Source organism: Chloroflexota bacterium (assembly GCA_014360905.1).
Lineage (GTDB): Bacteria > Chloroflexota > Anaerolineae > UBA2200 > UBA2200 > JACIWX01.
Map to the genome: position 1 here is coordinate 1 of JACIWW010000011.1, position 57,671 is coordinate 57,671.

At 52.0% G+C, this 57,671-nt stretch carries 51 protein-coding genes, 2 tRNA genes, 1 rRNA gene and 1 other annotated feature (1 of these 55 running past the window's edge); of the genes, 21 read left to right on the forward strand and 33 right to left on the reverse strand.

Translation table 11 applies throughout. The features are described from left to right. From H5T67_06225 to H5T67_06270, 10 genes are all read right to left on the reverse strand, one after another. Positions 1–384: ribosomal RNA gene (locus H5T67_06225) — 16S ribosomal RNA — on the reverse strand; the annotation flags it as partial. A gap of 351 nt (positions 385–735) precedes the next feature. Then, complete coding sequence (locus H5T67_06230; GenBank protein ID MBC7244916.1) at positions 736–1,956, reverse strand: glycosyltransferase family 4 protein; 1,221 nt, start codon at positions 1,954–1,956, stop codon at positions 736–738. Between the two features lies 1 nt (position 1,957). Beyond that, positions 1,958–3,538, reverse strand: coding sequence for an O-antigen ligase family protein (locus H5T67_06235; GenBank protein ID MBC7244917.1), 1,581 nt, complete (start codon positions 3,536–3,538; stop codon positions 1,958–1,960). Positions 3,539–3,747: 209 nt separating this feature from the next. Beyond that, positions 3,748–4,347 carry a response regulator gene (locus H5T67_06240; protein ID MBC7244918.1) on the reverse strand — a complete coding sequence of 200 codons (600 nt, stop codon included), beginning with the start codon at positions 4,345–4,347 and terminating at the stop codon, positions 3,748–3,750. Next, positions 4,344–5,831, reverse strand: coding sequence for a sensor histidine kinase (locus H5T67_06245; GenBank protein ID MBC7244919.1), 1,488 nt, complete (start codon positions 5,829–5,831; stop codon positions 4,344–4,346). Before H5T67_06245 ends, H5T67_06240 begins: the two co-directional genes overlap by 4 nt. Positions 5,832–5,994: 163 nt before the next feature. Continuing rightward, positions 5,995–7,662: a cellulase family glycosylhydrolase gene (locus H5T67_06250; GenBank protein ID MBC7244920.1), complete on the reverse strand. Its 1,668-nt coding sequence runs from the start codon at positions 7,660–7,662 to the stop codon at positions 5,995–5,997. Beyond that, the gene (locus H5T67_06255; protein MBC7244921.1) at positions 7,659–9,065 is read right to left on the reverse strand and encodes an ATP-binding protein; all 1,407 of its coding nucleotides are present in this window, start codon (positions 9,063–9,065) and stop codon (positions 7,659–7,661) included. Before H5T67_06255 ends, H5T67_06250 begins: the two co-directional genes overlap by 4 nt. Beyond that, positions 9,013–9,708, reverse strand: a complete 696-nt coding sequence (locus H5T67_06260) for a DnaD domain protein (protein MBC7244922.1) — start codon at positions 9,706–9,708, stop codon at positions 9,013–9,015. The genes H5T67_06255 and H5T67_06260 overlap by 53 nt, the downstream gene beginning before the upstream one ends. After that, positions 9,705–11,060: a replicative DNA helicase gene (dnaB, locus tag H5T67_06265; GenBank protein MBC7244923.1), complete on the reverse strand. Its 1,356-nt coding sequence runs from the start codon at positions 11,058–11,060 to the stop codon at positions 9,705–9,707. The genes H5T67_06260 and dnaB overlap by 4 nt, the downstream gene beginning before the upstream one ends. 9 nt (positions 11,061–11,069) lie before the next feature. Next, on the reverse strand, positions 11,070–11,588 hold the full coding sequence (locus H5T67_06270) for a bifunctional nuclease family protein (protein ID MBC7244924.1): 519 nt from the start codon (positions 11,586–11,588) through the stop codon (positions 11,070–11,072). A gap of 222 nt (positions 11,589–11,810) precedes the next feature. Between H5T67_06270 and H5T67_06275 the strand changes: the two genes are divergently transcribed. The 8 genes from H5T67_06275 (at position 11,811) to H5T67_06310 (ending at position 17,777) form a co-directional block, all read left to right on the forward strand. Then, positions 11,811–12,323: an adenine phosphoribosyltransferase gene (locus H5T67_06275; protein ID MBC7244925.1), complete on the forward strand. Its 513-nt coding sequence runs from the start codon at positions 11,811–11,813 to the stop codon at positions 12,321–12,323. A 16-nt stretch (positions 12,324–12,339) separates the two neighbouring features. Then, positions 12,340–12,735, forward strand: coding sequence for a TraR/DksA C4-type zinc finger protein (locus H5T67_06280; GenBank protein MBC7244926.1), 396 nt, complete (start codon positions 12,340–12,342; stop codon positions 12,733–12,735). Positions 12,736–12,836: 101 nt separating this feature from the next. After that, a complete protein-coding gene (locus H5T67_06285) occupies positions 12,837–13,415 on the forward strand; it encodes a 2-oxoacid:acceptor oxidoreductase family protein (GenBank protein MBC7244927.1) in 579 nt (192 codons plus the stop codon). A 6-nt stretch (positions 13,416–13,421) separates the two neighbouring features. Next, the gene (locus H5T67_06290) at positions 13,422–13,763 is read left to right on the forward strand and encodes a 4Fe-4S binding protein (GenBank protein ID MBC7244928.1); all 342 of its coding nucleotides are present in this window, start codon (positions 13,422–13,424) and stop codon (positions 13,761–13,763) included. A gap of 102 nt (positions 13,764–13,865) precedes the next feature. Then, positions 13,866–15,041, forward strand: coding sequence for a pyruvate ferredoxin oxidoreductase (porA, locus tag H5T67_06295; protein MBC7244929.1), 1,176 nt, complete (start codon positions 13,866–13,868; stop codon positions 15,039–15,041). A 3-nt stretch (positions 15,042–15,044) separates the two neighbouring features. After that, complete coding sequence (locus H5T67_06300; protein ID MBC7244930.1) at positions 15,045–15,971, forward strand: pyruvate ferredoxin oxidoreductase; 927 nt, start codon at positions 15,045–15,047, stop codon at positions 15,969–15,971. 58 nt (positions 15,972–16,029) lie between these two features. After that, a complete protein-coding gene (gene upp / locus H5T67_06305) occupies positions 16,030–16,683 on the forward strand; it encodes a uracil phosphoribosyltransferase (protein MBC7244931.1) in 654 nt (217 codons plus the stop codon). A gap of 47 nt (positions 16,684–16,730) precedes the next feature. Continuing rightward, entirely contained in the window at positions 16,731–17,777 is a 1,047-nt protein-coding gene (locus H5T67_06310; GenBank protein ID MBC7244932.1) for an undecaprenyl/decaprenyl-phosphate alpha-N-acetylglucosaminyl 1-phosphate transferase, read from the forward strand. 13 nt (positions 17,778–17,790) lie between these two features. On the opposite strand, the gene H5T67_06315 is transcribed toward H5T67_06310, so the two are convergent. From H5T67_06315 to H5T67_06345, 7 genes are all read right to left on the reverse strand, one after another. Continuing rightward, positions 17,791–18,540, reverse strand: a complete 750-nt coding sequence (locus tag H5T67_06315; protein ID MBC7244933.1) for a hypothetical protein — start codon at positions 18,538–18,540, stop codon at positions 17,791–17,793. After that, positions 18,541–19,329 carry a triose-phosphate isomerase gene (locus H5T67_06320; GenBank protein MBC7244934.1) on the reverse strand — a complete coding sequence of 263 codons (789 nt, stop codon included), beginning with the start codon at positions 19,327–19,329 and terminating at the stop codon, positions 18,541–18,543. A gap of 640 nt (positions 19,330–19,969) precedes the next feature. Next, positions 19,970–20,042: transfer RNA gene (locus H5T67_06325), tRNA-Met, on the reverse strand. 15 nt (positions 20,043–20,057) lie between these two features. Continuing rightward, positions 20,058–20,129 (reverse strand) — tRNA-Met (locus H5T67_06330). 31 nt (positions 20,130–20,160) lie between these two features. Next, positions 20,161–21,345 carry a glycosyltransferase family 4 protein gene (locus H5T67_06335; GenBank protein MBC7244935.1) on the reverse strand — a complete coding sequence of 395 codons (1,185 nt, stop codon included), beginning with the start codon at positions 21,343–21,345 and terminating at the stop codon, positions 20,161–20,163. Positions 21,346–21,363: 18 nt separating this feature from the next. Continuing rightward, positions 21,364–22,284, reverse strand: a complete 921-nt coding sequence (locus H5T67_06340; protein ID MBC7244936.1) for an NAD-dependent epimerase/dehydratase family protein — start codon at positions 22,282–22,284, stop codon at positions 21,364–21,366. Positions 22,285–22,368: 84 nt separating this feature from the next. Continuing rightward, the gene (locus tag H5T67_06345; protein MBC7244937.1) at positions 22,369–24,075 is read right to left on the reverse strand and encodes an AarF/ABC1/UbiB kinase family protein; all 1,707 of its coding nucleotides are present in this window, start codon (positions 24,073–24,075) and stop codon (positions 22,369–22,371) included. 171 nt (positions 24,076–24,246) lie between these two features. Between H5T67_06345 and H5T67_06350 the strand changes: the two genes are divergently transcribed. Next, positions 24,247–25,488: a DNA replication/repair protein RecF gene (locus H5T67_06350; GenBank protein MBC7244938.1), complete on the forward strand. Its 1,242-nt coding sequence runs from the start codon at positions 24,247–24,249 to the stop codon at positions 25,486–25,488. A 34-nt stretch (positions 25,489–25,522) separates the two neighbouring features. Here H5T67_06350 and rsmG read toward each other — a convergent pair whose 3' ends face one another. The 5 genes from rsmG to H5T67_06375 all read right to left on the reverse strand — a co-directional run bounded on the left by rsmG (position 25,523) and on the right by H5T67_06375 (position 31,584). Continuing rightward, positions 25,523–26,305, reverse strand: a complete 783-nt coding sequence (rsmG, locus tag H5T67_06355) for a 16S rRNA (guanine(527)-N(7))-methyltransferase RsmG (protein MBC7244939.1) — start codon at positions 26,303–26,305, stop codon at positions 25,523–25,525. A gap of 78 nt (positions 26,306–26,383) precedes the next feature. After that, complete coding sequence (locus tag H5T67_06360) at positions 26,384–26,980, reverse strand: hypothetical protein (protein ID MBC7244940.1); 597 nt, start codon at positions 26,978–26,980, stop codon at positions 26,384–26,386. Positions 26,981–27,028: 48 nt separating this feature from the next. After that, the gene (locus H5T67_06365; protein ID MBC7244941.1) at positions 27,029–28,798 is read right to left on the reverse strand and encodes a DNA translocase FtsK; all 1,770 of its coding nucleotides are present in this window, start codon (positions 28,796–28,798) and stop codon (positions 27,029–27,031) included. A 462-nt stretch (positions 28,799–29,260) separates the two neighbouring features. Next, the gene (locus H5T67_06370; GenBank protein MBC7244942.1) at positions 29,261–30,904 is read right to left on the reverse strand and encodes a ribonuclease J; all 1,644 of its coding nucleotides are present in this window, start codon (positions 30,902–30,904) and stop codon (positions 29,261–29,263) included. Positions 30,905–30,930: 26 nt separating this feature from the next. Beyond that, the gene (locus H5T67_06375; protein MBC7244943.1) at positions 30,931–31,584 is read right to left on the reverse strand and encodes a uracil-DNA glycosylase; all 654 of its coding nucleotides are present in this window, start codon (positions 31,582–31,584) and stop codon (positions 30,931–30,933) included. Between the two features lie 125 nt (positions 31,585–31,709). Here H5T67_06375 and H5T67_06380 point away from each other — a divergent pair, with 125 nt between their 5' ends. From H5T67_06380 to H5T67_06390, 3 genes are read left to right on the forward strand one after another with little or no spacing between them, the layout of a single operon-like run. Further along, complete coding sequence (locus tag H5T67_06380; GenBank protein MBC7244944.1) at positions 31,710–33,389, forward strand: YncE family protein; 1,680 nt, start codon at positions 31,710–31,712, stop codon at positions 33,387–33,389. 49 nt (positions 33,390–33,438) lie between these two features. After that, positions 33,439–35,475, forward strand: coding sequence for an NAD-dependent DNA ligase LigA (gene ligA, locus H5T67_06385; GenBank protein ID MBC7244945.1), 2,037 nt, complete (start codon positions 33,439–33,441; stop codon positions 35,473–35,475). A gap of 38 nt (positions 35,476–35,513) precedes the next feature. After that, positions 35,514–36,461: a carbohydrate kinase family protein gene (locus H5T67_06390; GenBank protein ID MBC7244946.1), complete on the forward strand. Its 948-nt coding sequence runs from the start codon at positions 35,514–35,516 to the stop codon at positions 36,459–36,461. A 36-nt stretch (positions 36,462–36,497) separates the two neighbouring features. Here the strand turns inward: H5T67_06390 and metG are convergent, their stop codons facing one another. After that, positions 36,498–38,042, reverse strand: a complete 1,545-nt coding sequence (gene metG, locus H5T67_06395) for a methionine--tRNA ligase (protein ID MBC7244947.1) — start codon at positions 38,040–38,042, stop codon at positions 36,498–36,500. Positions 38,043–38,077: 35 nt separating this feature from the next. Next, positions 38,078–38,361 (reverse strand) — a binding site (T-box leader). Positions 38,362–38,489: 128 nt separating this feature from the next. Next, complete coding sequence (locus tag H5T67_06400; GenBank protein ID MBC7244948.1) at positions 38,490–39,032, reverse strand: DUF4870 domain-containing protein; 543 nt, start codon at positions 39,030–39,032, stop codon at positions 38,490–38,492. 385 nt (positions 39,033–39,417) lie between these two features. Between H5T67_06400 and H5T67_06405 the strand changes: the two genes are divergently transcribed. Next, the gene (locus H5T67_06405; GenBank protein MBC7244949.1) at positions 39,418–40,344 is read left to right on the forward strand and encodes a sugar phosphate isomerase/epimerase; all 927 of its coding nucleotides are present in this window, start codon (positions 39,418–39,420) and stop codon (positions 40,342–40,344) included. Positions 40,345–40,384: 40 nt separating this feature from the next. Here the strand turns inward: H5T67_06405 and arcC are convergent, their stop codons facing one another. The 7 genes from arcC to H5T67_06440 all read right to left on the reverse strand — a co-directional run bounded on the left by arcC (position 40,385) and on the right by H5T67_06440 (position 48,099). Next, entirely contained in the window at positions 40,385–41,329 is a 945-nt protein-coding gene (gene arcC, locus H5T67_06410) for a carbamate kinase (protein ID MBC7244950.1), read from the reverse strand. Beyond that, on the reverse strand, positions 41,329–42,369 hold the full coding sequence (locus tag H5T67_06415; GenBank protein MBC7244951.1) for an ornithine carbamoyltransferase: 1,041 nt from the start codon (positions 42,367–42,369) through the stop codon (positions 41,329–41,331). Before H5T67_06415 ends, arcC begins: the two co-directional genes overlap by 1 nt. Before the next feature lie 103 nt (positions 42,370–42,472). Beyond that, on the reverse strand, positions 42,473–43,030 hold the full coding sequence (locus H5T67_06420) for a flavin reductase family protein (GenBank protein ID MBC7244952.1): 558 nt from the start codon (positions 43,028–43,030) through the stop codon (positions 42,473–42,475). Between the two features lie 131 nt (positions 43,031–43,161). Beyond that, entirely contained in the window at positions 43,162–44,352 is a 1,191-nt protein-coding gene (locus tag H5T67_06425; GenBank protein ID MBC7244953.1) for a YgeY family selenium metabolism-linked hydrolase, read from the reverse strand. After that, the gene (locus H5T67_06430; GenBank protein MBC7244954.1) at positions 44,352–45,779 is read right to left on the reverse strand and encodes an undecaprenyl-phosphate glucose phosphotransferase; all 1,428 of its coding nucleotides are present in this window, start codon (positions 45,777–45,779) and stop codon (positions 44,352–44,354) included. The genes H5T67_06425 and H5T67_06430 overlap by 1 nt, the downstream gene beginning before the upstream one ends. Beyond that, entirely contained in the window at positions 45,780–46,922 is a 1,143-nt protein-coding gene (locus H5T67_06435; GenBank protein MBC7244955.1) for a glycosyltransferase family 4 protein, read from the reverse strand. A gap of 67 nt (positions 46,923–46,989) precedes the next feature. Beyond that, entirely contained in the window at positions 46,990–48,099 is a 1,110-nt protein-coding gene (locus tag H5T67_06440) for a glycosyltransferase family 4 protein (protein ID MBC7244956.1), read from the reverse strand. 312 nt (positions 48,100–48,411) lie between these two features. On the opposite strand from H5T67_06440, the gene H5T67_06445 reads away from it, so the two are divergent. Continuing rightward, positions 48,412–48,627: a cold-shock protein gene (locus H5T67_06445; GenBank protein MBC7244957.1), complete on the forward strand. Its 216-nt coding sequence runs from the start codon at positions 48,412–48,414 to the stop codon at positions 48,625–48,627. Between the two features lie 178 nt (positions 48,628–48,805). Beyond that, entirely contained in the window at positions 48,806–49,786 is a 981-nt protein-coding gene (trpS, locus tag H5T67_06450) for a tryptophan--tRNA ligase (GenBank protein ID MBC7244958.1), read from the forward strand. Here the strand turns inward: trpS and H5T67_06455 are convergent. Then, a complete protein-coding gene (locus H5T67_06455; protein MBC7244959.1) occupies positions 49,761–50,651 on the reverse strand; it encodes a sugar kinase in 891 nt (296 codons plus the stop codon). The two genes, trpS and H5T67_06455, sit on opposite strands and share 26 nt — an antisense overlap. Further along, a complete protein-coding gene (locus tag H5T67_06460) occupies positions 50,648–51,691 on the reverse strand; it encodes a homoserine dehydrogenase (protein MBC7244960.1) in 1,044 nt (347 codons plus the stop codon). The genes H5T67_06455 and H5T67_06460 overlap by 4 nt, the downstream gene beginning before the upstream one ends. Before the next feature lie 111 nt (positions 51,692–51,802). On the opposite strand from H5T67_06460, the gene H5T67_06465 reads away from it, so the two are divergent. The 6 genes from H5T67_06465 to H5T67_06490 form a co-directional block, all read left to right on the forward strand. Further along, positions 51,803–52,804: a glycosyltransferase family 2 protein gene (locus tag H5T67_06465; protein ID MBC7244961.1), complete on the forward strand. Its 1,002-nt coding sequence runs from the start codon at positions 51,803–51,805 to the stop codon at positions 52,802–52,804. Between the two features lie 165 nt (positions 52,805–52,969). Then, positions 52,970–53,779, forward strand: coding sequence for an ABC transporter permease (locus H5T67_06470; GenBank protein MBC7244962.1), 810 nt, complete (start codon positions 52,970–52,972; stop codon positions 53,777–53,779). Further along, the gene (locus tag H5T67_06475) at positions 53,779–55,089 is read left to right on the forward strand and encodes an ABC transporter ATP-binding protein (GenBank protein MBC7244963.1); all 1,311 of its coding nucleotides are present in this window, start codon (positions 53,779–53,781) and stop codon (positions 55,087–55,089) included. The genes H5T67_06470 and H5T67_06475 overlap by 1 nt, the downstream gene beginning before the upstream one ends. Continuing rightward, a complete protein-coding gene (locus H5T67_06480) occupies positions 55,068–56,231 on the forward strand; it encodes a class I SAM-dependent methyltransferase (GenBank protein MBC7244964.1) in 1,164 nt (387 codons plus the stop codon). Before H5T67_06475 ends, H5T67_06480 begins: the two co-directional genes overlap by 22 nt. A 21-nt stretch (positions 56,232–56,252) precedes the next feature. After that, positions 56,253–57,293, forward strand: a complete 1,041-nt coding sequence (locus H5T67_06485) for a glycosyltransferase family 4 protein (protein MBC7244965.1) — start codon at positions 56,253–56,255, stop codon at positions 57,291–57,293. Further along, positions 57,293–57,671: the start of a glycosyltransferase gene (locus H5T67_06490; GenBank protein ID MBC7244966.1), read on the forward strand. 986 nt of this gene lie beyond the right edge of the window; 379 of the gene's 1,365 nt are visible here — the first part of the coding sequence; its start codon is at positions 57,293–57,295; its stop codon lies off the right edge, out of view. Before H5T67_06485 ends, H5T67_06490 begins: the two co-directional genes overlap by 1 nt.

Here is a 57,671-nt window from a genome sequence, read left to right on the forward strand (position 1 = left end):
CTCAGTGCCAGTGTGGCTGATCGTCCTCTCAGACCAGCTACCCGTCATCGCCTTGGTAGGCCATTACCCTACCAACTAGCTGATGGGCCGCGGGCCCCTCCCAAAGCGGATTGCTCCTTTAGTTCAGCAACCGAATGCTGAACCACATGCGGTATTAGCTATCCTTTCGAATAGTTATCCCCCACTTTGGGGCAGGTCACCCACGTGTTACGCACCCGTTCGCCACTGGCCGGCTAGTAGCTTCCGCTTGCCATCAGCGGCTCTCATGATTTCTCATGATCACCACCCCCAGCAAGCTTCCGCTAAGCGCCAGCCCGTACGACTTGCATGTGTTAAGCACGCCGCCAGCGTTCATCCTGAGCCAGGATCAAACCCTCCGTACAGTTTTATGTGGTTCAAAACCACTTTGGATTTGACTCGGACCCGAATTTCCGCGTGACCTTCCTATCACTCTTCAGTTGTTAAGGTGCTCTTCAGCAAGCATATTATAGCAAAAGTGCTCTCAGTTGTCAAATCAGCACAATGCAATGAAAAAACCGACGGACAAAAACTTAACTCGGCTAGAGCAAATACTCTTGCCGCGTCCTCGCACACTTCTAGTTTCGTCGGTTGTTGGATCTTTTCGCCACAGGCGAACGAGATCTATTGTTTCAGTTTGATTTTATTTTAGCACAAATTGCCCAAATTGTCAAGTTTGGTGTGCGCTTGCGCTAGTACGACATCATCTTAGTCAATTCATATACTGCCTCGAAGCGTCATTCCGTGCTGCACAGCCTGGTATACATCGAGCAACTTCTCTGCTGCCCGGGACCAAGTGAAATAGCGCGCCTGTATTAGACCACGCGCGATCATCTGGCTGCGCAAGGCTGCCTCGCTCAGCATTTGCCGCATCGCGTTGGCCAATGCCCCGACATCTAAAGGATCCACCATCCATGCCGCATCACCGACCACCTCAGGCAGGGAGGAAACATTTGACGTGATAACTGGCGTCCCACAGGCCATCGCTTCCAGCGGGGGCAAGCCAAATCCTTCGTACAACGAAGGAAAAACAAACAAATCAGCCATGCTATACAATGCGGGCAGGTCATCATCGGCTACATATCCTGGGAAATGCACTACACCTTGTAGTCCTAACGCTTCGACCTTCTTGAAAATGCCATCGTACATCCAGCCTAGAGCGCCAGCTATGACCAATTGGATCTCATCGCCCGTCTCCCGCTTCACCTGTGAATAAGCCTCGACCAGCCGTTCAAAGTTCTTGCGCGGCTGTAGTGTCCCCAAACTCAGTACAAAGCGAGCAGGCAGACGATAACGTGCACGCACTGCTTCCAGTTTTTTCTCATCCTCTACACGCTGAAATTCCTGTCCTACTCCCGCATAGATGACCCGAACCCGGTCTGCCTTCACACCGAGCAACTCGATCACATCGGACTTGGTGCATTGTGAGTCGGCCAGCACCACATCCGCGTGGCGCACTGACGAGGGTACTACCTGGCATAGGTAAGCAAGCAACTTGGGGTGCGAGCACTGCGGAACGCGTAGAAAGGATAGGTCATGCACCGTCACGATCGTGTGAGCCTTGCGCACTGGGGGAAGCGCGAAATCAGGGGAATGGAACACATCCAGTGCACCGCTGAAAAGTTCCACCCACAACGGCACACGCAGCCGATGCCAAAGCACGGTCCAAAAGCGCTCAGAAAAGGGCAGACGAACCATACGCGCACGAGGATAATTTGCAAGGGCAAGTGAATTGCGCCAAACAGTAGGTGAGGAACTCTTAGGTACAAGTTCGGAACGAATCGGCTGGGCTTGGGATAATTGTAAGCCGCCAGCCGTCAATAGGGTATATTCGTTTTGGGCATCGAGTTCGAGCAGCGCCTCGACGAGCTGTCGTGTATAGCGACCTATGCCTGCACCCTGATGCACTGCCGAGGTATAGTCAATGCCAATGCGCATGCTAAACCTCTATGCTCTTCTCGGCTACTGACAAAAGACCTAGGAGAAGCCCCAATTGCACGTTCATACTGTGCACAAAAAGGTTATCAAACAAATGATGCACGGAAAGATGCACGAGCACCCCCAGAACACCTAATGCCACTGCCCGCCAATAGCTACATCCTGGCGTAGCCAGGGTCAAACCCTCTCGCACGCATTGCAAGGGTGCCCTACTGTCATCCCTTGCTTCACTTGGGATTTCCGTTGGTCGGCGAGATCCTCTCGAGCCACCCAGCATAGACTCCTTTTTTGCTTCTGGCTGTGCAACAACCCCTGCAGCCGGCCTGGACAGACGCTGGATCACGCGCCAGGTTTGAGTGAAACAAGCTCCAAATAAAAGCAAATAGGCACCTAAACCAATGACACCTGCCTCTGCAGCGATGTTGAGGTAGTAGTTATGCGCATGCCCAAGTGCCTCGCGCCAACGTCCCAGCGTATACTGCGGATAGGCGACGGGATAGTTGCCAATGCCTACTCCCAGCCAAGGATGGTCGGAGAACATGCCTACGGCTGCCAGCCAATGTGCCATGCGCTCCACCACCGCCCAATTCGCGTCCGTTACTTCCACCCTGGTCACATCTATACCACTAAGGTAGGGGACAAAATCAGAAACACGCTGCACTAATGCCGGCGGGAGATACTGCGCACCACCAATGAGAAGGAAGTAGGCCACTAGCAGTCCAATCACCAGTGCGTAACCCCGTGCTGTTCGACTACGCACTGCCGTGATCACCATGAGTGCTGCGGCCAAGCCTACCCAGCCTCCACGCGACCAGCTCATGATCATCGCCGCCAACATGGTGGCAAAGGCAACAATGGAAACACCCCCTAACAGAACTTGCTCCGTTTTCCGTGCTCGTATCAGCGACCATGCTTCCAATGTCAGCGCATAAGCCAAAGGCAAAGTAAGGCCCAAATAGCCAGCAAAGGGGTTAGGCTGGGCAAAGTGCCCATAGGCCCGCATGAAACGCCCAAAGAGAATGAATCCCTCTGGCCCTACCTGGCGTAGGAACTGATACACGCCAACCAGCGCTTCGGCACTTCCGGCAACTAGCAATGACAAGACCACCCATTGTGCCCAACGTTCGTCCACCATATCCGCCATGAACCAATAGAGCAGAGCAACCTCAAGCCACTTTACAATTTCCTTAACACTCAACTCGAGGGAAGTAGCAGGCAAGGTTGACAGCAAGATGGCACCAAGAAAAAGAAACAATGGCAAGAGCAAAGGCGCACGTGGTATCCAAAAGCGTCTTGCCGCAACCATACGTGCCAACCAGGAAGCAAGCAAGAGCGCGATCAATAGCTCAGAAGCGCTGATGCCAGCTGGACCCAAAGGCAACTCCCTGATAGAGCCAAAGGGTACAGCGAAAGCCAGAAGACAAAGGGCAAACTGGGGTCGGATCAGGATCAGAAATAGCAGAATGCCACCAATGACCAGCAGCACAGCCCACTTCCATGATAACAAAGCAAGGGCTGTGCCAAGTGCTACCACCAAGAGGACAAGTACAAACTTTGGAACAGCAGTTTCTAAGGCCAACATCCACGATCTATTCATGGGTTGCCCGTTACCCGTTCACCGTTAGAAGTCATGTCAGCACCAAAATAGGTAAGTGACAATGACAACCTTTTCCCGTATTTGCATAACGCCTCACATGGGGCTGGGGCATTTTTGATCTCAATCCAGTAGAGGCCGCTTCCTGCTGCTCATATTGGGTGGGGCAACCTGCCCCACCCAATTCAAGACCGTTTCTAAGAATTTGACTCTTTCTCTTCTCTCACTTCATGCGCCAATATAATCGCTTCAGCGATCTCCTTCATCGGACGGCGTGTGTTCATGCTCATTTTCTGGATGCGTCGGAAGGCCTCTTGCTCTGTCAGACCCTGCGTATCCATCAGAATGCCCTTCGCGCGATCCACCAATTTGCGTGTTTCGAGAGCTTCTTTGAGATCCTCTACTTCCTTTTGTACGGCGCGGAACTCCTCAAAGCGAGCTAGGGTAACCTCGATGGCAGGTGCAAGATTCGACTCCCGGAATGGTTTGACCAGAAAACCTATGACACCCGCTTCCCTGGCTCGCTCAATGAGGTCTTGCTGGCTATAGGCGGTCAGCAAGAGCACTGGCGCAATCTTTTCTTCTGTCAGCACCTTAGCCGCCTCAATGCCATCCATGCCGGGCATCTTGATATCCATAATCACCAGGTCCGGCTTGAGCTCGCGGGCCATGTTCACTGCGCTTTGACCATCACTGGCTTCGCCTACAACTAGGTAACCCAGGTTGGTCAACATCTCGCGCAGGTCCATAAGAATGATAGATTCATCATCTGCAATCAATATCCTCGTACGTTTCAACTCTTAGCACCTCCTAGAAATGTCTTTGGGAAAGTCACAATTGCTGTTACCCCCTTGTCGCCTCGCAACTCAAATTTTCCTTTCAGGTCACCTTGTACTAAGGTACGCACTATGCGCAGCCCCAAGCCACCTCGCTCATCCAGATCAAAGTCACTGGGGAGTCCCGCACCATCATCACCGATGTGGATGCTTACCCATTCCCCATCGTCGTTCAGATCAACAGTCACCAGCCCCACATTGCGCTGTTCATAGCCATGCTCCACCGCATTGAGCAACAACTCGTTGATCACCAATGCACATGCCGTTGCCTGTTGCGAAGATAGGTAGATACCAGGGCCAGTCAACTGAAACCGAATGTTCTTGCTGGGATCTACCACGCTTTGCACCATCTGTTCAATGATGCGCTGCGTGACCTCGCGGAGATTGATCACGGTGCTGCTATCATACGATAGAAACTCATGCACGACAGCTACGCTGAGAATGCGATTGACTGTTTCAAGCAGTGCCTGCTCGACCTCGGGCAAGGCAGCCCTTCGAGCTTGCAAGCGCAATAACGAAGCAATCACTTGCAAATTGTTCTTGACTCGGTGGTGGATCTCCTGAACCATAGCCAGTTTGGCTTTGAGTTCCCGCTCTTTATCGCGCGCTTCTGTGGCATCGTGCACCGTGAGCATTACCCCGACTGGCACTGAGCCTGCCGGAGCTGGCAATTCTGGGACACCCCTTACCCAGAATTTCCACCATTTCTTAGGGGCGTATAATGGAATCGCCTTGCGTATCCAAATACGGCCATGTTCTTCTTTCTCTCGCTCGACACAGGCTCCTTTGTTCAGAGATTCGTCTATCAGCTCAGCGTCAGCGGTTTCGATGCTATAAATGCTCTGGCGCAATAAGTTTCCCATGTACCCTATACGCCGATATAGGTTAGCCGCGATGCCACTTACATATTGTATTCGCCTTTGCAGATCAATGACCACAATGCCATCATGCTCGCCAAAGGGCGAGAGTGTCTCGGCATTGACCAACTCACCTCTCAGGACCATCTCCTGTAATTGCCGCAAAGCACGCTGGAAAGCCCGGCTACGCCGACGGTGTCGTTCGTGCGCCAGCAGGTTAGTCTCGATACTCAGCGCAGCAATAGCACGCTCCTTGCTACCCAATACCGGCAATACTTCGCGCACAATAGGGGCATCGCGCACCGTGCCGCTTTGGACTCCACGACGCAACTCGGTGCTGGCCAGGGCACGGAAAACCCAAGGGGCCTGATGCACGTCCACTCGCTTTCCCACCAAGTCTTCTTCATACACCGGGAAGATCGAATGCGGCCTGGCCTGAGCAATAAGCATTGCCTCCGTTCCCACCGGGACATACAGCAACAAATCACTGCGGCTGAGATCGGATAGGATGGGCAGCGCCTTCCGGATACGATTTAACAGATTCGCATCAGCCTCAGAGAGGTCGACCTCATAAACTTTCTCGTCCACAGGGATTTCTCACCTTCGAACGGCTCACTCTACGCTGTTGTATCTCCTAGCTATCCGCTTCTTTAACCCTGTTCATTCTCATGTGTTGCTCAATATTATCAGCGATTATAGCACATGTCAAGCAATCCAAGCAACAATGAGGACGAACATCTTGGTTACAGTTTCATGCGCGGCGCACGAGCAGCCCATCCACGTCCACGTACATACCAGGCTCGCCATGAGTCACCATCTCTACATGGTGAGGACCATAACGTAACCCTCGAGCAAGTGGAATACGCACCTCATACGCAGGCTTATCGCTGTGTAGGAAAAATTCTCGAGGAGAATCACCATCTATGCTAGCTTGCAACACGCCGCCCTGAGGACTTGTACGCACCACTAGCTCCAGTTCTGTGCCAACAAAAGTGAAACGCAACGCATCGCCTGGCTTGTGGCTGCGATTGAAAGCGCCTAGCACTGCCTGCTCGTCCTTGATTTGTTCCCAATCCCCTTCCCACTCCAATGCCCAATGATCTTCTTGATGGTAGCCGATATATATGCGCGGTGGCCGATTGGCGTATTCCTTCATGGCCTCGTAAATGGGTAGAGGGGTAAAATCCGGCTCCACCATACGGAAATAGTAGAAAACCTGATCCACTTCCTGATCTGTGGGGCGTTTGAAGAACCAATAGTTCATCACGCCCATCCACGGCCATTCTTCCTGCGCGCGCTGATAAGCCTGTACAGCGTAGCGTGCCTGCTGCTCTAAGGTCACCCGTCCGTACGAAGGGAAAGCGGGAAAATCAACAGGAACCGCATTCCAGCCTACTTCTGTGGCCCACAAGGGCTTGTCCGCATCGCCATTGCGCACCATGATGTCGCGAATCAATTGGGGGCGGGAAAAATTGGTCAATTCCGGGCTGGTGCGGCGGTCGCTTGGCCCTGTCCACAGTCCATAAGCCATTACTCCCATAATATCAAAATAGCCTTTCACTCCGGCATCATACATCTGTTGCAGGTAGATGAGGTCGCTTAGGTTCTTTGGGCCGGTTTCCAATGTCTGGGCCAGGCCTGCGCTGAGGATCACACAATCTGCGTCGGCCTCTTTCGCTCGTCGGTAGGCAATTTGCAACAACCTGACATAGCCCGCGGCATCCACCGGTTGTTCGCCCCACTCCGGGTAGATATTTGGCTCGTTCCAAATCTGGTAGTACCTGACCTTACCCTTGTACCGGCTAACGATGGTATAAACGAAATTACCAAAGTCAGTGAAATCGTCCGGAGGGGCAAAAGTGCCCCTAGCATCACCATCGGCACGCGACCAAGCAGGGGGGTTGTCCAAGCGGGCAATGATTTGCAGCCCGTACTTATTTGCCAATTCGACAATACGGTCGTACTTTTCCCAGGCGCTCTTGTTCCATTTGTGATCCCAAAAATCGCCTCGAGCACTCTGCTCGATATCCTCCCAGGGGAATTCCTGACGAATCCAGCAAAAACCAGCTTCGCGAATCATTTGCAGCGTCAGTTCCACTTTTTCGGGTTCGACTTCTTGCTCAAGAAAAGTGTTGACGCCAAAAGGATTGACACCCGCATGAGCAACTGGGGCATAAGGCTCCAGATTCAGAGGCGGATTGGTCAGTTGCAGCACAACAAATCGCCCGAAGCCCTTAATTTGCTCCCAGGCATCTTCCTCTCCGGTTACACTGTGCAAATAAGTCCGGATGGGGCCTTGCCCTAGCCACAAAGCCAGCAGAAGCAGGAAGCAAGCTGCAAGCAGAAGAAAGCAGCATCTAGGAGATGATTTGGGGGCAGGAAACCTTGCGCCCCTGATGGGAGGAGTGTTCAGTTTCATCCAGAGACCCCAAGGCTCCTTCGACCCCGAACTGTAGCCCTAGTTGCTCGCTCTCTTTCTTTATCCGGCAAGCGGGCCTCACCTCGATAGTTAGGGGCAGTGATCTCCCAGACCTGACAGCGGCTGACATCCAGAATGCGCGTCTTCAGCCGAGGGTCGAGATCTACATCGCGGGTCATAGTAATGACCGTGGGCAAGCGTGCGTTGTAGCGGTAATCGAAAATTTGAAACAGTTTTTCCTGCGCCCAAGGCGTAGCGCTATGCGTTCCTAGGTCATCCAGAATAAGCAGGGGGGCACGGCGAATCTCCTCGAAACGCCGGTCAAAGCCCACATTGCTTCCTGGAGCAAACGTCGCGCGCAGATGGTCCAATAGGTCAGGTACCACCACAAAAAGGGCCGGGAACCCGTGATGTACGCGGTAGTTGGCGATAGCAGCAGCTAGATGCGTTTTGCCACAGCCGAATCCACCAGTAAGAACCAACCAGCCTTCCGGGTTCTCCGCGTAAGCCTTCGCAATGTGGAGCGAACGCTTTAGGTTCATGCGTTGTGCTGCATTTAGTGCGGGGTCATGTTCGCGCAAGTCAAAGCGATCGAAGGTCTGATCCGTGTGCAAGCCCAGGCTGCTCAGCTCGGATTGCTCTACCACTGCGCTGGCTCGGTAATCGGGAGCCAGAATGTGAATCATCGCCGACCATTCCAGTTCGACTAGGCGCGAACGCAATCGAGGGTCCAGATCCTCGAGCTCACAGTTGGTGGTGATAACGGTGGGTAGTTGTGCGTTGTAGCGAAAATTTAGAATCTGGTACAGCTTTTCCTGCGCCCAGGATGTGCTGCTTTGTGTGCCCAGGTCATCTAGGATGAGCAGAGGAGCAGTGCGCACAGCCTCAAAGCGTTGGTCAAAGCTGCTTGCACTGCCGGGAGCAAAGGCTGCTCGCAGATGGTCAAGCAAGTCTGGCACGACAACAAAGAGCACCGGGCGACCAAGCTCGACCTGATAGTTGGCAATGGCTGCGGCTAGATGAGTCTTTCCACAGCCATAGCCACCTTTCAGGATAAGCCAACCTCGCGGATGCTCGGCATAGGCTCGTGCCTTCTCATACGCTTTGCGCAGGTTCTCCTGCATCTGCGGGTTGAGGCCATGACCCTCTGGGACAAAGGTATCAAATGTCATGCGGGTCAAAAGTCCCAGGTTGCTGGCGCGGAGCAAATCCTGCAGACGCCGCTGCTCCATTTCGCGGATCTTGCATTGACAGGGAATGGCACGACCAAAGTCCGGATGGCCAGGAGGCACATCCCGTCGGAAATAGCCTACTCCGCGACAAATGGGGCAGGCCTCTGCACTTTCCTGCTCAGCGCTTGATGTACTTTCTGTACTCCTCTTCGGTGTACCAGGTTTTCTCACGCGTCTTGCCTCTGCCCTCATCTTTGCCCTCAATAGCCCAGCGTTCCAGAATACGACGTATGTATTTCCAGTTGCGCACATTGCGTTCTACAGCGATGCGGAAGGCTTCTTCAATCCATTCCTGTGGATAAGTTCGCTCTGCTTCCTGCAGTTCTTCGGCTATAATCGGCTGGAGCAAGCCAATGTTCTGCTCATACAAAACAAAAATGTTGGGACGTTCCACAGGCGTTGCGGGTTCAACCCTCACGCCACCCGCAGCCAGTTGGATCTCACCCAATTGTGCCTGCTCCACTGCCTGCCGCCCTTGAGCACTGTTCACGAAATAAAAGTGTTCGTTATCTTCTATACTCACCAAATGCAGCAATGTCCCCCTTGCCACAGCTTTCTCCAAGCCCTCGCTTAGCGCTTCCTCTGGAGAAGCGGCGATCCCTTGTAGCCCACGCAACAGTGTGGCATCACCCAGCAACTCGCGCAAGGTAACATACCGCAGAGAGCCCTTCTTGCCCTTGAGCAGCCAGAAGACATGCAAGGTTACTTTTAATTCAACTAGGTTATCAATCAGCGGAAGCAACTCGCTGAAAAACAGGTCCGGTAGTGGTGTGAAAGTCAATTTGCCACTGGGAAACCCGGAAAAAGAAGTCATGGCAACTCTGTCTCCCGGGAATAGCCCAAATCTTCATGGTAGGTATCTAGATCCACGAATCTAGTTTGTTCGCTCACAAAGCGGAGTGAAATCTGACCAGTAGGGCCGTTGCGGTGTTTGGAGACCAGGATATCCGCAATGTTCTTGCGCTCCGTATTTTCATTGTACATCTCATCACGGTAAATAAAGATGACCACGTCCGAATCTTGTTCGATGCTACCAGATTCTCTCAGATCGGACAGGATGGGGCGCTTGTCCTGCCGCGATTCGACAGCGCGCGAGAGCTGTGACATAGCCACCACAGGGACATTCAACTCACGCGCTAGAGCTTTGAGTGCGCGTGAGATATAGGAAATCTCCTGCACACGGTTTTCACTGCGTACGCCACTGCGCATCAATTGCAGATAGTCTATGATGACTAAATCCAATCCATACTCTGCAGCCAGACGCCGGCATTTGGTGCGAATTTCCAACGGCGAAGGAGAGGGGGTATCATCTATGAAGATAGCGGTCTCTGACAGAGTACCAGTAGCCTTGACAAACTTGTCCCATTCTATATCGCGTATATCGCCGATGCGCAATCGCTGCGAACTGATGCCCGTTTCACCAGCAATTAGCCGCTGCACCAGTTGCTCTGCGGACATCTCCAGACTGAAAAATGCGATAACAGCATTATGTTTCAAAGCTGCATTGTGGGCTAGGGTCATGCCAAAGCTGCTTTTTCCCATGCCTGGCCTTCCAGCAACGATAATCAGGTCAGAACGCTGCAAACCACCTAACAACCTGTCTAGGTCAATGAATCCCGTGGGCAAGCCCACCATCTCTCCTTGATGTTGGTGCAGGTACTCGATGCGGTCGTAATACTCTATCAGAATGCGCTTGATTGGCGTCAGGCCGCGTGAGACTCGTCGCTGGGATACATCGAACAGAATTTGCTCAGCGCGGTCCACGACCTCATCTACGTCCTCCGCTTCTTCATAAGCCAATCCAGCTATTTTACCTGCCGCCTCGATCAAGCGACGCAGAATCGCTGTCCTTTCCACAATATGAGCGTAGTGTTCCACATGGATCGAGGTTGGGACGCTATTGATGAGCGAAGTTAAATAAGAGGGCCCGCCAACCGCCTCCAGTTGCCCCCGACGATCTAACTCGTCGCAAAGTGTGATGAAATCGGCAGGCTCGCGGCGTTCATGGAGATCGAGGATTGCGGCATAAATTTGCCCGTGGGCCTCCCGGTAAAAATCTCCCGGCTGTAGAAAGGGTGCAACCTTGATAATCGCCTCGCGGTCAATCAGCAGGCTGCCCAACACGGATTGCTCAGCCTCAATATTCTGGGGTGGCAATCTGTCCATGTTCATCATCTATTCGTCTTTCTGCTCCTCTTCTGAATCCAGACTCTCTAAAAATTCACGAAAGACAGAAAGGTTCTCCTCTTCTTCTGGAGTTACTGGTTCCACTGATGCGGTGGGCTCAACTTCGGGGCTGGGGACAATGCTAGCCTGGGCCATCACCTCTTCAGCCACATAGATTGGCGCATTACAGCGTACAGCCAGAGCAATAGCATCACTGGGACGCGAATCTACCTCTGTCTGTCGGCCACCAATCTCCACTACGATGCGGCCATGAAAAGTATTATCTACCAACGCATTGATCAAGATATAGGAAACGGTGCCTCCCAGCTCGACAATCATCGCCTTTAGCAAATCATGCGTCATAGGTCGCGGTGGCTCTATATGTTGTAGAGCCAAGGCAATGGCCTCCGCTTCAAAGGGACCAATCCAGATAGGCAGATAACGCTCTGCATTTACATCTTTCAATAGCACCACTCGATGGTTAGACAATAGACTAGCACGGATGCTATGCACGATCGCAGTAATCATTTGTGGAAACCTCCTCGAGCTCATTCCGATCATGACACAAAGCAGGGGATCAGTTGCAGGATCGAGCTCACAAAAATATTATATCACAGGTGGAGCTAGAACCAAAACGCATCCGTGCAACACGAGTTACATTGGGCATGTCAACTTGCTTATTTTGCTATTTTTTGATACAATCGTGCCCGGTTTCAGCTATGTTGCCACATTTAATAGAGGAGGTTATCCATGAACCTGGCAAAAATGATCCGGGATGTACCAGATTTTCCAGTGAAAGGGGTCTTGTTCAAGGACATCACTACTCTGCTGAAAGATCCGGATGCCTTTCAGGAAGCCATTGATGCGCTCGTCGATCGTTTTCTCGATGAGGAAATAGACATCGTGGCAGCCATTGAGGCCCGGGGCTTCATTATTGGAGCTCCATTGGCGTACGAATTGGCGGCAGGTTTTGTGCCTATTCGCAAGGCAGGCAAGTTGCCTTGGGAGAAAATCAGCGCCAGTTATGCACTGGAATATGGCACCAACACTTTGGAGATTCACAAAGATGCCATTCAGCCAGGTCAGCGCGTGTTGTTGGTAGATGATGTTCTGGCCACGGGAGGTTCAGCGAAGGCAGCCGCTGAACTGATTGAGCAACTCGGGGGCAAACTTGTGAGCATTGTCTTTCTGGTCGACATCACCTATTTGAAGGGCATGGAGAAACTCAAAGGCTATGATGTTTTCTCCCTGATCAAGTTCTAGCTGCTTTTGAGAGAAGATGACTACAGAGAAAATGAAAAAATTGCGGGCGGAGCGTGACCGGACCCAGGCCGAATTGAAGCGGCTTCGTAGCTATTTGGAGATCGAGGTAGAGCGCATTACAGAAGGCGGCGAGGACTCGGTTGATGCCGCTGCTGATATCTATGAGCGGGAAAAGACCTTAGCCATCATTCAGACTTTGGAAAGAAAACTGGTCTCTATCGAACGCGCCTTGCGGGCTGCGGAAAAGGGCGGCTATGGCATCTGTGAAATCTGCGGCGAGCCGATCGACCCAGCAAGGCTAGCTGCCATGCCTCACACGACCACTTGTATCAAATGCCAGGAGAAGCTGGAGCGAACACAGCACCGTAAGCCTCCCCCATTTCCCCCGCAGAGAAGGTCAGGATCTACATGAGGATTATGACCACATAACACCAAGTAACTGCGATCTACATATGATGTAATTATCCCAATCTACTACTTTATCACCTATCACGATTACTGAGGAGGTTACCATTGGCAAAGTTAACAGAGATTCGTTGGCATGGACGAGCTGGGCAAGGAATAGTTACTGCCAGTGAGTTGCTGGCTGAGGCTGCGCTCAAGGATAACAAATATTTCCAGGCTTTTCCCGAGTACGGTCCAGAGCGCATGGGGGCACCCATTAAGGCTTATACGCGCATCAGCGACGAGCCAATCGAATTGCATTGTCAGATCCTCAACCCGGAAGTTGTAGTTGTCGTGAACCCTAATTTGCTCGGCGTGGTAGATGTCTCGGAAGGACTTGCAGAAAATGGCGTGTTGATCGTCAACACGCCCGAAACACCACAACAGATCCGCACACATTTGGGGCTCAAAAACAAGGGAATCCGAGTTTTTACGGTAGATGCTACAAGGATCGCGTTAGAAACGATCAAACGTGACATCCCAGCCACATTAATGCTGGGTGCCATTATCCGGGCGACAGGGTTAGTGAATCTGGACAGCACACTGCATCTGGTACAGGAGAAACTAGGGACAAAACTGCGCGCAGAAGTGGTAGAGAACAACCTGAAAGCCTTGCGTCGCGCTTACGAAGAAGTAAAAGAGGGGTAGATAGACATGGGGAAAGAAAACGCTACATGGAGAGAAGCCACTATTGCTGGGCTTGTTTTGGAACCAGGATGTACGGCTGAATACAACACGGGAACCTGGCGTGTATTGCGCCCGGTGCATGACATGAGCAAATGCACCCATTGCCTGATTTGTTGGGTGTATTGTCCGGATGCAGCTATCATTGTCGAGGATGGCCGCTGGGTCAGATTCGACTATTACCATTGCAAAGGGTGTGGCATCTGCGCCAATGAATGTCCAGTCAAAGTAGAGGCACACGAGCATACTGGGAAAGCAGGCAAAGTGATCCAGATGGTAGAAGAAAAAGTACAGGAGACCTGCGAGAAGTAATAAGCAAGAGATGATAAGTCAGAAGCGTTTACTTATCAGACATCACTTATTACTTATCGCATTTTAGAGGAGGACATAGCAGAAATGGTTGTATCCACAAAAATGGCTCTGGAAGGAGCCCATGCATCGGCACAGGCAATGCGCCAAATCAATCCCGACGTTGTTGCTGCTTACCCCATCACACCGCAAACAGCCGTTGTCCAAACCTTTTCGCAATACGTGGCCGATGGCGAGGTGGACACGGAATTCATCGCTGTGGAGAGCGAACACGCTGCAATGAGCGCTTGCATCGGGGCTGCGGCAGCCGGCGGACGAGTCATGACGGCTACTTCGGCCAATGGGCTAGCTCTTATGTGGGAAGAGCTTTACATCGCGGCTTCGTTGCGACTGCCCATTGTCATGACCGTAGTCAATCGCGCTCTTTCCGCTCCTTTGAATATCCACTGCGACCACTCTGATTCGATGGGGGCAAGAGACGCGGGGTGGATCCAGCTCTATTCCGAGACGGGGCAGGAAGCCTATGATAATACCATCCAGGCCATGCGCATCGCGGAGCATCCCGATCTGCTCCTTCCGGTGATGGTTATGCAAGATGGCTTCATCACTGGGCACGCTGTTGAGCTGGTCGAGGTAGCGGATGACACCGCAGTGCGAGAATTTATCGGCACGTACACACCCAAGTACTCTTTGCTGGATATTGACCATCCCATTACTTTTGGCGCATGGGACCTGTGGGATTACTACTTCGAGCACAAACGCCAGCAAACCGATGCCCTGAGCAAGGCGATGAAAGTCATTGTCGATGTGGGGCAAGAGTTCGGCAAAACGTTTGGCCGCACTTATGGCATTTTTGATCCATATGCCATGGACGATGCTGAGCTGGCTATCATTGTGCTCAGCTCTACCGCCGGTACAGCACGTACCGTAGTAAGGGAACTGCGCAAAAAGGGGCTGAAGATTGGACTTTTGAAATTACGCGTCTTTCGGCCGTTCCCTGCGCAGGAACTTGTTGCAGCATTGAAGGATGTGAAAGCAGTCGCAGTGCTGGACCGCTCGATTAGCTTCGGCGCTATGGAAGGGGCCGGGCCAGTTTTTCTGGAAGTGTGCGCGGCATTATTTGCTGCTGGTGCAGCACAGAAAGTGGTGAACTATATCTATGGTTTGGGTGGACGCGATGTCCTCCCAGAGTATATTGAACGGGTGGCCAGCGACTTGCGTGAAATTGCTGAGACAGGTAAGGTCAAAACGCTGGTCAATTATCTAGGATTGAGGGAGTAGGCCATGGTAATCAAGTTGAAGGAACAAGCAGCTAAGCCCGAACGATTGGCACCAGGGCACCGCTTTTGTGCCGGTTGCGCAGAGCCAATTATCATCCGACAGATTCTGAACGCCATAGACGAACCCGTGGTAGTAGGTGCGGCCACTGGCTGCACGGAGATCGCCACATCCATGTATCCGTACACTGCCTGGAACGTGCCCTGGATACACAATGCTTTCGAGAATGTCTCCACTACGATCGCTGGGGCTGAAGCGATGTACCGTGTGTTGGTGCGAAGAGGCAAGATTCCCGAACGCAATATCCGCTTTATTGCCATTGGTGGCGACGGTGCGACCTACGACATTGGCCTGCAGTGGCTGTCAGGCGCGCTTGAACGCGGGCATCGTTTTATTTACATCTGCCTGAACAACGAAGCATACATGAATACTGGCATTCAACGCAGCTCTGCCACGCCGATGGGTGCTCATACAACTACATCACCTGCGGGTACGGTCATCCCGGGCAAAATGCAGTGGCGCAAACCGTTGACAGAGATCATCACCGCCCATCGCATTCCCTACGTGGCGCAGGCAGCGCCCAGCCATTGGCGCGACCTTATGGAGAAAGCCAGAAAGGCAGCGGCTGCAGATGGCCCCTCGTTCATCAATGTGTTCTCTGATTGCAACCGCGGCTGGCGTCATGGCACAGAAACCGCTATTGAGGTTACTCGTCTCGCGGTAGAGACTTGCTATTGGCCATTGTTCGAGGTGGAGAACGGCGTATGGAAGCTGAACTACAAACCTCGCGAGAAAAAGCCTGTGGAGGAATGGCTCAAAACCCAGGGACGGTTCCAGCATCTCTTCCAGCCACAGTTCAAACATGTAATCGCGGAGATTCAGGCCAGGGTAGATGAGGAATGGGAAGGCCTCCTGAAAAAATGTGAGGCGTAGAAAATAGACCCTAAGGGTTGCGCAAACCCTTAGGGTTTAGTTTTAGAAGGTGATAATTATGGCAAAAGTTTATGTTTCAAACCATCCTTTGATTCAGCACAAAGTGACTTTGCTCCGTAACGTAGAAACCGAACCGAAAAAGTTCCGAGAACTCATCCGCGAAGTCGCAATATTATTGGCGTATGAAGCTACAGCCGATCTGGGACTCAAAGAGATCACGGTCCAGACGCCACTTGCCCGCACAACAGGCTATGAGCTTACTGACAAGATTGGCTTGGTACCCATCCTGCGCGCTGGTCTGGGTATGGTGGAGGGCATATGGGAAATGATGCCAGCGGCTGAGGTATGGCACATTGGCTTGTACAGGGATCATCGAACGTTAGAGCCGGTTGAATATTACAATAAGCTACCTGTTCATCCTACTGTCCAAGTGTGCCTTATCCTCGATCCTATGCTGGCTACAGGAGGATCAGCCGTGGCAACGGTGGACATCCTGAAACGTTGGGGGGCCAAGCGCATCAAGTTTGTTGGTATTATCGGTGCACCAGAAGGTGTGGAGCGGCTCAGCAAAGCCCATCCCGATGTGGACATTCACCTTGCAGTAATAGATGATCACCTTACCCCCGAACCGAGCAAGCCAGACGATCCACCAGCAGGATATATTGTGCCAGGGCTAGGAGATGCTGGCGACCGGCAGTTTGGCACGGGCTGAAATCTGAAATTGCTAGAAAGCCGGGTTCCCTAGATGAGTTCGGCATTATGATATTTCTTCTTATCTTTACAATAGCCTTTGTCCTTTCCCTTCTTCTCACCCCTATAGCTGCGCGTATAGGCAATCATTGGAACATAGTGGATGTACCCGGGGGCAGACGAAAGCACGCGGGCATCATTCCACGCACAGGGGGCGTTGCCCTCTATATCGCCTTCGTTGCCGCGATGCTGCTTGCAGCAGTACTAGGGCCACGACTACCAGCTCCCGAGGGTCATGACCCAAAGGAATTCACTCGTCTGGTTGGGATTCTGCTCGGCAGTACTTTTCTGTTCGCAGTTGGCATTTATGATGACCGGATTGAATTAAAACCCTTATACCAGTTTGTTGCGCAATTGATTGCAGCGTTGATTGCAGTTTTTACTCTCGTGTTCATTGAGCGGGTGATGAATCCCTTTACCAACAAGTTGGTGATTTTCCCCTGGTATGTGACGACGCCAATCACGATATTGTGGATCGTAGGGATGATCAATACCTTTAACTTCCTCGATGGGCTTGACGGCTTAGCGGCCAGTGTGGCGGCGATCGTAGCTATGGTCCTCTTCATCCACATGTATCGAGTGGGGCAGTACAGTGTTTCTCTCCTGCCCTTGGCTTTACTGGGCTGCACATTGGGTTTTTTGCCCTACAATTTCTACCCAGCGAAGGTATTCATGGGCAGCATGGGCTCTTTTTTCCTTGGCTATGCCGTGGCGACATTATCCATTGTGGCAGGAGCACGGATGGCGACCGTTCTGCTCGTGCTGGCTGTGCCCATTCTCGACGTTGGGTGGCTAATTTGGCTGCGTATGCGCAGATCTGGTACATTCGTTCACGGAGACCGTCGCCACCTTCATTTCCGTCTGGTAGACCTAGGACTATCGCAGCGCCAGGTTGTGCTGGCCTATTGTCTGCTCAGTGCCACCTTTGGGGTGCTGGCGCTGAGCATCTCTTCTCGACTATTCAAGCTCATCGCCTTGCTTGTGTTAGGGCTAATGACAGTGCTCGTCTTGGCTATTGTCACGTGGCTGAGTGAGCGGCGGACTAACCCTCATTAACAAGCGCGCACTTTCAGTATTCTACACGCCTATGTAATATTGCCTCTCCCACCTCCTCCACCAGAAGAAGCACACAGGCCACCGGGATATCCACTGCTAGAGCCAAGCCAAAGGCAAAAGCCAGGTAAGTGACCCCAGTCAGCACCCAGTGCTTTAATGCTTCAGGTACTCGGACGGTCACACCTGAGACATAGACAGACGCCGCGACAAGTCCAAGGAATAGCAGCACGGATAGCCAAGCCTGACGATCAGATTCACTGGGCATCATGGCATTGCTGATGGAGAAGATTAGATATAACCATAACAAAGCATCTGGTCGTTGTAACGCAGAAGCCAGAGCGTGCACGACTGTTTCCGGACGCAAAACGGGCACAGCCTCGACGCCAAATTGCCAGTGGGCCAGGAGCAGGATGGCAATACTGCCACTAACGAGCGGAGCCAATCCAATCACGCTTTCGCGGAATGGATCCGTCCTTCTGATCTTCACTGCACCGAGGCGCACATCGCCACCTCGCTTGGCCTGTGGCTGCAGGGATATGCCGGCCGTCTTCACCCCAACAAGTTTTGCAGCCAAGTAGTGGCTAAACTCGTGCAAGATTATCCCTGGCAACAGAATGAAATAATGTAGTAGAGTAGCGACTTCTTGGTCGCCGGAGAGAAGAAGCCCAACTCCTTGTAGATGGCGACTTAACCATCGCTTGATCAGAAGCAAGGGGACAAACAGCACAAGCAGCCAGACCAATGGCATCCAATCAGCAGCCATCTACTTTGGGCTTCCTGTTCCCCGTTGCTTACTCATAGCGGCTATCCTGGTGATGGCGACAAACTTGGCCGCGGTCAGACTAGCACCTCCCACTAATGCACCATCAATCTCCGGCTGCGTCATGAATTCGGCGATGTTTTCTGGGCTAACACTACCGCCATATTGAATGCGCAAAACCTTGGCAGTGCTCTCGCCAAACAGGGAGGCTATAGTGCCCCGCACTACTTGGCCAATAATGGCATTGGCTCCGATGCCGGTTGCTGGCTTCCCTGTGCCAATAGCCCAGACGGGTTCGTAGGCTATGACCAATGCTTTCACTTGGGTAGCGTTGAGATCCTGCAGTGCAGCTCGCACTTGCGCACTGACCACTGCTTCCGTCTGTCCTGCCTCGTTCTGCGCTAGATTTTCGCCAACACAGATAATAGGAATCAAACCATGCTTGAGTGCGGCTTTAACCTTGCGGTTGACGCCTTCATCCGTCTCTCCAAAATACTGGCGACGTTCCGAGTGTCCAATAATGACGTACTGACACAGTTCCCTTAACATAATAGGGGAGATTGCTCCAGTGAATGCACCCTGGTCCTCCCAATACATATCCTGAGCGCCTAGCTTGATCTTGGTCGCGTGGACGAGTTCTGCTACAGCGGACAAAGCTGTGAAAGGTGGACAAAGCACGACCTCCACATCCTCGATTGCATCAAGTTCTCGGCGCATCTCCCGAACCAGTGCAGTTGCCTCTGCGATCGTTTTGTGCATTTTCCAGTTTCCGGCAATGATCGGTGTACGCATTGTCCCTCCTGATTTCCATTGCGAGTTAACAGTGAACGAGTTGGCTACAGGCAACAGTTCCCGTCTGGGAAATCATACAACCATCCTCCCCACCTGTCAATTCAGTTTCCTAAAGTGCGGATATGGGGTGAACGAATAGACGAAGCTCCCCCTTTGGTTCAAGTTGACCATACGCAAACCCAAGGCACGGGAGTGGGCGGGTAAGCTGAGCGATAGCAAGACGAGGGGCCTCTGATTGCTGGTATTGGCCAACGTGATGCGGCAAATGCTGAACGAGGCAGCCTTGCGCAGCCAGATGATCGCGCGTGGTCTAATACAGGCGTGCCATTTCACTTGGTCCCGGGCAGCAGAGAAGTTGCTCGATGTATACCAGGCTGTGCAGCACGGAATAATACTTCGGGGCAGTATATGAATTGACTATGCGAGATGATGTCGCGCTAGCGCAAGCGCACACTTGAAGCACATCGCCTCCTGACCATCGTAGGCAACGGTGGTATCAGTCAGATTGTGAACGATCTCGTTACAGCCAAGATTACGTTACTCAAAAACCTAGCCTGACTTTAGCCAAGATATGCAAAAAGCGCCTTCCACCATTGCTGGCAGGAAGGCGCTTCGCTGTAACCAAAATTCTATAATAATATGGCGGCGACTGGACTTGAACCAGTGACACAGGGCTTATGAGTCCCCTGCTCTGCCAACTGAGCTACGCCGCCATCGTGCCAAAAAAGTAGCGGGGACAGGACTCGAACCTGTGACCTTTGGGTTATGAGCCCAACGAGCTGCCACTGCTCCACCCCGCGTCGTCATTATATTTTAATGCGAATTGAGCAATTAGTCAAATCGAGCGTGCGCTTCGTGCGCTTCCTTGTCCCACTGAGAAGTAGCTGTGCTCATCGCTAGATTGTATACCTCAAGCGTTTGCCTTGCAGTTTCTGCCCAATCAAACTGACTCGCTCGCACAAGGGCTTGTTGCGCGAGTTTTCGCCGTAATTCAAGGTTGCGCAGCAGGGTCAGCATACCCTCCGTCACTTCATCCAGATCCGTGGGATTCACCAACAATCCACCCTCTCCCACCACCTCCGGCAACGATGAGACACGGGAAGCAAGCACAGGAATGCCACACCTCATGGCCTCCAATGGCATCAGCCCAAAGCCCTCGTATAGGGACAGAAAGACAAAGAGCAAAGCACCACTATATAAAGCAGGTTTGTCCTCCTCCGCTATCCAACCAGTGAAAATGACCTTTTTCTCCAGCCCAAGTTCCCTTGCTATCCGCCTGGGATCGGGGAACAACGACGTATCCTTGTTTGGCAAACGACCGGCTATGACCAGATAAGGTGCTGTGTCTCCCAGTGCCTTCATTACCTGTGCGTAGGCCCGGAGCAGCATGGCAATGTTCTTGCGCTGATCAAAGCCACCGAGATACAGCAGATAATCATCAGGAAGCCCGTACTTATGACGCATAGCAGCCAGCGCATTCTCGTCCCGGATGGGGTGACAGGCTGGATCAGCGGCAAGGTAAATAACATGGACTCGCTCAGGAGGCACACGCAGGTACTTGACAATATCGTTCTTAGAAGACTGGGAATCCGTGATAATATATGCAGCACGTCGCGCAGCAGCAGCAACCAGACCAGTGTACAGTCGTATCAGCACAGAGCGACGATAAGCAGGCAGCAGTAGCGGTATTAGGTCGTGGATGGTGACTATGGTGGGCACTGTGGGACATAGTGGCGAGGCAAAGTATGGCACATGGGCGAGATGCACAGATGCGTTACGGCAAGCCAAGGGAAAGGAAATCTGTTCAAACCAAAGTTTATCCAAATTCTCAAAATGACGAGAAAAGGGAGTCTTCAATATCTGTACAGAGTTTGAGAAACCTGGTTTCTCGCTTTTGTACAGGAGGTACTCATTGTGCTTATCCACTTGTTCCAAAGCGCGTAACAGGTGGTATATGTATTGACCGCTGCCGGTAGCCTCCTGTCCTAGGAAGAAAGCATTGACGGCGATGCGCATCTTATGCTCCCATGATCTTCAACCCTTTGCCCGAAAGTGCTCCACTGTGAGACGCAAGCCCTCTTCCAGGCTGACGACAGACCACCAGCCAAGCTCACGTCTGGCCTTGTCTACGTTGAGATAGATTTTGAACACTTCCCCTGCTTTAGGAGGGCCATGCACCGGCGCCCTGGCATAACCAGTTGCTGACGCGAGCCTGGCGAAAATTTGGTTAACCGAGGTGCCAATGCCCGTGCCAATGTTGTAGAACCCGCCATCGCCTTTGTCAAGCGCCAAGACATTAGCTCGTGCCACATCGCTAACGTAAACAAAATCGCGCTCCTGTTCGCCTGATCCATTGATCACCGCTTGCTCACCACGCAGCATCTGTCCCGTAAAGATAGCTACTACCCCTGCTTCGCCGTAAGGATCCTGTCGGGGACCATAGACATTGCCATAGCGCAAGGCAGTGAAAGAAAGGCTATAGTTGGTGCGATATATGGGTAGGTAATACTCAAAACAGGCTTTGCTCACCCCATACGGATCGAGGGGATGGATAGGATGCATTTCATCGGCAGGCAGGTATTCGGGTTCACCATAGAGAGCTCCACCAGTAGAGATATAGATAAATTTCTTGACCCCGTACTTACGGCTCATCTCCAGAAGCCTGAGAGAACCGAGCACATTGACATCAGCGTAGAGAAGCGGGCGCTCCATAGACTCACGAACACTGACCTTTGCCGCGTGGTGATTGACGATATCAGGCTTTTCCTCAGCGAAGACTTTCTCCAAGTCTTCATCCCGGATATCCATCTGGTAAAGCCGTGCACGGGGATGAACGTTTTCTCTCCTGCCTGTGCTGAGATCATCCACAACTACTACATCGTGGCCTTGCTCTACATATGCATCTACAACGTGCGAGCCGATAAAGCCTGCTCCTCCCGTAACCAGTATCTTCATGTCGTCTCCTTCAATGTGATTGATTTTCCATGTCAATAATATGCAGATGAGTCCTCTGCTACTTGTTAGCTGCCATCGCGGGCTTCATAAGCCTTTTGAGCGTATAATAGACAAAAACAGCCATGCGGCGAGCACCCCTGCAACAACAAAACTGATTTGTGCGATGGGCAGAGCAACCCTGATAACGGGCATCCGCCAAACTGAAGTGGCTTCTCCACCTAGGATAATCAGGGCAGAACCGATAATCAATGCCGCAACCAGTATGCTGAAGGACAGGCGGTTCGCTATCCGATCCAGTTTGGCTAGCAGGCTCTGCAGATGACGGAGGTCAATGCCCAAGGTCATATCGCCCTGTTCCAGTTGGCTGGATAGCTTGTCAAGGCGTTGTGGTAACACCTGAACGAATTGGTCTAGTTCGTGCAGCGTACGCACAGCACGCGCCCCCAGGTGCTGCAGAGAGAGTTGCTCGCTCAACAATTGCTGGATGAATGGGCGCGCTTTCTCCACCAACACAAAGTCTGGGGAGAGTGTCCGTGCAACCCCTTCCAGAACTACTACTGTACGTGCCAGCATAGCTAGGTCGGCAGGAAGATGGATATGGTATCGGAAGGCGACAGCCATGATGTGCTCTAAGAAGTCGCCTAGATGGACTTCTTCCAAGGCCAACCCATAGTAGCGGAGAAAAAGGCGTTGGATATCACCGCGCAACGCATTGAGATCAATGCGCCTTTCTGCAGCTCCCAGACGTACCATGGTCTGCACGACTTCATCCACATCCTCATTCATTGCACTCACCAGTAGACCAGCGAGCAAATCCTTCGTAGCAGGTGCCAGATAGCCCATCATGCCAAAATCAACAAAACCAATCCGTTCATCACAAATCAAGATATTCGCTGGATGTGGATCCGCGTGAAAGAAACCATCCACAAAGACTTGTTTGAGATATACATCCACAATGACTTCAGCAATGGCAGAGAGGTCGTAACCTTCCCTTTTCAGCAGTTCTAGATCGAGAAGTTTGTAGCCACATAGTTCCTGTGAAGTGATGACACGACGTGTAGTCAAGTCCCAATGCACGTGTGGCACAATCACGCGCGTATCAAGCTGCAAATTGCGCCGCAAGCGATCCGTATTGCGGCCCTCGACGGTGTAATCCAGTTCATCACGCAAAGTCTGCCCAAATTCGTGTACAAGGTCTGAGAGTCGGTATTCGCGTGCTAGGGCCAGACGGTGTTCCAGGAAACGCGCCTGCCGCATGAGCAGATCTAAATCCGCTTCTACAATGCGTTCTACGCCCGGTCGCTGGACTTTGACAATCACATTCTCCCCACTTTTCAAAGTGGCACGATGGGCTTGACCAATAGAAGCGCTAGCCATCGGCTCTGTCTCAAAATGAGCAAAGATATCTTGAGGTGGGGCATTCAATTCCCTTTCGAGTTGAGCCAGTATCTCATCTGCAGGGACCGGCGGAGCCGCATCTAGCAGTTTGGAAAGCTCTTCGATATATTCTTGTGGCAGGAGATCGGGACGTGTGCTGAGCATCTGGCCTAGCTTAATAAAGGTTGGCCCTAATTCCTCAAGCGTATGACGCACTCGCTCTGGAATGGAATATTTGCTTACTTCGTTCTCAGGAGCAATATTCCTTCGTCTCCAAGGCGGCAGAAAACGAGCGAGATCCAATTGCTCGGCCAGAAAGCCCAGGCCATTGCGCAACAAGACCTCGGCGATATGGCGCAATCGCACGATATCTTCATACGGTTGGCGGATATGAAAAGGCAAGGGAATTGGCACGCTAAAGCCTCTTTTCGCTCCCCTGATGTTGCGGGATTACTTTCATATTATACACCAATTTCGGGCTCCCTTCAGCGCGAATCGGGAAGATTGGAAATGATACAGATGCGTGCTCTTTCAATCTGGGTAATTGCTAGTATAATATAGCTGACCGCTGCATTGGAAGGTTACATGCGCATCTTACATCTGAGCCTGACTAATTTCAGAAATTATTCCCGCTTGGAGCTGGATTTTCCACCAGGCATCGTGTTGCTGCAAGGCGATAACGCACAGGGCAAGACGAATCTACTGGAGGCTATCTACTACCTTTCCCGGATGCACTCGCCACGTACCAATGTGGATCGTGAACTGGTCAACTGGCTGGCATGGAAAGAAGCCTTGTCCTTTGCCCGCTTGGTGGCTCAGATTCAGTCCGGTGAGGAGACGGATCAAATCGAGCTGTCGCTGGTGCAGAATAGCCCGTGCAGTCTGGGGGCAAATGCAGCCAGTGTGCGTAAGCACGTCCGCGTAAATGGGGTACAGAAGCGGGCTCAGGATGCCATTGGTCTGCTCCATACCGTGCTTTTCTTGCCCAAAGACATTGACCTGATAGACGGTCCACCCCAGTTGCGGCGCCAATACCTCGACGATACCATCAGCCAGGTTGACCCGCAGTATTACCGTGAGTTGCAGCGTTACAACCGCGTATTGACACAGCGCAACTACTTGTTAAAATCTCTGCGGGGCCACGATTACGATGAAGCACAACTCCTCTTTTGGGATCAGCGCCTGGTCCAACACGGAGCATATCTGATTGCCCGCCGCCGGCGAGTTATCCAGCAATTGGATGAGTTTGTGCAATACATTCATCTGAAACTCACTGGAGAAGCGGAGCGATTGAGGCTGGAGTATGAAGCTAGTGTCCGTCCTGGGCCGGGGCCCAGGTCAGGCTTCCAATTGGCCTTGCCCGCTGGGATGGATAACCTATCCACACAGGAAGAGGACGATGAACTGCGCGATATCGCTGCTCTGTTTGCTGCCCAACTGCGCGAAATGCGTGCGAAAGAGCAGGAACAAGGCATCTCGCTGGTTGGGCCACACCGTGACAATTTCCGTTTCTTGGTGAATGGTGTGGATATGAACGTCTATGGTTCGCGTGGGCAACAGCGGACCATTGCGCTGTCCCTGAAACTGGCCGAAGTAGCATGGACTACTCAGGAGAAAAAAGACAAACCCATCCTATTGCTAGATGACGTCCTCTCCGAATTAGACGCCGCACATCGGCGTTATCTGCTGGAAGCCATTGACCAAGCACAACAGGTCATTATCACGACAACCGATTTCACACCCTACAGCACAGAATTCCTATCCCGCATAACCCTCTGGCGTGTATGTGCGGGTAGGATCACGAGTTCAATGTCAAAATCCCAATGACAAAAGCAAATCCCAATTGATCATTCAGCATTTGTCATTGAGAATTGGTCATCGCACTTAGGGGGCACTTCTTGGGCATACCCGGACGACGCGGGTACTTTGGCGGCGTTGGTGCCACTTTCTCTACCAGCACCAAGGAACGCGGTTCCCGCAACCCAGGCAACTGCAGCGCCTTCACCTCGCGTAGCTTGCCTCCCAGTAGGCGGGTTGCTTCTTCGGCTGCCTTTAACTCAGCCTCAATCTCTGCTCCCTTTTGGGCGATCAAGTAGCCACCTTTGCGGCATAGAGGTAGGCAATACTCCACTAATACCACCATGTCAGCCACGGCTCGTGCCAGCACAATATCATAGCGTTCCCGGTGAAGTGCGTCCCGCCCTGCTTCTTCCGCCCGTGCCCATAACAGTTCCACAGTTGTCAGACCCAGGCGTTTCACCAGATGCTCCAAGAAAAGGATCTTCTTGCGCGATGAGTCCAGAAGGGTCATATGCACTGTTGGTCGCATAATTTTCAATGGCAGCCCTGGAAAACCAGCTCCTGTACCAACATCAATGCACAGCAGTGGAGTTTCAGCCATGGAAAGAGGGACAACATCCGGGATGCCCCCAGTGTAGACTGTGCCTTGCGTGGGGAAAGCCAGAAGACAAGTCAATGAATCGAGAAAGTGTTTCAGTTGCACTTCCTCATAACCTGTTACTGCGGTCAAATTGAACCGGCGATTCCAGACGCAGAGCTCCTGATAGTAGATCTGGAAAGCGCGCAGGTGTTCCGCTGTAAGGCACAGGCCAAAGTAATGTGCTCCATCCCGCAACAACTCCATACCTAATTCTGTGGCGCCTGTGCCAGTTGCCTGGGCACCACTGCCCCCATGCAATGAACCCATTCCCACGATGTGAACCTACGCTCCTACCTCAACATACATGCGGAACAAATTACCCCACTGCTGCTTGAATTCGTCTTCATCTTGGAGAAACACCCCCTGGGGATGCCGTGGTCTAGACCATTCTTTAGGATAACCAGGGTCAACAAAATAGAACCCCCTCTCCGGGAACGGCCCTGTGGGTTCAAACCCGTACAGGATTTTGGCATGTGCCCATCGGCGCAAAATATCCCCAATAATAACGATGGTAAAGCGATTCTCCTGGATATTGCGCAAGAGATTATCCAGATTGCCAAACCACTGAAGCCTAGCAGGTATATTCTTACGCTGCAAATATCCAGAGATGCCCCAAGGGAGGGTAGCCCAGTTGGGAATTTTGTGGATGCCAACATGGGGCAGTGGCCAGACGGCAAAAAAGGGCTTTTCCATCTCCCGCGCTACAGTGACTCCGTCAAAATATGGACCGTTCAGTAGAGCATTGCCCACGATGGCCACGCTGAATGCCGCACAGTCGTTGGTATTGCCGCCTTGATACTGGTGCCAGCGGAAGAGGTCCGTCTCCATATGATAATATGGTTTGGAAACATGTTCCTCAGCGGGAGTTTCATTGCTCATAACATTCTCCAGGCATGAGTTAGGGCTGTAACCTGCAGTTCGTTGCTGTTACTCATTACTGGTGGCTTCTTGCTTGTAGACCCGGCGTCCGCGCCCTGGACCTTCCTCTGGACCAATAATCCCCTGTTCCTCCATGGCGTCTATCAGACGTGCGGCCCTGGAATAGCCAATACGCAGCTTGCGTTGCAGCAAAGTAATGGATGCCCGATCATGCTCACGCACGATTTCGATGGCTTTGTCCAGCAGGTCATCTTTGCCAGCGCTTTCCCTCTCCTTCGCGACCATGTCCTGCCAGAGCGGTTGCTGCACAAGGGCTGCTCCTGGTGGCAATGGGGTGCTCACGCGATAACTACGCCAGTAATTTACCAGTCTCTGTAGTTCTGCGTCGGAGATGAAACAGCCTTGGAGGCGAACCAACTTGCTTGAGTCCGAAGCCATGTACAGCATATCTCCACGCCCCAATAATTTCTCCGCTCCGCCTGTATCCAGCACTACCCGCGAGTCTACTTGCGAGGTTACCGCGAAACTGATCCGTGCAGGGAAGTTTGCTTTGATCAGCCCCGTCACGACATCAACAGAAGGGCGCTGTGTGGCAAGCACCAGGTGGATACCTGTTGCACGGGCCAATTGAGCAATGCGACAGATATAGCGTTCGACCTCATCTGGAGCTACCATCATCAAATCTGCTAGTTCATCAATGAGCACCACGATGTAAAACAAAGGTTCAGCGCCTTTCTCGGCTTGCATTTGGTTATAAACCTCGATGTTCCTCGCACCCACTTTAGAGAAAAGCCGATAGCGCCGATCCATCTCACCAGTTATCCACTTCAGCGTTGTGACCACGCGCTCGATTTCGACCACCACCGGGAACAAGAGATGGGGGATGCCGTTGAAATTGGTCAATTCGACCATTTTAGGGTCCACCATTACTAGACGTAGGTCATCAGGGGTATTGTGGAGCAATAGACAAGCGGTAATGGAATTAATGCAGACGGACTTGCCCGATCCAGTAGCGCCGGCAATGAGCAAGTGCGGCATTTGCGCCAAGTCAGCCACGACGGGCTGTCCCGCCACATCTTGCCCCAGGGCAATGCGCAACTTGGAATGAACGCTGCGAAAGGCTTCGGAATCAATCACGCTGCGCAAGCTAACCAGGGAAATGCTGGTGTTGGGCACTTCGATGCCGACCAGTGAACGCCCTGGCACAGGCGCTTCGATGCGAATAGGCGATGCCGCCAGGGCAAGCGCTAGGTCGTTGGCCAGAGCGCTGATGCGATTAACCTTGACCTTGACTCGTTTTGTTTTCCCAGAGCGCTCTGGCCTTTCAATAAATCCCGGTTCAACGCCAAATTGAGTGACGGTTGGGCCAGGGTTCACCTCGACCACTTTGGCTGGCACACCAAAGTTGGCCAATGTCTCTTCGATAATACGGGCTCTGGTGCGGATCTCTGCTTGGCTTAGCTCTTGTTCCGAGCTTTGCTCCAAAATCTCCTCCATAGGGGGAAGTCGCCATTCCTGCATTCCCCCCACGACACGAGGGAAGAGATCACGATCAGTTGTAACTGGCCTAGTTACTGGAGCGATAGAGGGGCGTTTTTCTGCTATCTGAGTGGGTTCACTTATCTGTGGTGGTTGTATACGCAACAATGCGGACAGGCGTTCCGGCAGGCCTTCCTTGGCTGTTGGGGCTGCTTTTTCCACTTTTGGTGCCCGAAAATAGCGATACCAGTCCACGAGTCTTTGCCACATAGCCAGCACATGCTGAGCCACATTGGCCATCGAGATGCTAAAAGCAGCAATCAGTCCAATGACAAGCATCGTTGCCAAAGCCAGTACGGCTCCCACGTAGCCCAAGCTGTTGATCAGCGCTTTGCTGATGGCCCAACCCACATATCCACCGCCTAGGCCGTTTTGGGCTGCAGCTTGCGGATCGCTAACCAAACAGTGTAACAAGCCTAGGCTACCCAAGAACAAGAGCGCGATCCCCAACACCGTTTCCAAGGGAACATCAATCTCGCGTCCAAAGCCAAACAAGAAAAGCCAAAAACCTAGTGCTCCCAAGCCAAAGGGCAAAGCATACACTCCCCAACCGACAGCCTCGCGTAGAAGGCGAAGCCAGGTGCTGGTAAGCGTGCCACGGCTGATAGAGAACAAGCTGAGCAAGGTAACCAGCGCTAGGCCCAACAACAATATGCCACCTATTTCAAGCCAAATGTCCAGAGGGATTAGCCCTGGTTTCTTTTGTCTTTTCTTCGGCTGTTTGCCCCGATTAGCCATTGTTCACACTTCCATCACAACCGGCAGGATCAAGGGTCGTCTCCGCGTTTCATTGTAGATAAAGCGGGTTAAAGCATCCTTGATACGGTTGCCTAGCAAAACGTGGTTGCCCCCTTCTTTTGCCGCTTTGAGCACTTCGGCACGAACCCGTTCGAACAGTTCTTCCGATTCGCGCACATAGACGAATCCTCTAGAGGTAATCTCTGGCCCTGACAATATCCGTCCAGTACCCTTTTCCACAACAAGTGTGACGACAAGGAATCCATTGCGCGATAAGAGGCGACGATCTTCCAGCACTACTTCCGTGATGTCACCCACGCCCAGGCCATCCACGAGGACATACTCATCTGACACTGTGCCTACGACCTGGGCTGAATCCTGATTCAGCTCCAGCATTTGCCCACTTTCCAGCACGAAGATGTTTTGCCGCGGGATACCCACTTCCTCAGCTAGTCGAGCATGCAGTACCAGGTGCCTATACTCGCCATGAATGGGCACGAAGAACTTGGGCCGCGTCATGTTCAGCATGAGTTTCAATTCTTCCTGACTCGCATGTCCCGAAACGTGTACGTCGAGCAATTCATCGTAAAAGACCTCTGCACCCAGCCGGAAGAGATTGTTGATCGTTCGGTTGACTAGCTCTTCATTGCCTGGAATAGGCGTGGCGGATACGATTACCGTATCTCCAGGCAGCAGACTCACGGGAGCATACTCATTACGCGCCATGCGTACTAGCGCAGAAGTGGGTTCCCCTTGGCTACCGGTACAGACAATGGCTACTCGCTTCTGCGGCAGATTCTGGATTTCATCTATGCTTAACAAGAGCCCATCAGGCACTTGAAGGTAACCCAAATCCATAGCCATACGCACGTTGTTGCTCATGCTCCGTCCCGCCACTGCTACATAGCGGCCATATTGCTGTGCCGTGGAGACCACCTGCTGAATACGCGAGATGTTCGAAGCGAAAGTAGCGACGATTACCCTACCCCGGGCCCGCGAGAAGACACTTTCAAAAATGCGCGCAATCGTTGTCTCTGAAGGTGTATAGCCAGGCGTCTCTGCATTTGTGCTATCCGAGAGAAGAAGCAAAACGCCTCTTTTCCCCAACTCAGCCAGTTTGGCGAAATCGGTGGGTTGGCCATCTACTGGGCTATGGTCAAATTTAAAATCGCCGCTGTGCATGAGCAGGCCAACCTCTGTCTGGATTGCCAGGCCAACACCGTCCGGGATGCTGTGACTAACATGGAAGAATTCAATGCAAAATGGCCCCAGCGTGAGCACATCTCCGGGGCGGATGGTATACCGCTCTACATCGTTCACCCGGCTCTCGCGAAGCTTGACCTCGATCAACCCCTGTGTCAAACGCGTGGCATATACCGGCACCTTGATCTGCGCAAGGAGGTAGGGTAGAGCTCCTATGTGGTCTTCATGACCATGCGTAACGATAACCGCCAGTACTTTATCCTTGCGTTCCAGAACGTAACTCATATCGGGAATGACAATGTCAACGCCCAACATCTCGTTCTCCGGAAACATCAACCCGGCATCAATCACCAATATGTGGTCATCATATTCAAGGACCAGCATGTTTTTGCCAATTTGGCCCAGACCACCTAATGGAATCACCTTGAGTTTCTTTTTAGCCAATCTTTCCCTCCACGCGCAATCAAGGGTTAGAATAAACTCAATTGTTCTGCTTGTTGGACTGCTGGTGCTTCCGTAACCTCGTCCTTTTGAGCAAGAATCTCAGGGATTTTGCGCATGTCTTGCTCGATATCGGCACGATATTTCGGCTGATGCAGTGCCGCGGCAGGATGAAAAAGTGGCAATACGATTACGTCGCCCACCTTGACAGGCACACCATGAACTTTGGAAATGCTTGCCTTGGGCAAGAATCTGGCCAGGGAATAACGCCCTAGCGTAACGATCAAGCGCGGCCTAACCAATTCGATCTGGCGGTCCAGATATGGTCGGCAGGCTTCGATTTCACTAGGTAGTGGATCGCGGTTGTTTGGAGGACGGCACTTCACTACATTGCAGATATACACGTCGGTGCGCCGCATATTGATGGAGGCCAATAGCTCCTCCAGGAACTTGCCCGCGGCACCGACAAATGGGCGTCCTAAGCGGTTTTCGTGATAGCCCGGCGCTTCACCAATGAACATCACGTCAGCGTGTTCTGGACCTTCACCTGGCACAGTATTCATGCGCCCCCGCGCCAGAGCACACTTTTGACAGGCTGCGATTTCCACATACAAATCCGTGAGCTGTGACAAGATTTCCTCCTCGATCACAAGACTATTATCAGAATAGGTCACATTAAACATTTTACTCGAAATGCCCTATTTTGTCCATTAGTCCTTGTGCCTAAGAATAAACGTCTCATGTTGTCTCTGCCTTGTATCCATGTTATAATCAACATGCAAAAACCAGGCGGAGAAAGGAGTAGAAAATGACCAACAAGCTGCGGAGCTTTGTGGTTTTGCTAGTAACTGTCTGTCTGGTCTTTCTGTTTAGCCATTCGGGCAGAGCCCAACAAGTAAAAACACTGTCTGCGCTCATCCTCAACGGCGACTTTGAGGGTGACTTTTATCCCTACGGAGCCGGGTACGTTGCGCAATATTGGATCCCCTATGATCTGAGTCCAGGTTCTCCCCCTCAATATCTCCGCTCGACGCTGCACAAATACGAAGGCCAGGCCAGCCAAATGATCTGGGCGGACAGTGTGCCATGGTATGCGGGGATCATGCAAACCACCCTGTTGACTTCGGCGCAAAGCACAGTGAGCATACAAGCGGGCAAACGCTACACTGTACGCGTCTGGGTGTATAGTATCTACGGGGGAGCAACCAGCCCAGTGCAACATGGCAAGCTGAACAAACGCGTTGGTGTTCATCCCGCAGGGGGAGTGAACCCCAAGTCCTCAGATATCGTCTGGACACCTTGGCATGGCCAGGATAAAACCTGGGTTCAGATCAACGCCTCAGTAGAAGCCAAAAGCAACCGTCTCACTATCTTTATCGAGGCAAACGATCCAGTATCAGGCGGGCAGGACCAATTCTACGTAGACAATGTTCTGATTGAAGAGGAAGGAGCTCCGCCTCCAACATCTACCCCCACTTGGACACCTCTCCCAACTGCCACGCCTACTCCCACTGCCACTCCAGCTATCGCCGTCCAGCGCACAATCCCCGTGGGCCGTCAGCCGCAAGGAATTGCTGTCCACCCCAACACGAACCGCTTCTTTGTAGCCAATAGCGGTGAGAACTCGGTATCCAGCCTGGAAGGGTTCCTCGACTGGCGACATACCCGGTTCAGCAGTGGTGGGGGAAACCCAGGCAACATAGCTGTAGACCCTGAGCAATGCCGTATGTACGTCGCCAATGCTGCGACAAACAGCATAGCAGTCTTCAATATTTGTACGAATCAGCAAGTTGGTTCGATACCTCTGGGTACCGGGCAGTCACCTAGTGGCATTGCTGTGTTGACTACAACCAATACCATCTATGTGGCGAATACAGCGGCAAACTCTGTGATGCTCATTGATGGAAACACCCTTACGGTGAGCAAAACGATTGCTGTCGGTCTATTGCCTGGGCAGATAGCGACCAACCCTTCTACCAACAAGGTTTACGTAACCAATCGAGGTTATCCACCCAGTGATGTTGGCGGGGTCACTGTCATTAATGCTAACACACAAAGCATCTATAAAACCATCGCCTTTAATGAAGCTCCGGAGCCTTATGGAGTGGCGGTCAATCCCATCACTAACCGCATTTATGTGGCCTCGGCCAGTGGCATGCTGGTGATTATAAATGGCGCCACCGATGAAATACTGTATGTCGTGCCCTCGCCGGGGCACAGCGGTTTGGATGTTGTTGCGGTCAATCCCGCCAGCAATAATGTGTTTGCTACCAGCAGCACAGGCAGTATGGTGTTCGTATATGATGCAGATATGGACCAATGGATATATACACTGCCTATTGGCAGTGGGCGATACCGCGGTATCGCCGTGAATCCGTTAACTTATCACGTCCTGGTCTCTAACACTGGTGAAGATACGGTCAGCGTTCTACGCGACCATGGTTTTTATCAGCCGTACAAACTCCAACTCCCCATCATCGTGAAATGAGCCCGCTGTTGCTCTGGGTTCATTAATGTAAACCGTAGGAGGTGTAGTGATGTCGGGCGATATTCGACAACGCATCGAGCATCTGCGTCAGTTGATTCGACACCATGACTATCTATATTATGTCTTAGATGCACCAGAAATTAGCGATGCAGAATATGATGCCCTGATGCGCGAATTGCGCGAACTGGAAGCGGCGTATCCCGAGCTCGTTACGCCAGATTCTCCAACGCAGCGCGTTGGAGGAGAGGCACGAGAGCAGTTTGTCAAGGTGCGACACCCCGCGCCGATCCTCAGCCTAGGCAATGCTTTTGATAGCGACGAAGTACGCGCCTGGCACGAACGCATCCGAAAACTACTGCCAGTGGATGCGAAACTGCAGTTCGTCGTCGAACCCAAGATCGACGGCTTGACCGTGGTCCTGCACTATGAGGATGGACTTTTCACGTTGGGAGCCACACGAGGGGATGGCGAAACAGGCGAGGACATCACAGCAAACCTCCGCACCGTCCCTTCTGTGCCCCTGCGTATACCTGTACATGCTGACGGCCCACCCCCTCCACGAAGATTGGCAGTGCGCGGCGAAGCCTATATGCGCATCAGCGACTTTGAGGAATTGAACCGCAGCCAGCAGGAAAAGGGTGAGAAGACCTTTGCCAATCCGCGCAACGCTGCAGCGGGCAGCCTACGACAGCTTGATCCCGCCGTTACTGCATCCCGCCCATTGCGCCTGTTCACTTATGCCGTGGTAGCTAGCGAGGGTGTAGAGCTGCGTACACAATGGGAAGTACTCCACTACCTGATGGACATGGGGTTCCCAGTGAATCCGGATATAGCGCTCTTCGATGATCTGGAGCAGGCGATAGCCTACAGCGAGCAGTGGATGCGGAAGCGCAACACACTAACCTATGAAGTGGACGGGGTGGTGATCAAAATCAATGACCTGGCCATACAAGAAAGCCTGGGTGTAGTGGGCAAAGACCCACGAGGGATGATCGCGTTCAAATTCCCGGCTCGTGAAGCGACCACTCGCCTGAAGGAGTTGGGCATCAATGTCGGGCGAACGGGCACATTGAACCCCTTCGCCATATTAGAACCAGTGCAGCTTGGTGGCGTGACCATCGAGCGTGCTACACTGCATAATTTCGAGGACATCGCGCGAAAGGATATCCGCGTGGGCGATATGGTGGTCGTCAAACGCGCTGGTGACGTCATCCCCCAGGTGGAGAAACCAATTGTTGAGCTTCGGACAGGCGAGGAAAAAGTCATCACGATTCCTCAAAATTGCCCTGCCTGTGGGGCACCCACGCTCAAACCAGAGGGGGAGGTGGCGGTTTATTGCGTCAACCCGGCGTGTCCAGCACAGGCAGTGCAACGCATCATACACTGGGCCAGCACGATGGACATCGAGGGCTTTGGCGAACGCCTGGCGCAACTTTTCGTGGATCATGGCTTGTTACATGATTTTGCGGATTTTTACTATCTGAAACGAGAAGACATCTTGAGACTCCCGGGCTTTGCCGATAAAAGCACCGACAACCTGCTTGCTGCTATCGAGGCCAGCAAAGACCGCCCACTGGCTCGCGTGATTGCCGCGTTAGGTATCCGAGGTGTTGGTAGCATCGTGGCAGAAACCCTTGCCCAGCGCTTTCACTCCTTAGAAGAGCTCAGCCACGCTTCTGTAGAGGAATTGCAGAGCATCCCGGGGTTAGGACCAGTCAATGCATCCAACATTGCTGCCTTCTTTGCCAGCGACCAAACTCGCCAGTTGCTGGAGAAACTGAAACGAGCCGGAGTGAAAATGGAGGAAGAGGCAGCACCGCGCGCAGTGGCAGGCCCACTGGCTGGCAAGATCTTTGTCATCACGGGTACGCTGCCCACCTTGACCCGAGAGCAAGCCACGCAACTCATCGAAGCGAATGGGGGCAAGGTTGTGGACAGTGTGAGTAGAAAGACAGATTATCTGCTGGTCGGAGAGAACCCGGGCAGCAAGTATGCCAAGGCGCGCGAACTGGGCATTCCCATGATTGACGAAGCACAACTCCGAACCATGATTGTCGCAAACCCAGGGACAAAAGGAGCAGCATAACCGGGTTGGGGAACACAATCGGCTGTGGATAGATTACCATGACCTCTTCCCTTTCCCTGGACGTGGTTGGCCTGGGCTATTGTGCCTGGGATTATCTAGGCATTATTGACCACATTCCCGAATTTGACTCCCCCACCGCAAATCTGGAGGATTTCGCTACCTCGGGCGGTGGCCCTGTGGCTACAGCGCTGGTGACTCTCGCCAGGCTGGGAGTCCGAACTGGCTTTATTGGTGTCATCGGGGATGATGAGCCGGGTCTGCGCTGCAAACAAGCCTTTGAACAAGAAGGAGTGGATATCCAGCGCCTGCGGGTCCAGGTAGGCGCGCGCACTCCCATCTGCATGATCCTCGTACAATCTGGCAGCGGACGGCGCGTTATCCTGTGCTATCGAGGCACGTGCCCGCAAGTGGAACTGCAGCCAGAAGATTGCTCGTACATCACTACTGCGCGGTTCTTGCACCTGGATGGGCACCATATGAGCGCTGCTATCTTAGCCGCAAGAGCCATGCACGAGGCTGGCGGCACGGTCGTGCTCGATGCCAACAGGCCTCGCCCCCACCTGGATGAACTCTTGCCCTGGGTGGACATATTGATCACCAACGCCTACTTCCCCACAGCATACATTGGTCAGCAGGACCTAGACCATGCTGCTCAATTTTTGCTTCAGACGGGTGCACGGCTCGTAGTAACCACTTTGGGAGAAAAAGGATGTAAGTGCTTTACAGCCGAAGGACAGTGTCACATACCCGGCTTCTCAGTGCCTATCGTAGACACCACCGGAGCTGGCGATGCTTTCCATGGTGCTTTCATCTATGGATTGCTGCAGAATTGGCCCTTGGAGCAAACAGCCCGTTTTGCCAACGCGGTAGCAGCCCTTAACTGCACAGCCCTGGGCGGCCGAGCAGCATTGCCCCGATTAGAGCAGGTCGTCGCTTTTCTGCAGAGTGCTGGTAGGTGGAATGGAATAACAACTTGCCAACCTTGATGAGTTGCGGCAAGCCAATCCTGCGTCAATGGAATTTCACTGCTCATATCGCGGGAAAAGCACCTCTCCAGGCGAGAGCAAGGTGCCTGCTGGATACGTTCCTACTGCAGTAAGAGCCTGCCAGCCCGCACTAGGATCAAATTCCAATCCCAGTTGCCTCAGCAGTTCCTTTGCTTTGCGTGGCATTACTGGTTCTACAATGTACCCTAAGAGACGTAGCACATCTACCAGATTGTACAACACAGTGGCCAGTCGCTCTTCTGCTTGTGCCGAGCCCGTTTTTCGTTCCTTGGCTAGTTCCCAGGGTGCCGTTTCCTGCACATAGCGGTTGGCTGCCTCCACCACCTTCCACGTGAGGATCAAGACCTCCTGCAGCGCAACTCGGCGTACTGCATCGGCAACTTGTTCTCCCAAGCACGCAGCCAAATCCAGCAAGTTCTGGTCCACCGGCTCGAGCTTTCCTTTAGGCTCTGGTACGATGCCATCAAAGTAACGCACGACCATCTGCACCGTACGATTCAGCAGGTTGCCAAAATCATTGGCCAAATCAGCGTTGTAGCGGCGGATGAAAGCGGCATCGGTATAATCCCAATCCGCACCGAAAGCCCCCTCGCGCAAGAAGAAATAACGCACGGCATCTGCACCAAATCTCTGTACCAAATCAAAGGGATCAATGATGTTGCCAGTGGTCTTGCTCAGTTTTTGGCCATCCTTGGTCAGCCAGCCATGCGCAAACACTAAGCGTGGTACCGGTAATCCAACGGCCATGAGCATTGCCGGCCAATACAAACAATGGAAACGGATGATCTCCTTGGCCATCAACTGTACATCAGCCGGCCAGTACCGTTGGAATGTTTCTGGATCGTCACCGTAACCGATGGCGGTAATGTAATTGAGCAGTGCATCCACCCATACGTACAGAACCTGCTGGGGGTCGTCTGGCAGGGGCACGCCCCAACGCACACGCTCGCGGGAGATGCTGAAATCTTGCAACCCTTGGCGCAAAACCCCCAGCAGTTCATTGCGCCTCGTTTCCGGTTGCACGAAATCTGTTTCGGCTATCAAATGATACAGCTTGTCCTGATAGCGAGACAGGGCAAAGAAATAGTTCTCCTCCTCGGTCCACTCGCAGGGACGTTGATGCACACTACATAGGTTCCCTGGCAAAAGTTCATCAGGCTGGTAGAATGCTTCACAACGTGGGCAGTACCAGCCGGCATAGCGTCCTCGGTATACATCGCCGGAAGCCAGAAGGGCACGGGCAAATTTTTGCACGGCGGTGATATGCCGTGCATCTGTGGTGCGTATGAAATAGTCATTGGAGATGTCCAACATGCGCCACAGTTCTTTGAATTGGGCCACAATTCTATCGCAATACTCTTGCGGGGAAAGACCCCGCTCCCCAGCAATGCGCTCGATATTTTGTCCATGTTCATCCGTGCCTGTCAAGAAGAAGACATCATCCCCCATCAAGCGATGATAGCGTGCCAGCACATCGGCGGCTATGGTCGTGTAGGCATGCCCTATGTGGGGCACGTCATTCACATAGTAAATTGGCGTCGTAACGTAGAATTTGCCCATTTGGGTCCTCCTTCTTAAACGAAAGACCCTCGTCCGTCAGGGACGAGGGTTTGCTCTCGTGGTACCACCCTAATTCGCTGCTGATTCACATCAGCAGCCTTAGTCAGTGCCATACGTGGCACTGTGCCCAATTAACGGGGGCAAAGCGGCTCAGCTTACTAGGTCAGGTTCTGCGCTTGGCACAGGGCAAACGCAATACCTCTGTTCAGCTTGCAGCTCCAAGGCCATTTTCTACGGCTTATCTGCACTGCTTCTCAACTTCTGCGCAGCTCTCTGTAGCATCAAAAAACCGTATACTCGTCCTCTTCACCGCTTTTGCATGTCCTATGTAATTGGTTCAAGGCGTGCGCAAAACCACACGCAATGCATACAGTGACTGGGTATTATTCTAACTACTTCGTTAGTTTTGTCCAAAACAAAATCCGCTGCGCAGATTTGCGGTTACATCTACTCAGCCGGTATTTCCAGCCACTTGTTCTTGACCATGAAATCGGTGAGGAAGGGAATCTTGAAGTACAATCCCTTGTATGCCTGGTAGGCATAGTAGAAGGCAGGTACGACAGGGACAAAGAACAGCACCCACAGTATGCAACCGAGGCATCCGGCACTGACAACCGTCAGTATTGTGAAAACGATCGCTGCCAAGATCTCGTAAACAACCGCCGCTGCAAGAAAGCCCAACGATTGGATAGCGTGGAATTTCTGAAACGGGCGTTTCTTGCTTTCCTCTGCCAGCAGCATCACAGCCGGCACAATGATGGGCACGATGACCTGGGTGGCATAGGCTAAAGCAGCCATCAAGCGATCGTTGTCCGTCACGTCCTTTGCTGGCCAGGTTGTAGCAGGCTGTATTGGAACTTCCGGCGGCTGCATACCCTCTACAGCGGGCCCTTGCTCCACTTCCATCTCGGGTTCTGGCACAGTCTCTGCAGAAAACATCTCTTCTGGCGGCTTCCCCTCAGCCTCTTCCGGGATCATTTCCTCACTCATTTTATTGCCTCCCTCATTTGTAATACACACCAGCAGGGTTTAGTCTCGTACTTGATTGCAGCCTCCACCTAGCGACTCCGCCTGCCGTAGAAATTTGACATCTCATTATCCCTCAACATCTCATCTGAGGCAAATCAGGTGTATATCCTGTGACAACTTCTTGCCCTGCTACCGATAAGTCCTGGTGCAGAGCTGGGCACAGACAGCGTTGGCGGTTCAGGGCCTCATGCTCTGACGCGAGTGCAAACGATCGTTGACAGAATTGACCAAAAGCGGTAAGATGCCATCCAGAGGCTTTACTTATAAAAGGGTCGAGGACAGGGGAAGGCTAAGGAAGTTCTAAAAGCCTCTTCTGCGTAATAACTGACCAAAAGGAGGAATACGATTGCGTTTCGGAATTGAACAAATGCAGGCTTCATTGTTGATTCAACATGCTCGCACCCTGATGGCTGCCGCTAAGCAGCCTGTAGCAGAGGCATTGCAGGCCATGTCTGTGCGGTTAGATGTAGATGTAGCTGCTCAAGTAGCCCAGTTGGCGGATATGGGGTTCCAGCTCATTGAGCTGAATCCAGACCTGACTATTTTCTTTCCACAGTGCTATAACCTGATGGCCATCGAACGTCTGCGTCAGTTGAAGGAAAAACGCCGGCTCAGCTACACTGTGCATTTGCCACTGTGGTCGCTTGAACCTTCTACGCCGATGCAGATGGTGCGAGAAGGGTCGGTGGATACACTAGTAGATGCTGTGCTGCGGCTTGCACCGCTGGAGCCTGAAGTCTATATCTTGCATGCTACGGGTGCGTTGGCTGCCGAGTTTTCGCGCATGAAAGCACTCGAAATGATGCGCCCTCTAGTCATGAGCCTCTTCGCTGCACAGGCACGCCGTAGCATAGAGCAGCTTCTGGAACGCACCGGCTTGCCTCCCCGCTTGCTAGCAGTGGAGACTGTCGAGTTTCCGTTCGACCTAACCTTGGGTCTGGCAGAGTCTTTTGACCTGTCCATATGCCTTGATACTGGCCATGTGCTAGCCGGCTATACCACCGGTGTTTCCCTGTTTGACGCTCTGGAGCAATCCCTGCCGCGCCTGGCAGAAGTGCATCTACACGATGGATACCACCGCGAATCGCTGGATGGTGTAATACACATCGCTGACCATCTGCCCTTGGGTGCGGGGGATTTACCCTTAGGCGACTTCCTCGACCGGCTAGCTGGCTCTGGCTTCTCCGGACCAGTGATCTTTGAGTTGACCATTGAAGAAGCCAAGGCTTCCTTAGAGAGGATACGTCAGTTACGCCCTGCGTTAGTACAGTAAGTAAAAGGGCTTTTGGGGAAAACCCCATAGCCCTTTCTATCTAATCGGGTACAATGCGCGTGCCGGTTTTGCCGCTCAGGGCGTTTTCGATGTTTTCGGGATTGGTAATCAGGGCTTCCTTCCCTCCTTTTTCCAAGAACCAGATGCTGGCCTGAATCTTGGGTCCCATGCTGCCTTTGTGGAAGTGCCCTTCGGCAAGATACTTCTTCGCCTCACTTAGGGTCATTCGGTCTAGCCATACTTGGTTAGGCTTGCCATAGTTCAATGCCACTTTCTCCACCGCTGTAGAGATGAGCAAGAGGTCGGCTTTGATACTGCTGGCGAGCAGGCTACTGGCATAGTCCTTGTCGATAACCGCTTCTGACCCCACCAGGTTGCCCTCCTCGTCCTCGACGACGGGGATGCCACCACCACCCACTGCCACCACAATGAAACCATTATCGAGAAGCGTTTTAATGGCATCGCGCTCGATGATGCGTTGTGGGATGGGTGAAGGAACTACGCGTCGCCAACCCCGTCCCGCGTCCTCGACTACAGTCCACCCCTCTTCATCACGGTGCTTGAGTGCCTTCTCCTTATCCATGAAAGAACCAATGGGTTTGGAAGGGTTCTGATAAGCCGGGTCATTCTTATCCACCAAAACCTGTGTCACTACGGTCGCTGCCTGCCTTGCCATGCCTCGCTTGCGGAATTCGTTGTAGAGCGCTTTCTGAATCATGTAGCCGATAGCGCCTTGCGTATCCGCTCCGCAAGAATCCAAAGGTACCGTATGTAGTTCGTGGGCTGCCAGCTCGGAGCGGCGCAGAATAAAGCCAACTTGTGGCCCATTTCCGTGGGTAATCACCACATCCCAGCCTTGGGCAATCATACCCGCGATGTGCGTGCATGTCTCCACTACGGCAGCGTACTGGTCCGGGACAGTTTGATGATCTTTGTCTTTGATCAATGAGTTGCCACCGATGGCAACAACTGCAGTCTTAGCCATTACAGTCCTCCCATTGTCAATGCCATAATCGCTTTTTGTACGTGAAGTCGGTTCTCTGCTACATCGTAGATGCATGAACGTGGACCAGACGCAACTTCATCAGTCACTTCATGGCCACGATCGATGGGCATGGGGTGTGTAAAGATTGCATTGTCAGTTAGTTTCATCTTTTCCGCATCGCAAATCCACTGCGGGTATTGAAGTGCTTTCTCAATCTCTTGCTTTTTCAAGAATTCGCCATTTTGATAGGCTTGCGGGCTCATCCAGTGGCGAGAGTAGACCACATGCGCACCCTCATAACCTTTCTGGATATCGTGAGTGATAGCGAAGGTGCGGCCATTCGCTATGCAATTCTGCTTTGTCCAGGCAATAACCGCTGGATCCAGATCATAGCCCTCCGGATAGGCCAGGGTGACATCCATGCCAAAACGGCTACCAATCAACAATGCTTCCTGCACACTGCACCAGGAGCGCGCCAGCGCTCCATGGCCCCAGATAACGAGAAGCTTCTTCCCCGACAACACTCCAGGATCAACTCCCCGCCCTGGCCCCTTGCCAAACCACTCAGCCCAGCCCATGATATCAGCTAGGCCCTGGCAAGGATGGTACTTGTCATGAGCCATGGAAATAACGGGGATATCGCACCAATAGGCGTAATCGCGCAGCAAGGCATCCCCTTCGCCATAGGCGCCAATCTGATCCTCTAGGATACGAATCCCTAGGCCGGCCGCATAGCGACTCATCACTTTGGCTGCATCTTCCACGGTCTCCCCAGCCGCAGTGGCCGTTTTCAAACGCATAGCTTTGGGTTCCAGGAATTGGGCATGCCCCCCCAGTTCCGTAGCGGCGCATTCGAAAGACTGCCGTGTACGCACAGAAGGATTGTAGAAGAACATGAAAAAGGTCTTGTTCCTCAAGATGTTGGAATACTTTTCGGAGAAACGATCTCGCTTCATCTTTGCAGCCAAATCGAGGACAGCCTCCAACTCGGCTTTTGACCACTCCTGTGTGGTCACTAAATCTTTACCATATAGATCCATACAACCTCCTTGAAATAAAATTTGTTATGCCCACGTATAAAGCATGGCAGGTCCCGATTTGCAGAACCTAGCGATCTACGATCCATGCCCCAGGCTTATACCATCAACTTTTGACACTGAAACCGTGTACTCCCAACAACTGACCTAGGCTCCAATAGCGGTGACTTCCGTAAATCAAGGGTCTAGCCTTGTTCAAATCCAATTCTCTCTGCTCATTCAATACGTTCTCATCCATCTGTACGGCTACGATCTTGCCCAAAAATAGGTCGTGTGTCCCTAAGGGCAATATCTGCTCTACCTTGCACTCAATATTAACTGGACATTCAGCAATCACGGCGGTCTCGATCGCTTTTGCTGGTGCAGGAGTTAGTCCTGTCGCCGCAAACTTATCCACCTTCCGTCCAGAGACCGATCCACAGTAATCCAACACTCGCACTAGGTCTGTGGTGGGCAGATTGAGCGCAAATTCGCCATGTTCTTTCACCAAGCCATGCGAGTAGCGCGATGGGCGGATACTAATACCAACCATTGGCGGGTCAGAACACACCGTCCCTACCCATGCCAGGGTAATGATATTGGGTTTATCAACTGGACCACATGTCACCATCACCACTGGGACAGGATACAGATATGTGCCTGGTTTAACAGCGACTTTGACCATCTTTATGTTGCCCCCTTTTGTTGTTTTTGAGTGAGACAGGTTTTGTTAGCAATGCCCCAAGAAAGCGAATGCATGGTCAATGACATGATTGTCTTTCTTCTCTTGGCACAAGGCTTATGAGCGTTGCCTAGTTATCTCCCTGCTAGCAAATCTGCTGCTATTCGTGCGTATGCACGAGTAGCTGCCACAAGGTCAGCGATGCTCACTCGCTCTTCGACAGTATGCACGTATTTCTCTTCCCCTGGGCCAAAGCCCACCGTAGGAATGCCAGCAACGCCAGCTGTGTATACGCCATCTGTGGAGAAATCCCAGCGGCCAATCCGGGGCCGGTAGCCCAATTCGCGCTCAATCGCACTAGCGCAGCGGCGAACCCATTCGTTGTTCTCTGGCGTAGCCCAGCAGGGGAAGTACTGCCGAACCCGGAATTCGTAGCCCGTATAGCTCCGGAGATGATCTTCAGTAACCTCTACGGTTGCATCCGCCCCCTCACGATTAATGAGATTCTTGATCTCAGCCAGGGCCTTGGCTTCCGTTTCACCGCTAGTCAAGCGCCGATCCAGGTACAACATGCAACGATCAGGTACTGCATTCCGGCTACAGGCCATGCTTTCGATGCGGATCACAGCAATGCTTGCTCTGCCCAGAAAGCTATCCACCTCCATTTGGGGCGCCATTAATTCGATTCCCACCACCATTCTGGCAGCCTCATAGATGGCGTTCTTGCCACGCTCGGGCATTGAGGAATGGCAAGACCTGCCATAAGTAGTGATCTTGAGTTCCAAACGACCCCGTTGACCCCGTGTGAGTTGTAGCCCGCTGGATTCTCCAATCACTACAAAGTCAGGCAGAATGCCTTCTTCTTCAATGAGAACACGTATTGCTGCGCCTTCACAGGGTTCTTCCTGTACCACGCTCACTACATACAGGTTGCCTTGCAGCTCCACTCCTGAATCAATCAGTGCCTTGCCTGCATGGACCATAGCAGCCACGGCCCCCTTCATATCTGCGGCACCCAAGCCGTAGAGCATGCCATCCACGATCTTAGCCTCGTAAGGGCCATAAGGCCATCTCGAGGGATCACCGCAGTTGACGGTGTCCATGTGGCCTTCTAGCATAATGGTTGGGCCATGACCGTTGCCGATACGACCGACAACATTGCCCATGCGGTCAGTCCGCACCTCTGGAAAGCCCGCTTGCTTCATTTCCTCGATCAAACGCTTTGCCACCTGCTCCTCTTTGCCAGAGGGACTGGGGATACGAATCAAATCCTGTGCAAAACTGACCAATTGTTTTATCTGTTCAGAAGAAAGTTCTATAGCCATCAATATGCTCCAGTTCCTAAGATTATTGCCGGAATGGTCCTTAAAGCAATCTTCAAGTCAAGCCACAAGGACCAATTCTCGACGTAGTAGATGTCCAAGAGAACCATATCGTCAAAGGACAAGTTGCTGCGCCCACTCACTTGCCACAGGCCAGTGAGGCCGGGCCAGGTCTCCAGACGTTTCTTATGCCACTCCTGATATTGCTCTACTTCACGGGGCAAGGCTGGTCTTGGGCCAACTAGGCTCATTTCCCCCTTCAGCACGTTATAAAACTGTGGTAGTTCGTCCAAGCTGCTCCGCCGTAAGAATTTGCCCAGCATCGTGCGCCGCGGATCATCTCTTATTTTGAAAAGCGGTCCAGTTGCTTCGTTCAAGTTCGTCAGTGCTTCACGTTCTAATTCGGCTCCGTGATACATGGAGCGAAACTTGTACACCGTAAAGGGACGTCCCCCACGTCCGATTCGAGTCTGTTTGAAAATGATGGGGCCAGGAGAATCCAGCTTGATCAGGACCGCAATGAGCAGCATCAATGGTGATAGCAGGATTAAAAAGAGAAGAGAAAAAATAATGTCTATGGCTCGCTTGAGAGCTAGATTCCAGCCTTTAATAGAAACCGATTTTATGCCAATAAGAGGTATGCCGCCAAGGTCATCGATATCCACCTGGCTCAGGCTAATCTGGAAGAGATCTGGAACGATCTTGATGCTCACTCGGAGGCGCTCGCATTGCCCCATAATGCCCAGGATCTTGCGATAATACAGCCAGGGGAGGGTGATGAGCACCGTATCCACATGGTAATTTTTGATGATCTCCGGGATCTGATCTGTATTGCCCAGGCCCTTAAAACGGCCCAGATCCCGGTTGCCTCGTTCAGGTTTGTCGTCCACAAAACCTACCACCTGGTAGCCCAGCTCAGGCTGTGCTACGATGTTGCGCATAATGGTGCGCCCTGTCTCGCCAGCACCAACGATGAGCACACGCTGCACTCCATAGCCTCGTTTGCGCAACTGACCTTCAATCATCTTCTCTATTGCGCGCGACATTGTCAATAACACGCCAATCATGGCACCGGCATAGGCAGGGATCAACCTGGAGAGTAGGACGGCACGGTAACCCAGTGAGAGCACGTAGAGAGCAGCTACACCAGTCACGAGGCCTCGCAGGATAATATAGGTATCATTGGAGAGGGAATGCCTGCGCTTGGAACTATATAATCCCTCTGTCCAGAATATGAACACTAAAATGGTTGTAAGCGCAAGGGAATAGGGCCAATACACGCTGTATGGTACCCAAAAGGCTTCATCTACCGGACGGAACCATTGCCACTGATAGCGAATCAGATAGGCAATAAAGAAGCCAGTATTGATCAACAGAATATCAGTGAGCACCTTAAGAAGGGATATATATCGCCCTCTTTTGAAAGACACCTATCCGCCTCCAGCGAGAACAGCTCGGTAAATTTGTATCGTCTCCCGCGCCATGCGCGACCAGGAAAACTGCTGTGCCTGTTCTGGCCCGCGTGAAGCCAGATCAAAACGGAGCTGCGCGTTGTTGCAGAGCAGTGAAAGGGCATTGGCCCATTCGTCCGGGTTGTGTGGATCCACTAACAATGCTGCATTGCCCACCACCTCTGGAAGTGAAGAGGCATTCGAGACGATAACCGGTGTTCCACAAGCCATAGCCTCTAACGGGGGCAAGCCAAAACCCTCATACAGCGAAGGATAGACAAAGACGTCTGCTGTATTATACCACAATGGCAGGTCATCTTCAGGGATGAAACCTGGGAAAAGCACTTCGTTCTGTAATCCCAACTCCTCCACAGCAGTGAAAAGAGGTTGGCAAAGCCAACCAACGCTCCCGGCTAGCACTAGCTTATAATTGGTTTTTGTCTGCTGTTTGAAGTGTGCGTACGCTTTCAGCAGAGTTAAGAGGTTTTTCCGCGGCTCCAAAGTGCCGACAAACAGGATGAACCTCTCTGGCAGGTTGCAGCGATGGCGAAAGTTGTTCAGAACAGATGCATCTTGGATGGGGTGGTAGGCGGAATCTACTCCCGGGAATATAACCGTGATTTTTGTCGCTGGCACATCAAAAAACCTATGCAGATCCTGAGCGGTGCTGGCAGAGATCGCAATCAAGTGAGATGCCCGGTGCACGCTCAATTGCGTGAAAAATCTCTGATAGAAGCGCTGGGGTGCGCGAAAGCTCTCTGGAAAGACCATGAAGCTGAGATCGGTAACTGTGACTACACCCTGGCAGGGCAGAATGAGAGGCTGGACATTGACTGGCGAATGCAGCAAGGCAATATCTTCTGCCAGCAACTCGAACGGTTGCAGGAATTGTTCCCAGAAAATTCTAACCCAAGGCCTATAGGTTGGCAGAGAAGAGCGTTTCTGTCTATAAGATAACGAAAGGGCGCAACGGTTGTTGAGAAAAACTGTGTAATCGCCCTCTGGATCCTCACGAGCAATATGCATAAGCAAATTATAAATATAACGGCTCACTCCTGCGGAGCGATAGCCTTCTCCTTGAGCCAGCAAATGTGCATTGATACCAACCCGACGAGCATTCAACGAGCCTGTTCCTGGTTTCCTTTCCACAATTTGCATATTATATGCCTAAAGAGAAAGTCGGCAAACGTCAATAAGCGGTTAGTAGCTGTTGATATATTGCGTATGTTTTGGCAGCAATTCGCTGCTGGGTGTAATATTCTAGCACTCGTGTCCGGCCGCGCTGTCCCAACTCGACACACAATCCAGGATCGCTCATTAACTTGAGCAGGGCGTCGCGCAGCGCTTCTGTTTGACCCTCAGGGAATACCAACCCCGCCTCTCCAATAACATGAGGTATCTCTCCCGATGATGAACCGATCACAGGCACTTCACATGCCATGGCCTCTACTAACACCCGCCCAAATTGTTCTTTCCAATTACGGCGAGTGAGCGAGGGCAACACCAGCACATTCAGGCTATTCAGACGGTACGGCATCTCTCTGGATGGCACACTGGGCTGAAAAGTCACCCGCTGTTCAATGCCTAAAGTTTTGGTCAGGCTTTTCAGCGTTGGCAAATAGGGGCCATCGCCAATGATATGTAGCCTCCAATTGCCAGGCAACTCAGCCACTGCCCTGAGCAGTATATGCACGCCCTTTTCTTCCACCAGACGGCCGGCATAGCCGATGACGAACGCTGCGTCTTGGCGTGGGATCCATTCCATCCTGCGATAGAGATCAGGATCTACGCCAAATTGCGGAAGCACGTAGATCGTTCTGTCATAGCCCTTGGCACGCAACACATCACGCGCTTCTTGATTGCCTGCAATAGCGCAAGCAGCGTGCTGCAGATTATAACGCTCAATTAGGCTGAATGGAAATGGATAGCGACGCAACAAGTTCTGCCAGGTGAAGAACAACGCCTTGGACTTGCTCTTTTGTGCTATGTGCATTGCCTGGAAAGTCGCCAGATTATAGGGCTCCTCGTCAATATGCAGGATATGCGGGCGCACGCGGTGCACCAGCACGTCTAATCCGCGGTAAAAATGCACGTGAAAATGGCCGTTGAATACGATGGGCAGGACGTACAACTGATAGCCGGAGGTATACATCTTTTCGAGGCTCAAGATCTTGCCCTTTTCCTTCCAGCAGGGCGGGACAGCCAGAGACAGCTCCATATCAGGGAAGCGCGCAAGTTCTTCGAGCTTTCTCTGATACATGCCCACAACGAAAGCTTTGGAAATCATTAAAACACGCAAGTGAGCTACCCTACTTTTTGGAAGTAACACGTAAATCCTATTGTATCACTTGCAGGCTGGCAGGCAAAACAAGCAACGAAGGCGAGATGCACTGCATTTGACAAAAGGGCAGTTTTGAGTATGATAATAATTGTGGTTGAGGATTCGTCTGTACTCATAGTTTTGTAGAAATGCCGCGGAGGCCTGTTTGTGCTGGCCTCGGCGGCTTTGTGCTTGTGGAAGACTGCAATCCTCTGCCATCGCGATTATGTTTCCGCCCTCCGGTCTTTGACCGGTCTTTAAGTATTGCTGTAAGGAAGGAGGTGCGCACAAATGGCGGAGAGAACCGTGGGTACGGTAAAGTGGTTCAGCCGCGTGAAGGGGTACGGGTTCATCCAGCCCGATGGAGGTACTGAGGATGTCTTTGTGCACTACTCAGCCATCGTCGGGGAAGGATTCCGAAACCTGGAACAAGGCCAGCGAGTGGAATTCACTATCGAAGATAGTCCAAAAGGTCCACAAGCGGCTCAGGTAGTGAAGCTGGACTAGCAGGGGAAGCACTTTATCCATCCATCTCGGACTGAAGGTCTTATCTTCGGCCCCCTAGGCTTGGAATAGAGGATTCCCACCCCCTCTGGTGTGCGCCCAGAGGGGGTTTCTTTTTCCCTGCATTTTGCAGTAAACTTCTAATAGGTAGTGAGTTCAAGTGAAAGGAGTCTAGGAAGCAATGAAAGGACGAGTTTTCTCTGGGGCACGCCCTACTGGTCGTCAGCATCTCGGCAACTACTGCGGCGCGATCAAAAACTATGTCGCTCTGCAGGAAGATTACGAGTGTATCTATTGCGTGGTAGATTTGCATGCTTTGACTACCCTTCGTGACACATGCGAGCTCAAACAAAACACTTACGAGATGGTTCTCGATTGGCTCGCCGCAGGCATGGATCCCAAACGCAGCATCATCTTTGTCCAGTCCCATGTACCACAAGTGACCGAGTTGCACACGATTCTCTCCATGGTAACCCCCATGGGCTGGCTCACACGCTTGCCCACTTTTAAGGAAAAGGTGCGCCAGCAACCTGATAACGTCAACTATGGATTGCTAGGGTACCCTGTTCTTATGGCTGCAGATATCACTTTGTACAAAGCGGATACGGTGCCCGTGGGAGACGACCAACTCCCTCATCTGGAGTTCGCTCGTGAGATCGTGCGGCGGTTTAACTTTCAGTTTGGCGAAACGTTAATCGAACCCCAAGCCAAATTGACGGAGACACCACGTATCATAGGCATCGATGGGGTCAACAAAATGAGCAAATCGCTGGACAATCATATTGAGCTAGCCGCAACACCGGAGGAAATCCGCCGTCGCGTGATGATCATGGTCACTGACCCGGCACGGCGCTATAAGACCGATCCTGGCCATCCCGAGATTTGCAATGTTTTTGCCCTGCATAAAATTTTTTCAGCGGATACAGCAGCTATTGATCGCATTGAAGCAGATTGTCGCAACGCCAGCATTGGCTGTGTAGAGCACAAAAAGTGGTTCGCCGAAGATCTGATTCAAGCATTGGCTCCGTTCCGTGAACGCCGTGCGACACTAGGCCAAGACCCTCACTTGGTGTGGGATGTGCTTGCGGATGGAGCAGCTCGTGCGAGGTTGATCGCGCAAGAGACGATTGCCGAGGTCAAGGAGCGGGTAGGCTTGCCATAGCACGTGCGCCAGCCACCTGAATTACCCCTGCTGCGAGGCGATTGCCCTCGCTCAAAGCCGCCGCCAAATCGTGCCGGGTTAGCCAGGTCACGACAAAGGCGGCGGCAAAAGCATCCCCAGCCCCAGTCGTGTCCACGACGGGCACGCTAAAGCCTGGACAATAGAGCATCGTGTCCCTTGTTCCCGCTATAGCGCCGTTCTCTCCCATTTTGAGGACAACTATAGGAAAATGCGGCAGTAGAGCGCGCAAAATTTGCTCTGGTTCGTGTTCTCCTGTCACTGCGCGCCCTTCATCTAGGTTTGGGAAAAACACATCCACTCCTTGTGCCAGCGGAAGAAAAGCTGCCGCCCCAATTCGCTGCAAATAGCTAGATGAAGCAGGGTCAAGTGAGACTGGTTTACCTCGTTCCTTCATATATTGGATGGCTGCCAGTGCAGCCTCCCGCGGTTTATCCTCGAAGAAAGAATATGCAGTAAGATGGAGCCAATCTGCCTGGTCCAGCAACGCCCAGTCCAACTCCTCAATGCTCAGTGTCGCGTTGGCGCTGCGTGCTGCCAGCATGGTATGTTCACCGCTTTGGTCAAGGATCATCAGCGTAAAACCCGTTGTTTCCTTCCCCATGACCACGCCACTTGCGACTTTTTCTTGCTCTAGATCATGAAGCAGTGCGTGACCAAACAGGTCATCGCCTACTTTTGCGATGAGTCCTGTTTTGGCTCCTAAACGAGTTGCCCATACGGCGAAATTGGCGGCTGAACCCCCTGGTGAGATGCTGGCCCGCGCGGCGCAATCAGTGCCATGCAGGACGAATGAACTAGACTGAACGACAATGTCCAACATCAAGTCGCCGAGAGCGATGATCATGAGCCCCCTCGCGCGGTAAGTAGGTTAATGGTATCGCGCAGCACAGCTCCGGCAGTAGCCATCGTGCCCTCCTCTTCGATAATAGCCGTGATAGTTCCATTGATGTCTGTAGTGTACACCACGCCCATTTGCCATTTGGTGAGACGGGCTAGGGCATGTTCCAGAGGTAGCTCCGTAGGGCGTACAGCCAGTTTGTAGCTTTCTCCAAAAAGTTCGGCAGTGGCCAGTAGTTTGATCGCATGCCCGCGCTCTTGCGCGTGCAGCAATTGGGTTCGGTCTATACCGCGGATGCCCTGCACCGATACATCCTGCAAAGTGGCAGGCATGCCCAGTACGCTATTGGCCACAATGATCAATTTGTTGGCAGCATCCCAGCCATCAATGTCTAGGCTTGGATTAGCCTCGGCAACTCCTGCGCGTTGTGCTTCTGCGAGAGCATCCTCGAAGGATAGGCCGCTTTCCGCTATACGGACTAGGATATAATTCGTGGTGGTGTTAAAGACACCCTCCACGCGTAGGATTTTTGCCGCAACCAGGTCCCGGCGTCCAATGTTCACGGTGGGCAAGCCCCCAGCCACTGCGCCGCTGAAGAGAAACTGTCTCTTTTTCTCTGCTGACAACGCTGCTAGACGCTGATAGGCCAGCACGAGGGGCCCTTTGTTGGCTGTCACGACATCCATGCCGTGCTCAAGTGCCCAGGTTATGGCGGACAAGCCCGGTTCGCCATGTTTCAGATTGGTCGGCGACAATTCAATAAGGAGATGCGCATTGGATTGTTTTAGAGCATCCAGAGCTGTCCATCCACGTTGTCCATATTGTGGATAGACAGCGACGCTTTGGCCTGTTTCCTTCAAGTGCAAGACTTGGCTAATGTCCAGCCCACCATCGTGAAGCGCTGCCCCAGATGAGTCCACTGCGGCGACTAGAGACAGTTGCAGGCCAAAGCGCGCACCAAGCATGTCTTGCTTCTGCAGTAGAATGCGCAGCAAGCTCCGACCAATGTTGCCAATGCCGACCAGAGCGAACCGATATGTTTTCATCTTCATTTCTCCAAAATCTGCTTTCACCTCGGAGTATAAGTGAAACCTTATGCGCAGTCAATTTGACGCCTATTCATTGCCGTGATAAGCTTAATTGAGAGGACTTGCTAAATGCCTAATACTGTTTCCATAATCATCCCCACCTGGAATGGTCTGAGCTATCTGCCGACCTGCTTGAGTGCAGTGCTGTGCCAGACGTACACTCAATACGAGGTATTAGTGGTAGATAATAACTCAAGCGATGGTTCTTACGAGTTTGTGGCTAAGCATTATCCTGCAGTGCGCATTTTGCGGTCGGAGAGGAACCTAGGCTTTGCTGGTGGAACCAATCTTGGGATACACAATACACACAGCGAGTATGTAGCGACACTCAACAATGACACTGAGGTAGAGCCCGCCTGGCTGGAGGAGCTAGTTAAAGCGATGGATTCAGATCCTAGTATCGGTATGTGTGCTTCTAAGATGCTTTTTTACGACCAACGCCAGGTGATTAATTCCGCTGGTATAGCTGTAGACCGCATGGGCATTGCTTGGGATCGCGGTAGTGGGGAACCAGACAACGGTGCTGAGTCTGAGCCGTATGAGGTTTTTGGACCTTGTGCTGGAGCAGCCCTGTATCGTCGTACCATGCTGGACGAGGTTGGCCTTTTCGATGAGGAGTACTTTGGCTATTTGGAAGATGTTGACCTTGCCTGGCGTGCTCAGGCATTTGGTTGGCGTTGTCTATATGTGCCTTCTGCGCGTGTGTATCACGTGCATTCAGCTACTGGACGGGAAGGCAGTCCTCTCAAGAATTACCTTCTTGGTCGCAACAAGTGGTGGACGATAATCAAGAACTACCCTTGGCCATATTGGCTTTGGCATAGTCCCCTGATCCTTGCCTATGACTTGATGGCAGCGGCATATGGCATGGTAATTAACCGTGACCCTCACGGCCTGCAGGGTAGGCTAGCTGCGCTTCAATCCCTCCCCGCTACCTTGCACAAGCGACGCGCAATCCAAAGCTGCCCTGGTTACTCTGCACTCCGGGCATTCTCCTGCCTAAGCTCACTCGATTTCCCCACAAAGGTTTTGCAGCGCTTCAAACACCAAACCTGCACCACCCATGGATAGCCGCAGCATAAGAGGGCTGAGTACGTTTCCTCTATCATTGTTTAGATTCGCGCTAGATATGGTGTATTATTTCTATAACGAGAGAGCGCCTAACACGCACATTTGCTTACCTTGCTTTCACGTGTTACAATTTTAAACCGCCATAAGAAATGTTGGAGGGGAGCGTTGTTTGTCAGACTCGCTGGATTAGTCAGGTACCGCGAACTAGTGAAAAACCTCGTTGTGCGGGACTTGAAAGCGCGCTATAAGAATTCAGTCTTAGGTTTCCTATGGTCTTTGCTGAACCCGTTATTCACCATGCTGGTCTTCACCGTAGTCTTTACTTTTATGATGCCCAATAATCAGATCAGCAAATTTCCTGTGTTCCTGCTCTGTGCCCTTCTGCCCTGGAATTTCTTTCAAGCGGCACTGACAGGTTGTACCAATAGCATCGTGGATAACGCTGCACTGGTGAAAAAGGTATACTTTCCTCGTGAAACCTTGCCGTTGTCCACGGTGCTTTCTAACTTTATCAATTTTCTCTTGGCACTGACTGTCCTATTTGCTATGTTGTGGGCCTTTAGAATACCGCTGACAAAACAAGTTCTCTGGCTGCCTGTAATCATGGTGATACAACTGGCTTTTACCCTGGGCCTTGGGCTGATTCTGGCCACGATTAACGTATTCTATCGAGATACGGGCTTGATTCTAGGCGTGATCCTGCAGGCTTGGTTTTTCTTAACCCCTGTTATCTATCCGATTGATATTCTGCCCACTCAGCGTTTCATCCTAGGTCTGAATCTGAATGTGCATCGTCTAACCTATATCCTGAATCCAATGGCTTCCATTATTTCGTCATATCGAGTTGTGCTCTACCATGGAGCCCCGCCAGCTCTTGACTTTATGTTGAGAACGCTGGTCACTGCTTTAGCAGTATTGGCATTTGGCTATGCGATCTTCTCCCACTACAGTGGTACATTCGGAGAAGAGGTCTAATGAGCGTCATTAGTCTGAGTAATGTGTCAAAAAAATTTGTGTTCCATCGCGATCGTCCGCGTTCTTTCCAGGAACTGCTGATCAGGACGCTGAGTAAAAATCACAATGACAGCCGACAAGAGTTCTGGGTGCTGCGGGATCTGAACCTTGAAGTGGAGCAAGGCGAAACACTTGGGCTTATCGGCTCTAATGGTGCGGGCAAGAGCACGCTACTAAAATTGATCGCTGGCATCATCCAGCCTACGACTGGCAAGATCAGGGTCACAGGCCGTCTAGCAGCTTTGCTGGAATTAGGTGCTGGTTTCCATCCAGATCTGACAGGGCGGGAGAATGTCTTTCTAAATGGCTCTATTCTCGGTCTTAGTGAGCGCGAGATGCGTAGCCGTTTTGACGAGATTGTGGCCTTTGCAGAACTAGACAAATTTATCGATATGCCGCTCAGACACTACTCATCGGGGATGCAACTGCGTCTAGGATTCTCCATTGCTACAAGCCTGAATCCGGATATTCTCCTGATTGATGAGGTGTTGGCAGTAGGTGATGAGGCTTTTCAAAAAAAGTGTCTATCTCGTATAGATGAATTCCGCCGGGGCGGCAAAACGATCTTGCTGGTATCGCATAACTTGGAGGCTATCAAATTACTTTGTAACCGGGTACTCTGGCTAGAAATGAATCAGTCCGCAGTGGAGGGGCCAACGCTCGAGGTCGTAGAGAGTTATCGCCTCCGCGTTTGGGAAGAGGGGGCTAAAAAACGAGACGGCCTGCCTTCAGCACAACATACCACAGCAGCGAACAGCGACACAAGCAGGGATGATCGGGATAAACCCCAAACGCGCTGGGGATCGGGCGAAATCCTCATTAGGGATGTGCAGTTAATTAATCAAGCTGGCCTGCCTGTCCATTGGATTCAGAGCGGAGAACCGCTAACTATCGAAATCCACTACGAGATGCAGCGTGCGGTGTCCGATGTAGTTTTTGGTATTGCCATTTATCGCAGCGATGGCTTATGGTGTTATGGCACAAACACAAAAATTGAAGCTGTGACCCTGCATCCATTGGTCAAGGAAGGGGTAGTATGCGTAGATTTCCCCAGCCTCAGCCTTATAGCGGGGGAGTACACCTTAGACGTAGCGCTCCATGATAGCGACGGTCGCCCTTATGATTACTGGCATCCATATTGTGCATTCTCCGTGCGCTCTCACATTCAGGATGTCGGCGTCTACCGTCCTGAACATAAATGGCGGATTGATGCGTATAGAACAGGCCAAGCGGGGAAGGAGTTAGGCACGTGTCCGAAAACGCAACTGTAGCGCAAGTGCTGGCTAAGCTGAAAGAGGAGATACGAAGTCGAAAAGCTCAGTCTACTGAACCAAGTCCATCAGGGGCTTTTGTTAAACTTCGACAGGTCTATGCAACAACTCGAGTTAATCCGCATTTGCCTATTGGCTGGCCCAAAATGCCGCCGGGAATTATCCCCAAGATTGTAGCAATCACGCAAAAGGTTGTGCGACGATTGCTACGCTGGTACATTAACCCTATCGTCGAGCAGCAAAACGCATACAACGCAGCAGTTACAGCAGCTCTAGAGGCTTTGGTTATGCAGATGGAGCGCCTAGAGACTCAGGTTATGCAGATGGAGCGCCTGGAGGGTGCACTGAAACAAGAAGCAGAGATGACCCAGGTGCGGTTACAACGACTTGAACGCGCACCTCGCACCTTTGCAACCGAGTCCAGTCCTGCGCCTGTCAGCGATGGTCCAGTGCTTGATTATTTCCGTCTAGAGCTGCAACTCAGAGGGCCCCAGCTTGTGCGGGAACGACAAGCCGGTTATTTAAAGTATTTTGAGGGACGGCAGAATATATTGGATATTGGCTGTGGACGTGGGGAGTTCGTGGAGATGCTGTTGCAGGAAGGCATCAGTGCACGAGGGATCGATCTGGAACCTGATGCAGTAGCCTATGCACAGGAACGCGGCCTCCCGGTTGAGTTGGCCGAAGCGATAAATTACCTACAAAGCTTGCCCGACGAGTCGCTAGGCGGCGTGTTTGCCTCTCAAGTGATTGAGCATCTCAAACCACGCCGACTGGCGTACTTGCTGCAACTCTGTCACGATAAACTGGCAGCTGGCGCACCCATCGTGCTTGAGACTCTAAATCCGGCGTGTCTATTGGTTTTGGCTAACTGGTTTATCATTGACCCGACGCATGTCTGGCCAGTACACAGTGAAACCCTCAAGTTTATGTTGGAAAGCGCTGGTTTTTGGAAAATCAAAATCGAGTTTTTGTCTCCTGTGCCACTTGAACAACGCCTATTGACCATTCCTCCACATGCGAAATTGAAGGATCTCGATGCGGAAGCGACATCTTTACTTAATCGCAATATCGATTTGCTAAACAGCACGATCTTTGGCTACCAGGAGTATGCCGCAATCGCCTGGCGTCCACCTAATTAGCGGGAAACAAAGGCTATGAGTATCAAGAACATTATTATCTGCACTAGTCAAGTTCCCCTGCGACATGGAGGCACTGAGGTCCTGGTACAGTGCCTGCGACAAGCTTTGCACAAGCGCGGATTTCGAGTAGATGTCGTGAGTATTCCATTTCGCGATTATCCCAAAAGCGAGATCCTGAAAAGCCATCTTGTATGGCGACTCCTAGACCTTACGGAAAGTGATGGGCAAAAGGTGGACATGGTAATTGCCACCAAATTCCCTTCCTACCTCGTACAGCATCCTAACAAGGTAACCTGGTTAGTGCAGCAATTCCGACAAGTATATGATTTGGTAAGCACCGAATTCAGCCCGTTTACTAATTCGAACGAGGATGCTGCTTTGCGCCGTGTGCTCTGCCGTCTGGATACCACGGCTCTCAAGGAGTCTAAGCGCCTGTTTGCCATCTCGGACAACGTAGCCAAGCGTCTAGAGCGTTACAACGGTTTGCGAGCAACACCGCTCTATCCTCCACCGCAACATGAAGGTTTATATCACAACGAGGGTTATGGAGATTATATACTGGCCGTCAGTCGCCTGAATCGCATGAAAAGGCTGGACTTGCTCATACAAGCTATGGCGCTGACTAAACAACCGGCTCGCTGCCTTATTGTCGGCGAGGGACCGGAAGAGGAACATTTAAAAAGATTGATCCGGGAGCACAAATTGGAAGGCAGGGTAAAGCTTCTGGGCTTTGTAGATGACCAGTGTCTTTTGGATTTGTATGCCAATTGTTTTGCCTTCTTCTTCGCCCCGTACGATGAAGATTATGGCTTGGTAACCTTGGAAGCCTTCAAATCGCAGAAGCCGGTCATCACAGCTGCGGACTCGGGTGGAGTGTTAGAATTCGTAGAGCATGGTTGCAACGGTTACATAGCTGCAACTGGAAACGCAGCTGAATTCGCTGACTATATCGAGCGCCTCTATGCTGACCGAGCGCTATGTCAGAGACTCGGCACAGAAGGCTATGAGAGGGTGCGAGATATTACTTGGGATCGCACGATTGATCAGTTGCTAGGATTGTAATGAGCATGCGTATTGCGATGTTCAGCCCGTTAAGCCCTTTGCGCACCGCAATAGCTGACCACGTAGAAGGCTTATTGCCATACCTAGCCGAATTTGCTGACACGGACCTGTTCATTGACGACGGCTATGTCCCAAGCAACCCCTCTGTCCGAAACAACTTTGCCATCCACAATTACCGTGATTTCCCCAAAATGGCAAGCCAATATGAAATTGCAGTCTACCACATGGGCAATGAACCACACTATCACGGCTATATCTACCGCACGTTGCTGCAGTACCCTGGCATCGTTGTGTTACATGACCTGGTCCTGCACCACTGCATCTACGGGCTTACCGTAGCAAAAGGTAATATAGAAGGATACTTGGCTGAGATGCGCT

Coding starts and splice junctions, on each gene's coding strand:
- H5T67_06230 (MBC7244916.1), bottom strand. CDS start 1,956: ATGCGCATTGGCATTGACTATACCTCGGCAGTGCATCAGGGTGCAGGC.
- H5T67_06235 (MBC7244917.1), bottom strand. CDS start 3,538: ATGTTGGCCTTAGAAACTGCTGTTCCAAAGTTTGTACTTGTCCTCTTG.
- H5T67_06250 (MBC7244920.1), bottom strand. CDS start 7,662: ATGAAACTGAACACTCCTCCCATCAGGGGCGCAAGGTTTCCTGCCCCC.
- H5T67_06260 (MBC7244922.1), bottom strand. CDS start 9,708: ATGACTTCTTTTTCCGGGTTTCCCAGTGGCAAATTGACTTTCACACCA.
- dnaB (MBC7244923.1), bottom strand. CDS start 11,060: ATGGACAGATTGCCACCCCAGAATATTGAGGCTGAGCAATCCGTGTTG.
- H5T67_06270 (MBC7244924.1), bottom strand. CDS start 11,588: ATGATTACTGCGATCGTGCATAGCATCCGTGCTAGTCTATTGTCTAAC.
- H5T67_06275 (MBC7244925.1), top strand. CDS start 11,811: ATGAACCTGGCAAAAATGATCCGGGATGTACCAGATTTTCCAGTGAAA.
- H5T67_06280 (MBC7244926.1), top strand. CDS start 12,340: ATGACTACAGAGAAAATGAAAAAATTGCGGGCGGAGCGTGACCGGACC.
- H5T67_06290 (MBC7244928.1), top strand. CDS start 13,422: ATGGGGAAAGAAAACGCTACATGGAGAGAAGCCACTATTGCTGGGCTT.
- porA (MBC7244929.1), top strand. CDS start 13,866: ATGGCTCTGGAAGGAGCCCATGCATCGGCACAGGCAATGCGCCAAATC.
- H5T67_06300 (MBC7244930.1), top strand. CDS start 15,045: ATGGTAATCAAGTTGAAGGAACAAGCAGCTAAGCCCGAACGATTGGCA.
- upp (MBC7244931.1), top strand. CDS start 16,030: ATGGCAAAAGTTTATGTTTCAAACCATCCTTTGATTCAGCACAAAGTG.
- H5T67_06310 (MBC7244932.1), top strand. CDS start 16,731: ATGATATTTCTTCTTATCTTTACAATAGCCTTTGTCCTTTCCCTTCTT.
- H5T67_06315 (MBC7244933.1), bottom strand. CDS start 18,540: ATGGCTGCTGATTGGATGCCATTGGTCTGGCTGCTTGTGCTGTTTGTC.
- H5T67_06320 (MBC7244934.1), bottom strand. CDS start 19,329: ATGCGTACACCGATCATTGCCGGAAACTGGAAAATGCACAAAACGATC.
- H5T67_06335 (MBC7244935.1), bottom strand. CDS start 21,345: ATGCGCATCGCCGTCAATGCTTTCTTCCTAGGACAGGAGGCTACCGGC.
- H5T67_06340 (MBC7244936.1), bottom strand. CDS start 22,284: ATGAAGATACTGGTTACGGGAGGAGCAGGCTTTATCGGCTCGCACGTT.
- H5T67_06350 (MBC7244938.1), top strand. CDS start 24,247: ATGCGCATCTTACATCTGAGCCTGACTAATTTCAGAAATTATTCCCGC.
- rsmG (MBC7244939.1), bottom strand. CDS start 26,305: ATGGAGTTGTTGCGGGATGGAGCACATTACTTTGGCCTGTGCCTTACA.
- H5T67_06360 (MBC7244940.1), bottom strand. CDS start 26,980: ATGAGCAATGAAACTCCCGCTGAGGAACATGTTTCCAAACCATATTAT.
- H5T67_06365 (MBC7244941.1), bottom strand. CDS start 28,798: ATGCTTGTCATTGGACTGATTGCTGCTTTTAGCATCTCGATGGCCAAT.
- H5T67_06375 (MBC7244943.1), bottom strand. CDS start 31,584: ATGTTTAATGTGACCTATTCTGATAATAGTCTTGTGATCGAGGAGGAA.
- H5T67_06380 (MBC7244944.1), top strand. CDS start 31,710: ATGACCAACAAGCTGCGGAGCTTTGTGGTTTTGCTAGTAACTGTCTGT.
- ligA (MBC7244945.1), top strand. CDS start 33,439: ATGTCGGGCGATATTCGACAACGCATCGAGCATCTGCGTCAGTTGATT.
- H5T67_06390 (MBC7244946.1), top strand. CDS start 35,514: ATGACCTCTTCCCTTTCCCTGGACGTGGTTGGCCTGGGCTATTGTGCC.
- metG (MBC7244947.1), bottom strand. CDS start 38,042: ATGGGCAAATTCTACGTTACGACGCCAATTTACTATGTGAATGACGTG.
- H5T67_06400 (MBC7244948.1), bottom strand. CDS start 39,032: ATGAGTGAGGAAATGATCCCGGAAGAGGCTGAGGGGAAGCCGCCAGAA.
- arcC (MBC7244950.1), bottom strand. CDS start 41,329: ATGGCTAAGACTGCAGTTGTTGCCATCGGTGGCAACTCATTGATCAAA.
- H5T67_06415 (MBC7244951.1), bottom strand. CDS start 42,369: ATGGATCTATATGGTAAAGATTTAGTGACCACACAGGAGTGGTCAAAA.
- H5T67_06420 (MBC7244952.1), bottom strand. CDS start 43,030: ATGGTCAAAGTCGCTGTTAAACCAGGCACATATCTGTATCCTGTCCCA.
- H5T67_06425 (MBC7244953.1), bottom strand. CDS start 44,352: ATGGCTATAGAACTTTCTTCTGAACAGATAAAACAATTGGTCAGTTTT.
- H5T67_06445 (MBC7244957.1), top strand. CDS start 48,412: ATGGCGGAGAGAACCGTGGGTACGGTAAAGTGGTTCAGCCGCGTGAAG.
- trpS (MBC7244958.1), top strand. CDS start 48,806: ATGAAAGGACGAGTTTTCTCTGGGGCACGCCCTACTGGTCGTCAGCAT.
- H5T67_06455 (MBC7244959.1), bottom strand. CDS start 50,651: ATGATCATCGCTCTCGGCGACTTGATGTTGGACATTGTCGTTCAGTCT.
- H5T67_06460 (MBC7244960.1), bottom strand. CDS start 51,691: ATGAAAACATATCGGTTCGCTCTGGTCGGCATTGGCAACATTGGTCGG.
- H5T67_06465 (MBC7244961.1), top strand. CDS start 51,803: ATGCCTAATACTGTTTCCATAATCATCCCCACCTGGAATGGTCTGAGC.
- H5T67_06475 (MBC7244963.1), top strand. CDS start 53,779: ATGAGCGTCATTAGTCTGAGTAATGTGTCAAAAAAATTTGTGTTCCAT.